Origin of the sequence: uncultured Alistipes sp., assembly GCF_902388705.1 — a bacterium.
Lineage (GTDB): Bacteria > Bacteroidota > Bacteroidia > Bacteroidales > Rikenellaceae > Alistipes.
The window spans coordinates 1-57671 of record NZ_CABMQJ010000011.1; the positions used below are offsets into that span (position 1 = coordinate 1).

Here is a 57671-nt window from a genome sequence, read left to right on the forward strand (position 1 = left end):
GGGCCTCCGGGGCGAGGCGTGCGCCGGAGCGTAGCAGGTGCAGCGTCATGTCGTACGTCGCCCGGCCGTGGCTGCGCCCCTCGACGGCATGCAGCTCCAGGGGTGTCAGCCATGCCGCGGGATAACCCCGTAGGGTATGCGCCATGTCGCCCTCCGGCCCGGCGTAGAACGTATAGCCCGCCTGCGTCGCAAGCGTTTCCGCCACACCCTCGAGATGGGTGCGATTCATTGTTGATAAACGGTTTGAAAGATTGTTGATAAACTGTAACAACAATTCACAAACAACTGGAAGAGAACCTTGTCCCGATGTCGATAACCTGCGCACTGTGCACCGTGCGGTGTGAATTGTCCTGCAAATATACATCGGCCGACACCCCCTTGTCAAGAGGCGGAGGCACTTTTTCTAAATTTTATGGAAAAACTCCCGAAATTTGATTACCTTTGCATCATTAAACCAACAGTTTTATACCTTATGGATGATGGTCATAGTTCCACGTATAGCGGCTGTGTCGTATCTCAATACGATACCGTTCATCTATGGTATCGGGCACGAAGGTAACTTCCGTGCCGAGCTGCTGTTGTCCCCACCCTCCCTCTGTGCAAGGAATTTCGCCGAACACCGGGCCGACATCGCCCTGGTGCCGGCCGCTGCCGTGCCGTCGCTTGCCGATGCGCAGGTGGTCACCGAATACTGCATCGGCGCCGCAGGGCCCGTGCGGACGGTGGTGCTGTTGAGCGATGAACCGATCGAAACGGTGCGCCGCGTCTTCCTCGATGCCCATTCGCTCACTTCGGTGCAGCTTGCGGGCTACCTGTTCGCAAAGCACTGGAAAACCGCTCCCGAATACTATACGCTCGAAGATTACGCGCAGTTGGAGCATGCCCGGCCGGGAGATGCCTTCCTGCTGATCGGCGACAAGGTTTTCGACTACGAGGGCCGTTTCGCCTTTTCGTACGATTTGGCCGCCGAGTGGAAAAAGGCCACGCGCCTGCCCTTCGCCTTCGCCGTCTGGGTGGCCCGCAAGGGCACCGACCCCGACCTGACGGAGGGGTTGCAGCATGCGCTGACTTTCGGTATCGAGCACACCTACGAGGCGGTGCTCGAGCATGGTTTCGATTGCAAACCGTACGATGCGTACGGCTATCTTACACAGAACATCGACTATATTTTCGACAATCAGAAGCATAAAGCGCTGCAAAAGTTCTGGGACTCGGGCATCAAGGTATCCCCGAGGGCCAATCCCGGCTGAAGAGCATAGCGGACACAGCTCCGCCTCTCTGCCGGACGGGAATTATGAACTTTAAGAAAGAGAGCGTTTTATGATTACAATTTACCTCAAGCAATACAACAAGATTATCCGCAATGCCGACACCAAACTCTTCGATGAGCTGGGTTACGACGACATTCTGTGGATCGACATGCTTCTGCCCACCATCAAGGAACAGAAGGCCGTCGAGAACTTCATGGAGATAAGCCTCCAGACCAAACAGCAGGTCGAGGAGATCGAGTCGACTTCGAAATACTCGGAAAACGAGAATGCCATCATCTCCAACTCCAATTTCTTCGTCCCGACGGGCGATACGTTCATCGTCGAACCCGTGTCGTTCATCATCTCCAACGAGGGCGTGCTGGTTTCGGTGCGCAGCGCCGAGTTCCGGACTTTCCGCGAAACGGAGAAGCGGCTGCAGATGAACTACCGCAGCTATTCGACGGGTTACCACCTCTTCATTTCGCTGCTGGAGGTGCGCATCGACTTCGACGCCGACCTCGTGGAACTGATTGCCAAGCAGGTCGCGGCGCTTTCGAAGGACATCAATTCGGAGGATTCGATCGACAAGGCCGTCCTGCACCGCATCAGCGCCCTGCAGGAGAGTACGATGTCGCTGCGCGAGAATATCTTCGACCGCCAGCGCGTACTGTCGGGCATCCTGCGCTCGGAGCGTTTCCCGAACGATATTTACCCGCGCCTGCAACTGATGATTAAGGACGTCAATTCGCTGATTAACCACGCCGATTTCAGCTTCCAGCGACTGGATTATATCCAGGATGCGGCACTGGGTCTTATCAACATCGAGCAGAACGAGATTGTCAAGATCTTCTCCGTGGCGGCGGTAATCTTCATGCCCGCGACGCTCATCGCGTCGATTTACGGCATGAACTTCAAATTCATGCCCGAGTTGGACTGGACGCTGACCCTCGGCAACGGCTGGAACATCCCTCTGGGCTATATCTTCGCCATCGGCCTGATGATTTTCTGTTCGGCGCTGACTATCTGGTACTTCAAGTATAAAAAATGGCTTTGACGGGTTCTGTTTTATAAACCCTGTCACACCCGCTTCCCTGCGGCGCGGACGGAATGTGTCCCGGTCGCCCGTCCGGGCGTGTGCCGTTTGCGCACGGGTCTGCTCCTCGGGCTCCGAAACCGTTCCGGGGTCTTTTCTCTTCTTTCTTTAAGAAAGAAAGAGAATGTCGCCTTTTCCCGGCAAATTTCGTATATTTGCAGGCTATAAGTTGTGTCCATGCTCGAAAAATTAGCGAAACAGACTGCTGTTTACGGTATCAGCACCATCGTGGTGAGGTTCCTGAGCTACCTGCTCACGCCTTACTATACCCGTATTTTCGGGCAGGAAACCTATGGCATCGTGGTCGATATCTATGCCCTTATCCCACTGGCGCTCACGCTGCTGACGATGGGCATGGAGTCGAGTTACTTCCGCTTCTCGGCCAAGGCCGAGGAGGCTGGCGGCGACGTGCGGGCCGCCAAACGGAAACTGTTCGCCACGACCTGGGGCGTTACCTCCCTTGCCGCGGCCCTCTTCTTCGTGCTGGTGGCGGGATTCCGTCACGGTGTCGCGGGCCTGATGGGCGAGGCGTATGTCGCGCATCCCGAGTATGTGGTCTGGGTGGGGCTGATTATCCTGTTCGACGTGTGGGCCTGCATTCCGTTCTCGCGGCTGCGGGAGCAGGGGCGGGCGTTGCTGTTTGTCGGCATCAAGGCGCTGAATGTCGTGTTGAATGTCGTGCTGGCAATCGCTTTCGGCTTTGCCGGGCTTTTCGCCACCGAATTCGGCGTAGGCTGGGTTTTTGTTGCCAACCTGATTGCCAGTGTCGTTACGTGGCTGGTGATTCTTGCGACCACCGACCGCACCGTTCCGAAAATCAATTGGGCGCTGCTCGTCGCGGTCTTCGCCTATTCGCTGCCGCTGCTGGTGGGCGGACTGGCGGGCACGGCCAACGAGTTCATCGACCGCCAGTTAATCAAATACCTCGTGCCTGAAGGAGCCATGGCCGAGGTGGGTGTCTACGGCGCCATTACGAAAATCGCCGTGGTGATGATGCTTTTCTACCAGATGTACCGCCTTGCCGCCGAGCCGTTCTTCCTCTCGAATTTCAAGAAATCGGATTTCGTGCAGATGAACGCCGCGGCGCTGAAATATTACGTCATGGCCTCGATGCTGATTTTCCTCGGCATCTCCCTGTTCCGCGATCTGTTCGCGCTGATTGTCGGCCGGGACTTCCGGGAGGGGATTTTTATTCTCCCCGTGGTGCTGGGCGCCAATGTGCTGACGGGCGTGTGGCTGAACCTTTCGTTCTGGTACAAACGCGAGGAGCGGACGTCGCTGGCGATCGTCGTTACGGGTGCGGGACTTGTTTCGATGCTCGGGTTCGGCTTTTGGTGCATCCCCTTATGGGGTTATTACGGAGCTGCGTGGGCACGCCTCGCGAGCGAATCGACGATGGTCGCCGTGAGCTGGGGGCTCAACCGCCGTTTTTACCCGACGCCCTACGACTGGCGGCGTATCGGCGAATACGTGGCAATCGCGCTCGCAGTCTTCGCCGCCTGCGAAGCCGTTACGGCCTGCGACGGCAATAAATTGATAAGCTATGCGTTTAATATAGTGCTGTTTGCGGCTTACGCCGTTTACCTCGTCCGCCGCGAGCGGATTGACGTCGCGGCGATGGTGAAGGCAGCCTTGAAACGAAAATAGGCAATGGAAAGACGGACGAACATACGAACCTTGTCTGCGGGCGTGTTCCTGCTTGCCGCGGTCCTGTTCACGGCTTGCGGGGGAAACCGTGCGGCCGGCGGATCTGCCGGGGTCGTACTGCACACGACGGCGGGGGACATTCGCCTCGAGCTGGACGGCCGTACGCCGCGGCACCGCGACAATTTCCTGAAACTCACCCGCGAGGGATTTTTCGACTCGGTGCTTTTCCACCGTGTGATCGCCGGGTTCATGATTCAGTCGGGCGATCCCGATTCGCGCCGCGCTCCGGCGGGAATGCCGCTCGGCGAGGGCGGTGCGGGGTATGAGCTGCCCGCCGAGATTGTCTACCCGGCTTTGGGGCATACGCGCGGCGCGCTGGCTGCGGCCCGGACACCCGACTTCATGAATCCCGGGAAAAAATCGTCGTCGAGCCAGTTCTACATTGTCTGGGGGCGGCAGATGACCGATGAGGAGCTCGACCGGGCGCAGCAGCGTGTTACGGGCGGGACGAACGGCCGGGTCGTGATTCCCGACTCGCTGCGGAAGCTTTACAAAACCGTGGGCGGGACGCCGCACCTCGACGGGCAGTACACTGTTTTCGGGCGTGTGACGCAGGGATTGGAGGTCGTCGAGGCGATTCAGGGCGTCGAAACCGATTCGCTCGACCGTCCGCTGGCCGATGTGCGCATCCTGCGCGCCGAGGTGGTGCGGGAACCGGATACTGAAAAATAGGGAAGGGATGAAACGGAGCGTGAAGGAGAAGATAACCGTATTGTCGGTGAGTTTCGTATTGTTCATCGTCGGGGTGCTGGCGCTCTCGATGGAGCGCGGCGGCGGCCGGACAATCGTCCTTGCGCTGGTCATCCTGGCTTTGGCTGCCGTCGCCGCACGGCAGACGATTCAAAAACTGAAGAAAAAGGAGTAAACGCTATGCGATTTGCAGACATAACGGGACAGGAGGATTTGAAACGGCATCTGGCGCAGAGCGTCGACGCCGGGCGCGTGAGCCATGCCCAGCTCTTCACGGGGCTGGCCGGTGCGGGCGCCCTCGCGCTGGCCGTGGCCTATGTGCAGTACCTTTGCTGCCGCCACCGCCGCGACGGCGACTCGTGCGGCGAATGCCCCGACTGCAAACAAATTGCGGCGCTGGCGCATCCCGACTTGCACCTGGTCTTCCCGGTCAACAAGCAGGGCAAAAAATCGGGCGAAGTGATGCGCAGCGACGAGTTCCTGCCCCGCTTCCGCGAACTTTTCACCGAGCGCGGCGGCTATTTCTCGGCGCAGGACTGGTACGATCGGCTCGACTTGGGCAAGACGCTCAAGGGTATGATTGCGGCCCGCGAAGCCGACGAAATCATCCGCAAACTCTCGTTCAAGAGTTTTGAGGCCGATTACAAGACGATGCTGATTTGGCTGCCCGAGGCGATGAACGAGGAGGCGGCCAACAAGATCCTCAAGATACTCGAGGAGCCGTGGGAGAAGACGCTTTTCCTGCTGGTTTCCGAACAACCCGACCGCCTGCTGCCGACGATTATCTCGCGTACGCAGGAGGTCGCCGTGCCGCGTATTGCACCCGACGTGCTGGAGGGCGTGGCGCACGGGCAGGGCATTGCCGACCCGGTAAAGGCCCGGAATATGGCCCGTCTGGCGGGCGGCGATCTGGTGGAGCTGCAACACCTCGTGGCGGGCGAAAACGATGCCTTGCGGAAAGAGAATTTCGACCTTTTCTGCGGGCTCATGCGCTTGAGTTATAACGACAAACACCTCGAACTGGTGACGTGGGCCGAGGATGCCGCACAGCTTTCGCGCGAGCAGCAGCGGGCCTTCCTGCGGGATGCCTCGCGCCTGTTGCGGGAGAGTTACATGCTGCATGCGGGCATCCACGAAATCAGCTACCTCTGGGGCGAAGAGCTGGCTTTCTGTTCGAAATTCGCCCCGTTCGTCGGTTCGCAGAACATCGAACCGCTTATCGGCGAAATCGAGAGCGCTTTGGCGCAGATTTCGCAGAACGGAAATCCGACGATCGTATTTACCCACTTCGCCCTCGCGGTGAGCAAAATGATAAAACGACTCTGAAACATGGCACGTGTAGTACTTCTGACAGGCGGCAATTCGGGCGACGTGAAACGGACGCTCCAGGCGGCACAGCAACTTATCAACGCCCGCGTGGGCGCCGTCCTGCGGTGTTCGCACCGCTACGAGAGCAAACCGTGGGGCTTCGAGGCCGAACAGCCGTTCTCGAACCAGGCGCTGGAGGTTTCCACCGACCTGCTGCCGCTCGAGGTGCTCGACGCGGTGCAGGCCATCGAGCAGGAGCTGGGGCGCAACCGCGCCGCCGAAGCCGTCGAGAAAGCCCGTACGGGCGTAGCCTACACTTCGCGGGCAATCGACATCGACATCCTCTTCTACGATGACGAGGTAATCGACAGCGAGCGGCTCACCGTTCCCCATCCGCTGCTCGCCGAAAGGGAGTTCGCCCTGGCTCCGCTGTGCGAAATCATGCGTATGCGCCGCCATCCGGTTACGGGACAGACCATGGGCGAGATGTTCGAGGCGCTGCGTGCAACGAAAATAAAAACCGCTGAAAATTGAAAAAAGGACGATTCATACTGCTGTTTGCCGCCGCAGCGCTGGTTACGGGATGTTTCAAGGACGTTTCGTACGATACGACCTATGTGCTCAAGCCGCTGGTGCAGGAAAATTCGGGCGATGCCGTCCGGCCGCTCGAAGCCGGCAAGGCGCAGGCCTACGCTTACGGGGCGGACACGACTTACTGGACGGTCGCCTCGTACGAGGATGCCCTCGGGGGCGTCATTTCGCGGCGGGACAATCCGTCCGAAAAGCTCACCGCACCCCTCGCGACGGCCGAACCCTACGAGCAGGAGGGGGATGCGTCATGGCTCCGGATGCAGCTTACCAAGGAGCTGGTGATGGTGGTCGCGGTCGATACCGAGCACCGGATTTACGGCTACACCCAGCAGGAGGTTCCCGTGAACTTCCCCAAACTGTATGTTTCGCTGCCTTTCAAGCCGTGGAAAGAGGGAAACGAATACAAGGACGGCAACTGGATTTTCCGGAACGATTTCTATGTGCCCCCGACCTACCTCGACTGTTATATCTCGCCCTCGGTGCAGGCCGAAGAGGGCGGTGAAACCACCGAACCGGCCAAACTCAAGGTCTATGCCTACGCTGTCGATACGACGGCGTGGAAAATCGGCTCGTACGTCGATGCCGTGGCCGGGGTCATTACCCGCAAGGACGATCCCGACCAGAAACGCTCCAATCCCAATTTCCTCGCTTACAGGGAGGAGTCCGGAAGTTACGGCATGGAGGTCAGCAGCCCGACGCTGATGGTGGTCGTGGTTGACCAGACCAACGAGCTTTACGCCTATTCGAAACAGGTGGTGGATCTCACGGGCGAGTCCGTGACTTTCCCGGTCGTATTCCGCATGTGGCGGCCCGAGTACCTTTATGTCGAGGACGGCTGGCGCGTGGTCAACGAAAGAAATGCTGCCCCGCAGCAGGGAACAGGTACAAGTAAAAGGTAACGATGGATATTCGAAAACGAAATATTGTCCGCGCGTTGCGCGCCGCGGTACTGCTGCTCTTCGTATCGGCGTTTTTGAGCCGCTGCGCCAGCATGATGACCCCCACGGGCGGGCCGCGCGACACGCTGCCCCCGGTGATTCTGAACATGACGCCCGACAACTTCTCGACCGACCGGCCGCTCGTGCACCACGAGAAGATTTACATCCTGTTCGACGAGTTCGTGCAGCTCAAAGACCAGCAGAAAGAGTTTTTCACCTCGCCGCAGATGAAGAAGAAGCCGCTCATCTCGATGCGCGGCAAGGGCATCGTCGTCCAGCTGCGCGATACGCTCGAGGCGAATACGACCTATGCGCTCAATTTCGGCAGCGCCATCCGCGACAACAACGAGGGCAATCCGCTCTATTCGATGCGCTACGTCTTTTCTACCGGCCCCGAAATCGACTCGATGATTCTCTCGGGCTATACCGCCGACAGTTACAAGGCCGACTCCGTGTCGAAGAGTTTCATCTGGTTCTTCCCCGCCGATTCGGTGGAGGACGTGGCCGAATACGACTCGACGATTTTCAAATACAAGCCCGCCGTCATCGCCCGTGCCGAGAACAACGGCATCTTCATCGCCCAGAACCTCAAGCCGATTCCCTACCGGGTCTATGCCGTGCAGGATAAGAACGACAACCAGATATACGAGCCCGGTTCCGACCAGGTCGGATTCCTCGAGGGGACGTACAACCCGGCCGAGCAGCCCGATTTCGCCATGTGGTTCGACTCCATCCGCCGATACGTCACGGCCGAGCCGCAGCTTTATTTCCGGATGTTCACCGACAAGGCGTTCCGCCGCCAGACGCTTTCCGAGAGCGAGCGTCCCCAGCAGCACAAGGCGATGCTCTACTTCGCCGCTGCGCATCCGCAGATCGAACGCATCCGTTTCGACAGCATTCCCGAGGAGAACGTCATCGTCGATCCGCAGACCGTCGGGCGGGATACCATCGCCCTGTGGTTCAACATGCCCTCTTCGGCGCTGCCCGATACGATCAAGGGCGAGATAACCTATTTCAAGCACGATACGGTCAATGTCCTGCAATCCGTCACCGAGCCGCTGAAGCTGCCGTGGCGGCTGATCGAAACCAAAGAGCAGGAGAAGGAGCGCGAAAAGCTCGAACGCGAACGCCGCAAGGCCGAAGCCGCCGGCGAGGAGTGGGTCGAGCCGAAAAAGCCGAATCCCTTTGCCTATAAACTTCCGCTGACGGGCGAAGTCAATCCCGAAAACCACCTGACGATGGATTTCGACTATCCGCTCACCCGGCTCGATTCGGCCTCCATGCTGCTGACGCTCACCCTGCCGGACAACAACGTCGAGGATGTTCCCGTGCAGTTCGTGCGCGATACGGGACAGCTCCGGCGCTGGTATATCCGCGCGCCGTGGAAAACGGGCGGCCAGTATACGCTGACCATTCCCGAGGGGGCAATCACCGATGTCGCGGGCTTTTCCAACGACTCGATTATCGGCAAATATACGGTGCTCGATCCCGAGAAGTTCGCCACGGTGAAAATCCGTGTCACGGGCCGGGACGACGGCACGAAATACATCCTCCAGCTGCTCGACGGCAGCAATACGCTCAAACAGGAGAAGCGCGACGTCACCACGGGCGACTGGCAGTTCAACTACGTCCCTGCCGGCGAAATCAAGTTCCGCATCATCGAAGACCGGAACGGCAACGGAAAGTGGGATACGGGCAATGTCGTCGAACGCCTCCAGCCCGAGCGGGCCGAGATTTACGCCAACGACGACGGCGAGGATACCTTCGCCACGAAAGCCAACTGGGAAATCGAGTTGGCCATGGATATGAACCGCATTTTCGCCCCGGTGACGATGGAGTCGCTTTCGCGCCTGCTCGACGAGCGCGAGGCCCAGCGCCTGCGCCGCGAGGAGGAGAAGCGGGCCAAGGAGCCGAAGAAGAAACAGCACGACCACAACAACGACCAGAACAACCGCATGAACAACAGCATGAACTCCACGGGCGGCATGTTCAGTAATTTCCGATAGCGCGATGATGAAGAAGCAATTGATAAACCTGTTGTCGCTCGCGGCCGCCGTCTGCTGCTGGCAGGGTGCCGCGGCGCAGCACACGCTCGGTTTCACCGCGGGCTACGGCATGGCCAACGCCCGCCTCGAACCCAAGCAGGAGATGAAAGCGATGTGGGGTTCCTATACGGCGGGCCTCACGTGGCGCTACTACGGCACCCAGCGTTTCGTCGGCGGCTTCGGCATCGATCTGGAATTCCTCCAGCAGGGCTTCTCGTTCGCGACCAACGCCGCGATGGTCGAGGAGAAAAAGGATTTCCGCTACTATACGCGCCATATCAATTCGATTGTGCTGCCCATTGTCTGGCAGCCCCACGTTTATATGCTGCGCCATCGCGTCCGCGTTTACCTCGAAGCGGCGGCGACATTCTCCTACCACCTCTCTTCGACCTACGAGGACGAGGCCGCCAGGGCATCGGGTGTGGCCGACTGGAAGGGCGACTACCCGTTCAAGCTTGCCCGCGACAACCGCTGGGGCTACGGACTTGCCGGCGGCGGCGGCGTGGCGGTGCTGATTCGCCGCTTCGAAATCAACTTCCGCGCCCGCTACTATTTCGGGTTTTCGGACATCGTCCGCAACCGCAACAAATACGCCGACAACGTCGGCGACGGCACGGAAAACCCCTTCTGGGCTACGCCGATGCGTTCGCCGCTGGACAACCTCACCATTTCGGTGGGTTTGAGCTACCGCTTCAACAAGGAGGGCTTCTCGACCTGGAAGCCGCGCCAGAAACGTGAAAAGAACCGCGAAGTGTTCAAATACGGATTATAATTTTTCGAGTTATGGAAACTACAAGACAGCAGAAAATCGCCAAACAGATACAGAAAGACGTTGCCGAAATCTTCCAGAAGGAGGGTGCCGGCATCGTCCGCGGGTCGCTCGTCACGGTCACGGCCGTGCGCATGTCGCCCGATTTCGGTTATGCCAAAATCTACGTCAGCATCTTCCCCTTCGAGCATAGTGCCGCGACGATGCAGGAGATCGAGCGCCAGAACTGGTTCATCCGCCGCGCCCTGGGGCAGCGTATCCGCAACCAGCTCAAGAACGTGCCCGAAATCCAGTTTTTCCTCGACGACTCGCTCGAATACATCGAGCATATCGAGCAGGCGCTCAAGAACGACAAGAACGAATAACCTCCGCGCCCCGACATGCTGCCGCAATTCTTCGCCCGCCGCTACCTTTTCTCGCCCAAATCCCGTTCGGTCGTCAACCTGATTTCGGGCTTGAGCGTGGTGGCCGTCGCGATGCCCGTTGCGGCGATGATTATCCTGCTGTCGGTCTTCAACGGGTTCGAGAGCCTCGTCAAATCGATGTGCTCGGCTTTCGACGCCGACCTGACCGTCACACCCCGGCAGGGGCAGACCTTTGCCGCCGATGCTGTCGACACGGCTGCCGTGGCGCGTATCGACGGGGTGGAGGCGTTCTCGTTCATCCTCGAGCAGAGCGCCCTGCTGGAACATGCGGGACGCCAGGCTACCGCGACGGTGCGGGGCGTCGACGATGCCTACGGCGAGGTCTTTCCGCTTGCCGAGGCCATTCCCTCGGGTGAGTTCCGGGTGCGCCTGGGCGACCTCGAGCGGCTCGTCATGGGACAGTCGATGGCCTATATGCTGGGTGTGCGTACGCTTGCCGATGCCGACGTCAACGTATACGCTGTGCGCCGGGGATCCTTTTCGTCGCTGCTGCCTTTCGACAATTACACGCGGCGCACGGTGCCCCTGGGCGGGGTTTACTCCCTCGACCTTGAAACCGAGCGCACCTATGTCCTCGCCTCGCTGCGGCTGGCGCAGGAGCTTTTCAGCCATCCCGGCCGGGTTTCGGGCCTCGTCGTCCGCCTGCAGGAGGGCGCCGATGCGGAGCGGGTGCGCCAAGCGCTGGAGCAGCGGCTGGGCGGCGAATACCGTGTCCGCACACGCTACGAACTGCGGGCCTCGTTCTACCGGATTATGACCTACGAGAAATGGGGTATCTTCTTCATCTCGCTGCTGGTGCTGCTCGTCGCGTCGTTCTCGGTTGTCGGGGCGCTGGCGATGCTGATTGTCGACAAGCGGCGCGATATCGCGACGCTGCGGGCCCTGGGGGCCGACACGTCGCTTGTGCGGGCCGTTTTTCGCAGCGAGGGGCTTTTGATTTGCGGCCTCGGTGCGCTGTTCGGGGTGGTTCTCGGCGTCGGGGCGAGCCTGGTGCAGCAGCATTTCGGGCTGATCGGCATTCCCGCCGAAACGTTCCTTACGAAGAGTTATCCCGTCGAGTTCCGTTTCGGCGACCTGGTGGTCGTCCTTGCGGCTTTCGGCCTTGTCGCCTACGTCATTTCGAACATTACCGTGCGCAGCATGGTGAAACATAACACCTGATTATGAAACCTGTTTTCCGCATATCGCTTTGCGCCCTCGTGCTGTTGCTGGCCGGGGCCTGTGCCCGCCACAAGATTATTCCCGACAGGAAACTGGCGCAGATTTTCCACGATGCTTTCCTGACCAACGCCTATATCGGCGACCGGCAGATGAGCGTCGATTCGCTGAAGATTTACGAGCCGGTTTTCGCCAAATACGGCTATACGACCGAAGATGTCTACTACACGATCGGCAACTTCTCGAAACGCAAGAGCGCGCGCCTGGGCGATGTGGTCGAGCTGGCTATCGAACAACTCGAGGCCGAGGGCAAGGCCCTCAACCGAGAGGTTGCCGTGCTCGATACGATTGACAACGTCGCCCGCCGGGCCTTTACGCGGACGGTTTATGCCGATTCGCTTATCCGCGTGGGGTCGCTGCGCGATACGGCGCGGCTGCGGATCGCCATCGACGTGCAGCCCGGCGAGTACGACCTCCGGCTCAAATACCTCGTCGATTCGCTCGACCGCAACGACAGGGGACTGCGGGGCGTCGTCTGGCTCGAGCGTATGGACAGCACGCGCGCCAGCGTCTATACGACGACGCTGCGCCGCAACCGCACCGAGAACTTCACGCGCCGCTTCACGGTCGACAGCACGCACCGGCGCCTCCGCCTGGACTTCATCGATTTCCGCGAAAAACCCCAGCGGCCTTCGGTGACGATCACCGACCTTACGGTCGACTATACCCCCCGAACGTCCGCAGCCGTGGACAGCCTCTACCTGCAGCAGCTCGACATTCGCATCTTCGCCGATGAATTCTTCCGCGCAGCCCTTCCGGCGGATAGCCTCTAACCTGCTGTGGACGCCGCAGGGCCTGTTCCGCAATCCCCTCGTCGGGGTCGCGGCGGACGGCCGCATCCTCACGGTCGATACCTGCGACGAGCCGGATCGCAGCCCCGGCACCGAATTTTACGCCGGCGTCCTCGCGCCGGGACTGGTCAACGCCCATTGCCACCTCGAACTCTCCTACCTGCGGGGCGCAATCCCCGAAGGGTGCGGTTTCGCCGGGTTCGCGAGCGGTATGGCCCGGGTTCGCGAGCGATTTTCCGACGAGCAGCGCCGCGAAGCCGTTTCCGCCGCCGATGCGGCGATGCGGCAGGCCGGCATCGAGGCCGTGGGCGATGTTTCGAACGGCGATACGACTTTCGCCGTGAAATCGGACAGCAGGATTGCCTACCATACTTTCGTCGAGTTTTTCGGCCTGCGCGCGTCGTCTGCCGACCCTTTGCGGCCGTTGCTCCGGCATCCGCACACTTCGCTTACGCCCCATTCGCTCTATTCGGTGCAGGACGCTCCGCTGCGTGCCATCGCCGCGGAGGGCGATGCGCCGCTCTCGATTCATTTCCTGGAGTCCCCGGGCGAAGCGGCGCTTTTCGAGCGCCGCGGGCCGTTGTGGGAGTGGTACGAAAAGGCCGGTTTCTCCTGCGACTTCCTGCATTACGGCTCTGCTGCCGAACGGCTCGTTGCCAGCGTGCCGCGTGACCGCCGTGTGCTGCTGGTGCATAACTGCTGTGTCACCCAGCGGGACATCGACATCGTCATGGAACATTTTACAGCCCCCGTATGGTGGTGCCTGTGCCCCCGCTCCAACCGCTATATTTCCGGCCTCGAGCCGCCCGTCGGGCTGCTGCGCCGCAACCGGTTAGCTATCTGCCTCGGCACCGATTCGCTCGCGTCGAACGACCGCCTTTCGGTCTTCGAGGAGATGCGCATGTTCCCCGGCATTCCGCTTCCCGAACTGCTCTCGTGGGCGGCGTCGGGCGGCGCTCGGGCGCTCGGCATGGACGATGAACTGGGGACGGTCGCTCCGGGTCGCCGCTGCGGCCTTACGGTCATCTCCGGCCTCGATTATGATACGCTGTGCCTGACTTCCGCCTCGCAAATCCGCCGCATCCTGTAACCGGCGCCGCATTGTAGCTTTTTCGCAAATATTCCACCCTCCTGCCGCCCTTGTTCCTGCCGGGCGCTGTTCTTGCCCCTGCAGGCGCTACTCTTGTTCCTGCCAATACCTGCCCATGTTCCCGTTGTCCCGGCCCTTGTTCCTGCCGGGCGCCGCTTCCATTTCTGCCGGGCCCTGTTCTTGTCCCTGCAGGCGCTACTCTTGTTCCTGCCAATACCTGCCCATGTTCCCGTTGTCCCGGCCCTTGTTCCTGCCGGGCGCCGCTTCCATTTCTGCCGGGCCCTGTTCTTGTCCCTGCAGGCGCTACTCTTGTTCCTGCCAATACCTGCCCATGTTCCCGTTGTCCCGGCCCTTGTTCCTGCCGGGCGCCGCTTCCATTCCTGCCGGGCCCTGTTCTTGCCCCTGCCTGCACCTACTTATGCCCCTCCTTTCCGGTACGGGTTTTTATCCCGGCCTACATCCGCTTTTGCCCCGGGTGCGGCCCGGTTCCCCGACCCCCCCCCGCTTGGCCATAAACATAAATATACAAGGGAGCCCACATCCGTGGGCTCCCTTTTTATTCGTTTTTGGCTCTTCGCCTATTTGTTCAGCGCGTTGCAGAGGCGTTCGTTGATTTTGCGGATACGCTCCGGCTCGATTTTCATCTCCTTGCGGTCGTAGGTCATCAGGCCGTTGACCTCCATCTCCACGTCGGTCGTCTGCGTGTAAACGCCTGCGGAGAAGCCGCGGCCGATCAGTTTGTAGAGCATGTCGGCATACTTCTCGTACTCGTCGGTCACCTCTTTGGGCGAATTGAGGCGGATGTAGCCCCAGTTGCGGTCGGGTTCCCAGAGGTGGCCCTTCATCACGAAGCCGATGCCGCCGTATTCACCCAGCACCGTTGCACGGTTGGTGTCGAGCAGCGTCAGGCGCGGGTGGGGATAGTGGTGCGTATCGAGGATGTCGCCCGTGAGGTAGTGGTTGCCGCCGCTGGCGGGGTTCACCAAGCGCGAGGGATCGTAAGCCTTCGTCCACTCCACGATTTCCTGTGTTTTGAACTGTCCCCAGCACTCGTTGAACGGAACCCATACGCCGATCGAGGGGAACGAGTAGAGGTAGTCGATGATTTCTTTCCACTCCTTGCGGTAGTTGGCCTCCGATTCGGCCGAGCGGTGTTTCTCTTCGCCGGTGAAGTAGCTGTGCATCTGCCACTGGGGCCCCTGGTCGCCGCTGGGCATGTCCTGCCATACGATCATACCCAGTTTGTCGCAGTAGTAGTACCAGCGTGCGGGCTCCACTTTCACGTGCTTGCGGATCATGTTGTAGCCCAGTTCTTTGGTCTTGATGACGTCGAAAGCCAGCGCTTCGTCCGAGGGGGCCGTGTAGAGGCCGTCGGGCCACCAGCCCTGATCCAGCGGGCCGAACTGGAATACGGGCTCGTTGTTCAGCTCCAGACGGACGATGTCGTCCGCGTCGCGGCCGGTCGAGAATTTACGCATCGCCGCGTAGCTTCCCACCTGGTCGACGGTCTTCCCGTTGCGTACGAGGCTGATTTTCAGGTCGTAGAGGAACGGCGTTGCGGGGCTCCACAGTTTGGGCTCTGCGATTGTCAGTTCGGCCGCCGCACCTGCCAGGGCGCTGCCTTTGGCCGCCAGCGTCGTGCCGTCGTAAATCTCCACGTCGATGCGGTCGCCCGGCTGTGCGCCGTACACCGTGCTCTCGATGCGGAACGACTTGCGGTCGAGGTCGGGCGTCGTCTTGATATATTTGATGTACTGCTGGGGTACGGCCTCAAGCCATACCGTCTGCCAGATGCCGCTCACGGGAGTATACCAGATACCCTCGGGGCGGTTCACCTGCTTGCCGCGGGGCTGGTAGCCGGCGTCGGTCGGATCCCAGACGCGCACCTTGAGGTCGTTGTCGCCTTTCTTGAGCGCCGCCGTGATGTCGATTTCGAACGGCGTGTAGCCGCCCGTGTGGCTGCCGACGCTGACGCCGTTGACCCACACGTCGGTTTTCCAGTCGGCCGCGCCGATGTGGAGCAGCACGCGTTTGCCGTTCCACTTGGAGGGAACCGTGAACGTGCGGTTGTACCAGAGTTCGTTCTCTTTGTTCAAACGTTTGCCTACGCCCGAGAGGCTCGATTCCACGGCAAACGGCACGAGAATCTGTCCGTCGTATTTTTCGGGGGTCTGTCCCATCGGCAGGATGGCGTAGTCCCACAGGCCGTTGAGGTTCTGCCACTCGCCGCGCGTCATCTGCGGACGGGGATATTCGGGCAATACGTTCTGCGGGTCGAGTTTTTCGCCCCATTCGGTTTTGATACGGTCGCCCGCGGGCTGCCATTGCGCTATGCCGGCCATGGTCGTCAGCAGGGCCGCAGCGGTCAGGAGGATGTTTTTCTTCATGTTCCGGGTTATTATAGGTTAAAATTGCATTTCAAAACAGTACAAAATTAAGCCATCCGCCTGGAAAAACAGTCCGCATATATGCAGAAAAAGTATGGTGGGCCCTGCAAACGGGCCGTATGGCGCATTTTTCCGGACTTTTTCCGGCAGGCGGGGCGTGCCGGGTAATTTCTCGCAAAATAATAAAATAATCCGACAATGCGGAAAAGCATGCCGGAAATGTCGCCGGAAATCCGGTGGGGAATGTCGGGACCAATACCTGCCGCGACGCTGCATTCTGCGAATTCCCTGGGACAGCCGGAGCGCCGGCCCGGCGGTTTTCAGCCGCCGCGGCTGGCGGCCTATATCGGCAGGTGCTCTTCGAGCGTGCGGCGCAGGTGGTCGCTGTCGAGATGGGTGTATATCTCGGTCGTCAGGATGCTTTCGTGTCCGAGCATCTCCTGCACCTGGCGGATGCTGGCGCCGCCCTCGAGCAGGTGCGTGGCGAACGAGTGGCGGAACGTATGGGGGCTTATGCGTTTGTCGATTCCGGCACGCTGTACGGCCCGTTTGAGAATCGTGAAGACCATTACGCGCGTAAGCTGTCCGCCCCGGTTGTTGAGGAATACGACCTCTTCGCCCGAGCGGGCGCTCCGCCGCTCTTCGAGGTAGCGCTGTATCTTGTCGCGTGCGGCGTTGCTGATCGGCACCAGCCGCTGCTTGTCGCCCTTGCCGATGACGCGGATGTAGCCTTCGCCGAAGAACAGGTCCGAGAGGCGCAGCGAGGTGAGCTCCGATACGCGCAGTCCGCACGAGTAGAGCACTTCGAGCATGGCGCTGTCGCGCAGCCCTTTGACCGTGCGCATCTCCACGGCGGCGATGATGCGGTCGATCTCCCCCGTGGTGAGGATGTCGGGCAGCTGGCGGCCGAATTTGGGGGTGTCGACGAATTCCGCGGGCGAGGTTTCGATCTGGTCGCTTACGAGCAGGAAGTTGAAGAAACTGCGTATGCCGCACAGGCAGCGTGCCTGCGAGGTCTTTTCGCGGCCGTGCTCATAGAGCCACGCCATGTAGCGTTCGATCATCGCCCCCTCGACCTTGCGGGGCGGAACGTCCCACTGGCGCAGGATGAAATGGGCGAACTGGCGCAGGTCGCGCATGTACGATTCGACGGTATTTTCCGAAAGCCTTTTCTCCAGTTTGATGTAAGTGCGGTAACGACGTCCTGTATCTTCCCACTTTTTCGTATTTTCTGCCATTCCTGCCCTGCTATATCCGAGATTATCGTTAACTTTGCGCAGGCGAAGATAAGAATATTTTACATAATATGAACTATATAGCGTTAAATATTGCCTTTTCGGACGATGAGCAGGCCGAAATACTGACTGCCGAGCTGGCCGACTATCCCTTCGAAAGCTTTGAAACGGACGCCGGTACGCTCAAGGCGTACATTCCGCAGGAGCGGCTGGCCGATTGCAAAACGGAGGTCGACGCCCTGCTGGCGCGCTATGGTGTGCAGGGGCGGTATATCGCCATCGAAACGCAGAACTGGAACGCGCTGTGGGAGCGTAATTTCCCGCCTGTCGACGTCGAGGGGCGCCTGTTGATTCGGGCGCCGTTCCATGCACCTGCGCCGCAGGGAACGCTGGAGGTGGTCGTCATGCCCAAGATGTCGTTCGGAACCGGGCACCACGCCACCACGTGGCTCGTTTCGCGCGCCGTGCTGGATTTGCATGTCGCCGGCCGCCGCGGACTCGACATGGGCAGCGGCACGGGCGTGCTGTCGATTGTCGCCGCCAAGTGCGGCGCCGCGCATATCGACGCCGTCGACATCGACGACTGGGCCTACGCCAATTGCCGCGAGAACATCCGCGCCAACGGCGTTGCGCACGTCGTTGCGCCGATATTGGGCGACGTGCGCCGCATCGCCGGGCAGCGTTACGGTTTTATCCTCGCCAATATCAACCGCAATATCCTCACGGCCGACATGCCGGCCTATGCCGCGGCGCTCGAACCCGGAGGCGATTTGGTGATGAGCGGATTCCTCGAACAGGACGTCCCGGCGATCGTCGCCTGCGCCGCCCGGCAGGGGATGGCCCTTGCCGCTACGGCGGAGAAAGAGGGCTGGATGATGGTACACGTGCGCAAAGGATAGGTGAAGACATACAAAGGGCGCGGAGTCGTTCTCCACACGCTCAAATACGGCGACTCGTCGATGGTCGTCTACCTGCTGACCGATACCGGCGGCCGCCGCAGTTACATGGTGCAGGGTGTGCGCAGCCGCAACGGACGGGGTTCGAAACTGGCGCTTTTCCAGCCGATGTTTCCCGTCGAGTTCGAGGGGCTCGAATCTTCGCGGCAGCAGATGCACCGCTTTAAGGAGGTGCGGGGCGGATTCGTGCTGCAAAGCCTGCCGTTCGACGTGCGCAAGTCGACCATGGCGCTCTTCATGGCAGAGGTTTTGTACCGCCTCGTGCGGGAGTACGACGAACCCAACCAGGCGCTTTTCGACTTCGTCTGGAACTGCGTCGGGGCGCTGGATTCGATGGACGAGGGGGTGGCGAATTTCCACCTCTGGTTCCTGGCCAACTTGAGCCGTTTCCTGGGCTTCTGTCCCGGCAACGACTACACGGCCGGCGACTGGTTCGACATCCGCGAGGGGCTTTATACGAAAACGCGGCCTCCGCACGTTAGCTTTATGACGCAGGAATGCGCACGCGTTCTGCGGGATATGATGCGGTGCGACGTGCGCTGCCTCTCGGAAATCGGGCTCAACCGGGGCCAGCGCGTCGAGTTCCTCAATGCCGTGCTGGTCTACTTCGGCTACCACCTCGACGCCATCAGCGCGGTGCAGTCGGTGCGGATTCTGCGGGAAGTGTTCTGAAACGAGTACAAAGTAAAGATAGGAGGAGATAGTTATGAAAAGGATGTTTGTTATGGCGGTCGCCCTGTTGGCGACGCTCGCACTTTCGGCCCAGGAGCACCGTAAGCTCGGTTTGATGCGCTCCGATTCGACCCGGAAGTACGAACTGCCCGATTCGCTCCGCGCCAAATTCGAGCTGCCCGATTCGCTGGCGCACATGTCGCCGTGGAAGCCCGACTACCGTGTCGAGGGGCCGATGAAGGTAAAACCCTCCGTTTCGATGACCTCCGTGGTGGTGATTCAGAAAGAGAACCTTCCGGCGCGCATCACCGTGATCGACAACAACACGCTGCGCCTGGGTCGCCATTTCATCATTTCGAACGGCCAGGCCTGGAACAACGGCTCTTTCCCCGATGCGTTTCTCGACGCCCGGACGATTTCGATGCCGCTGCCGCGGTAGCATGCCTCATTCCGTAAACGGGACGCGTCCCGTTTGCATGCAGCAACCCCTGCGGCATGCTGCAGTCGGGAGCCTTTCCGTGTCGCGGTTTCGCCGCGTCCGGGTTTTCCGGCCCGCCCTGCATTCCGCAAGTTCCGTGCACGAGTGCGCCCCTATCCGAACACGAGCGTGAACGTCACGCGGCTGTCGGTATTGGCCGTCAGGCGCAGCGAACCGTTGTGCAGCTGCATGATGCGGCGCGAAACGCTCAATCCGATGCCCGATCCGTCGGGTTTTGTCGTGAAGAACGGCGTGAAGATATTTTCGGTTACTTCGGCGGGGATGGCCCCGCCGTTGTTGCTTATTTCCACGACCACATTCTCCTGCGGGTCTATGTACGAGCGGACTTCGATGCAGGCCTCCCGCCGGGTGCCGACTGCCTCGCGTGCATTCTTGAGCAGGTTGACCAGCACCTGTCCCACCAGCGTCCGGTCGGCGTAAATCATCGTGTCCGCCGGTTCGACCTCCACCCTTACGCCGATGTTTTCCGTGGCGATCAGCGCCGAGGCCTGCCCGAGCAGTTCCCGTATTTCGAAGGGCTCTTTCTGCGGTGCCGGAATTTTCGTGAAACGGCGGAAATTCTCGACGAAAGCCATCAGCCGGCGGCTCGTGGCCGAAATCGTGTCGAGTCCGTGCGCCACGTCGGCGTTCATCGTCCGGTCGATGTGCAGCAGCGTGTCGCTCAACGAGGTGATCGGCGCCAGCGAGTTCATGATTTCGTGCGTCAGGATGCGCGTCAGCTTGCTCCACGACTCGATTTGCATCTCGCTCAATTCGCTGTTGATGTCGCTCACGACCACCACGCGCAACTGACGATCTTCGAGCCTGATTGCCGAGCAGCCCAGCGAGAGGTGCATCTCCCCCGTTTCGTTCACGCACGATACGGGGTGCTTTTCCCCGGGCCGGATTGTCGTCAGCACCCGGTAAGCCTCGGGAGCCACCGGTTCCAGCTGCTGGATGTGGGTCATGCGCGGCAGCCCGAAGATGCGCAGCGCCTCGCCGTTGGCCTGGTAAACGCTTCCGGCGTCGTTGATGGTAATCAGCCCCGTCCGTGCGCACTCCATGATGAGCTGGTAATAGCGCTCTTTCTCCTCGGCCCGCATCTTGGCGCGCACCATGATCTCCTTGATGCGGTTCAGTGCGGCGTTGAGCATGCCGTTGTCGACTTTGCGGGGATCTTCGTGGAAACGGAACGTGAAGTCGTCGTTGTCGATGGCGTTGAACATGAACGTCACGCGGCGTATCGAGTCGCTGTAAAGGCGTACGAGGCGGAATCCCGCGAATCCGATTACCGGAACGAGCAGGATAGCCACCGGATACCATTTTCCCGTCACCACCCAGCCCAGCGCCGCCGAAGCCGCGGCGAGCAGCGCCGTGTATCCCGCCACGGGGCCGTAGGTTATTCCCTCGCGTTTCATAATCCGTAGCGTTTGATTTTGTTGTAGAGCGTCTGCCGCGTGATGCCCAGCTGTCGGGCCACCTCCGTGAGGTTCCCGCCGTAACGGAGCATGGCCTGTCCGATCATGCCGCGCTCCATCTCCTCGAGCGTCGTGAATGCCGCAGCCGCAGCCTGTGCCTGCGCCGGTCGCAGCAGCAGCGTCGAGGGGGTAATCCGCCCGCCGTCGCACATGATGACCGCCTTTTCGACGGTATGCTGCAGTTCGCGGATGTTGCCCGCCCACGGATATTCGGCCATTTCACGCACCGCGGCCTCGTCGAAACCGCCGAGCGGCTTGTTGTATTTGGCTGCGTAGCGCCGCAGGAACATTTCGGCCAGCGGCAGGATATCTTCCCGGCGCTGGCGCAGGGGCGGCAAATCGATATGGATTGTGTTGATGCGGTAGAGGAGGTCTTCGCGGAACTCCCCGCCGGCGACCATGCCGAACAGGTTGCGGTTCGTAGCGCAGACGAGGCGGATGTCGATGGCGACGGGCGTATTGCTGCCCACGCGTACGATTTTGCTGCTCTGGATTGCCGTCAGCAGTTTCGACTGCAGGTGCGGCGGCAGGTTGCCGATTTCGTCGAGGAAGAGCGTGCCGCGGTCGGCGACCTCGAATTTCCCGGCCCGGTCGGCCCGGGCGTCGGTAAAGGCGCCTTTGACGTGGCCGAAGAGCTCGCTTTCGAACAGCGTTTCGGGCACCGCCCCCATGTCCACCGCGACCATCAGCTCCCCGCTCCGGGCCGAGCGGTTGTGTATCTCGCGTGCCAGCATCTCCTTGCCCGTGCCGTTTTCGCCCGTGATGAGGATGTTGGCGTCGGTCGCCGCGACTTTCTCCACGATTTCGCGAATGCGCGCCATGGCCGGGCTGGCTCCCCAGAACATCGGCTGCTCGGCGGTCAGTTCGCGTTTTATCTCCTTGAGCTGTTTCACCTCGCGTTCCGAGCGCGCGAGGTTGTAGGCGTTGCGCAGCGAGGCCACCAGGCGGTCGTTGTCCCACGGTTTGACGACGAAATCCACCGCGCCGTCGCGCATGGCCCTTACCGCGAGGTCGATGTCGGCATAGGCCGTGAAGAGCACCACCTTGACGTCCGGCCGCCGGGCGTGAATCTCCCCCAGCCAGTAGATGCCTTCGTTGCCGGTGTTGATGCCGGCCGTGAAGTTCATGTCCAGCAGCACCACGTCGATTTGTTCCTCGCGCAGGGTCGTCGCCAGCCGGTTGGGTGTGGGCAGGGTCAGCACCCGGGCGAAATATTTTTCGAGCAGCAGGCGCAGCGCCGCCAGGATGCTGCGGTTGTCGTCCACAATCAGGAGTGTTCCCTCTTTTGCCATGGTGTTTTCAGGTTGGTTTCCGGGCTAAAATTAGCGTTAAAATCGTGAAATCGGCCCGTTGTGTCCATAAAATTTACGCGACTGTCAAAATTTTTTACACTCCGCCCTTTTGTTGTGGCTGTTATTGTATTGATAAACAGTGTTTAATGTCGTTTGGCACGGCGTTGGTTTCGAAACAGCCGAACGAACAATACCCGAAAAACAAGGATGAAACGACTGTTATTACTCCTTATTCTGTCAATTTTCTGGACACTCGCTGCGGCGCGGGAACCGGTGCCGCCCGTTTTGGCGCAGCAACCGGCGGCAGGCGCCGCCGGGGCTGACACCCTCGCCGCCGCAGTTGCCGCAACATCGGCCGACACGCCCGCTGCCGGAACTCCCGCCGCGTCATCTCCCGCCGTCCGTATGACGCTCAACGACTGCATGGCCTACGCCGTCGAGCACAGTCCCGCCGTGCGGCAGCAGGACTACACCAACCGCAACTACCGCCAGGAATATATCGAGTCGGTGGCGGCGCTGGTCCCCTCCGTGGGCGGATCAATCGGCGCGTCGACCAGCTTCGGCCGCTCGGTCGACCCCGAAACCAATACCTACACCGACGTTTCGAACCTCTCCAACAGCTACGGCGTTTCGGGCCAGATGCCCGTGTTCGCCGGACTTGCGGGCATCAACACCGTCCGTGCCGCGAAAGTGATGCGCCTGATGGGCGTCGAAGAGTTGCAGCAGGCCCGTGACGAGGTTGCCCTCAAGACGATGCAGGCCTATTTCGACGTGGTGTATTATACCGGGAGCGTCCGCCTTGCGCGCGAACAGCTGGAAACCAGCACGGCCAACCTCGCCAAGAGCCGCAAACTGCTCGAACTGGGACTGAAGAGCGCCGCCGACGTGGCCGAGCAGGAGTCGCAGTGCGCTTCGGACGATTACCTGCTGACACAGCAGGAGAACAACCTCGAACTGGCGAAAATCACCCTCTCCGAGGCGATGAACTACCCGGCCGGCCGGCCGCTGGCGGTCGAAACGGAGGTTGCCGTCGAAACGCCTGCGGGCGCGGCGCCTTTCGCCGATGTGCTCTCCTATGCCCTCGACAACAACCCCAAGGCCCGGAGCGCCGATTACAGCGTGCGCCGGTCGCGCCTGCAGTACGCCGTCGCCAGGGGCAACCTTTTCCCGTCGGTCTATGTAGGCGGCGGTTATTCGACCAACTTCTTCATGAGCCTCGACGACCGTTCGATGTACGCCCCGTTCAAGAGCCAGTTCCGCGACAACCGCGGATATTACTTCTCGGCCCAGCTCAATATCCCCATCTTCGGGGGACTTTCGCGGCGCACGCGTGTGAACCGCGCCCGCAACGACTGGCGGATTGCCGAGCAGCGCCGCGAGCAGACCCACCGCGCCCTGCAGAGCGAGATTGCGCAGAACTACCAGCAGATGGTCGGTTTCGGCAAGGAGTTCGTGCAGGCCACGAAGAAGAGCGCGGCCGCCGAGCTGGCCTACGATGCCGTCGCCGGCAAGTACGAGCGGGGCATGGTTTCGGCCCTCGACCTGCAAACCGCGGCCAACAACCTGCTGCAGGCCCGCTCCGAGCGGCTGCGCGCCCGGCTGCAGTACATCATCAAAACGCGCCTGGTGGAGTACTACGGCGGCGCGCCCCTGATTCGTTAACGAAAAACCCGAAATAAATGGACATCCGTATCGAAAAGAAGAAGGGCATCCGGGCCCTGTTCACCAAAAAAGGCATCCCCTATTTCGCCGGGGCGCTGTTCCTCGTCTTCGTGCTGTGGCTGCTGCTGCGCGACAACTCCTCGACGCTGCGCATCGACGCGCGAACCATCTCCGTGGGTGAGGTCGTCCGCGGCGAATTCAACGACTACATCCGCGTTACGGGACAGGTGCAGCCCATTACTACCGTGCAGTTGAGCCCCCTCGAGGCGGGCATCGTCGAACGGTTGGTGGTCGAAGAGGGCACCTCCGTGAAGAAAGGCGACGTGCTGGTCGTGTTGAGCAACACGTCGCTCACGCTCGAAATCCTGAACAGCGAGGCCGAGCTGGCCGAGAAGCAGAATATCCTGCGCAATACGCTCATCTCGATGGAGCAGGAGAAGCTCTCGCTGCGTCAGGACAAGGCGCAGCTGGACCTCGACGTGGCGCGCAAGAAGCGGGCGTGGCAGCAGAACGAGGAGCTCTACAAAAATGCCCTTGTCGCCCGCGAAGAGTGGCTGCAGGCCAAGGAGGATTACGAACTGGCCGAGAAGAAACGCGAACTGAACGTCGAGCGGCAGAAGCAGGATTCGCTCTACCGGTCGGTGCAGATCGAACAGATGGAGGAGAACCTCGACAACATGAAACGCAACATGCAGCTGATTCGCGAGCGTATCGGCAACCTGAACGTCAAGTCGCCGATCGACGGCGAAGTCGGCCTGCTCGACGTCGTGCTGGGGCAGTCCGTGTCGACCGGACAGAAAATCGGCCAGGTCAACGACCTGTCGGGCTACAAGGTCGAGGCGCAAATCGACGAGAGTTATATCGACCGCGTGCGCGCCGGCCTCGAGGCTGCTTTCGAGCGGCAGGGCACCGACTACAAGGTGCGCCTGCGCAAGGTCTATCCCGAGGTGCGCAGCGGCCAGTTCCGCGCCGATTTCACGTTCCTGGGGGCCCACCCCGGGAATATCCGCAGCGGCCAGACCTACTACCTGCACCTCGAACTGGGACAGCCCACCGAGGCGGTCATCATCCCGCGCGGGTCGTTCTACCAGACCACCGGCGGCGCATGGATTTATGTCCTCTCGCCCGAGGGCGACAAGGCCTATAAACGCCCGATTCGCATCGGCCGCCAGAACCCGCAGTATTACGAAGTCCTCGACGGACTGGAGCCGGGCGAGCGCGTCGTCGTGTCGGGCTATGAGAACTACGGCGCCAACGATGTGCTGATTCTCAATAAGTAACAAACGCCGAACGAATAGAGTCCCATGAAGATTGTCCTGAAAAACCTGCTGACCACGCTGCGCCGTTATCCGACTTCGGTGCTGCTCAATATTGCCGGGCTGTCGGTCGCTTTCACCGCCTTCCTGGTCATCATGATGCAGGTGCGCCACGAGTATGGTTTCGACCGCTGGATTCCGCAGTCCGACTGCGTGTTCCGTGTCGAACAGGGATATGACGGAAAATACCAGACGCTGCTGTGTAATCCGCTCATTAACGAGTTGAAAACCGTGTCTGCCCATATCCGGGCCGCAGCGCTCGTTCGGGGCGGAGACGATTGGCTGATTGATTTTCGGGTCGAGCGCAATAACGGCATGCAGGATGCTTTCCGCACGCCGCTGATGATTGCCGAGCAGGATATGATTCCGATTCTGGGCCTCGAGTTGATCGAGAGCGACGGACAGGCATTCGTGTCCGAAAACCAGGTGCTCCTGCCGCAGTCGCTCGCCCGCAAAATGTTTCCGGACGAGTCGGCCGTGGGCCGCAAACTGGTATCGGAAGGCTATGACCTTTCCGTATCCGGCGTCTACCGCGATATCCCGGACAATTCGGTCTTCTACAACGGCCTGATACAGCCGTGGGAGGGGTATGACTCCTCCCGCTCGAACAATTACCAGTTTTTTATCCGCCTCGACGATGCCGCCTCCGCGGCGGATGTCGCCGCGGCGATGAACCGCACGACCCGTGAATTCTACGGACTCGGCGAAGGGGCTCCCGAAACGGCGATAACCGTGCGGCTGACACCGGCCCCGGATATCTATTTCGAACGGGACGTGAGCTATGAGATGTTCGCGCCCAAGGGCAACCGCACGACCACCGACACGCTGCTGGCGATTGCCATTCTGGTAATTGTCATCGCATCGATTAACTTCGTCAATTTCGCATCGGCCCTGACGCCCGTGCGCATGAAGATGATTAACCTCCAGAAAGTCCTCGGGGCCGGGGTGTGGCAGTTGCGCTCGTCGCTGCTTTTCGAAGCTGCGGTCATATCGCTGGCCGCCTACGGCGTGGCGCTGTGTCTGGTCGTCTGCCTCGCGGGAACGCCGTTCGCGCAATACGTTTCGGCGGACATGTCGCTTGCGGCGAATCTTTCGCTCGCCGGATGGTGCGCGCTGATTGCCTTGTGCGTAGGCTTTGCCGCAGGACTTTACCCGGCGTTCTACATGACTTCGTTCCGCCCGATTCTTGCCGTGCAGGGGTCGTTCGGCACCTCCCTTACGGGGCGCCGTTACCGCCTGGTGCTGGTCGGACTGCAATACGTCATTTCCCTGGCGCTGATTATCGCCGCCCTTTTCGTCAATCTCCAGAACCGCTACCTTACGCACCTCGAAATGGGTTTCGACAAGGAGCAGGTTATCGTCATACACCTTTCCGACGATGCATGGGAGCGTCATGAAACTCTTACCGGGCGGCTCAAATCGTTGGCGGGCGTCGTGGACGTCGCCTATGCCAACGATAAGTTCCTCACCGCCGAAACCGGATATATGGGCTGGACGAAAGATTACCGGGATGTCAAATACGGCATCACGTTCAAGGTGATGATTGTTTCCGACAATTTCCTGCGCGTAATGGGGATTCCCGTTGCTGCGGGCCGTGATTTTTTGCCCTCCGATACGCAGCGCGAGCCCTGTGCGTACGTCTTTAACCGGGCCGCCGAACAACGCTACGCGATGCAGCCCGGCGACTACGTCGACCAGACGGCGACCGGGCCCTCGGGCGAACACTACGTGGGCTGGGGCGAGGCCGTGGGGTTCCTGCCCGGCGACGTGCGCATCTTTTCGGAGCATATGGAGCAGGTGCCCTTCGCATTCGCCGTCATGGGGACGCTGTCGTGGCATATGCCGCTGCGGTATTGTTATATCCGCGTACATGCCGGCGCCGGCATGACGGAAACCGCCGGCCGGATTCGCCGCGCCATCGCCGACATCTCTCCTTTCGACCACGACATCGAATTTATGGATACGGTGGTCGATTCGCTCTATCGGAACGAATTGAAAGCCGGGGCATTGATTTCGCTCTTCTCGCTGCTGTCCATCCTCGTTTCGCTGATGGGCGTCTTCGGACTGGTGCTGTTCGAAACGCAGTACCGCCGCAAGGAAATCGGCATCCGCAAGGTCAACGGTGCCACGTCGGGTTCGATTTTGCGGATGTTCAACCGCCGCTTCGCCCTGATTGTACTGGCCAGTTTCCTCATTGCTGTTCCCGTGTCGTGGTATGGCGTCGGCGAGTGGCTCCGCAATTTCCGGAGCGCCGTGCCCCTTTATCCGTGGGTTTTCCTGGCGGCGCTCGCCATTGTGCTCTCCGTCACGGTGCTCACCGTTACCGTCCGTTCGTGGCGCACGGCCAACGAAAATCCCGTTAAATCCGTCAAAACCGAATAATATGTTCCGACAACTCAACTTCCGCTCGTTTTTCAACTTCCTGGGGCGCAACCGGCTTTATGCGTTCATCAACATCTTCGGGCTCTCGGTGTCGCTGATGTTCGTGATTCTGATTGCCGACTATACGCTTCGGCAGCTCACGTGCGACGACTACCATGCCAAGGCCGGCCGTATTTATGCCATCGGAACCGAAGCGAGCCTGAACAGCGGCTATTATCTCCAGAAATACCTGCGCGACCGCTACCCCGAAATCGAATCGACCTGCGCCGTCGCCGCTTCGGGACAGTCCACCGATGCCACGCAGCCCGTCGAAGCCGGACAGCGGAAATATTCGGCGACGGTACTCTTCGCCGATACGACCTTTTTCCGGATGTTCGATTTCGAACTGCTGGAGGGCGACCGGGATCAGGCCCTCGCCTCGCGCGAGAACGTGGTGCTTTCCGAGTCGTTCGCCCGCAAGGTCTTCGGCACGTTCAATCCGCTGGGGCAGGCGATTCGCTTCCCCGACGAGGAAAAGTCGTATGTCGTGAGCGGCGTGGTGCGGGATATCGACCGTTCGGTGATTCCCAATACGGACATCATCATGCGCGCCGAGCGCCTCTGCGACCTGAATCCGGCCAACGACGAACGCATGAGCAACTGCGGTGCCGTCACGACGTTCCTGCTGGTGCACCCGGGCGCCGACCTGATGGCCAAAATTCCCGACATGCTCGCCTATTTCAAGCAGATGTACTGGCCCTATAAGGGTAATGTGGTGAGCGGGGTGACTCTTACGCCGCTGCGCGAGCTCTACTTTTCCCGGCTCAACGATGTCTATTCGCTGCACCACGGAAGCTGGGCGTTCGTGATGATTCTCTTCGGCGTGGGCGCCGTGATTCTGCTCTTCGCCGTGATGAACTACATCAACCTGACGGTCGCCCAGACCGGATTCCGCGCCAAAGAGATGGCCGCCCGCCGGCTGCTGGGCGCCTCGCGCGGCGAAATCGTCCTCAAGCTCATTCTCGAGTCGACGCTGATGTGCGTGACTTCGCTCATCATCGCCTTTTTCCTCGCCGTCGCCGTTCAGCCCTACGCTTCGCAGCTCGTCGAGTCGAAAATCGACATTCTGGCCGACATGACCCCTGTCGTCGTCGCCTGCTACGTGGTGTTCATCGCGGCGCTGGGCGTCGTGGCGGGTATTGTCCCGGCGATGATGGTTTCGCGCTACAAGCCCGTCGACATCGTGCGGGGCACGTTCCGCCGCCGCTCCAAAATGGTTTACAGCAAGGTGCTCATCACCATCCAGAACGTCATTACCATCGTCCTGATTGCCACTTCGCTGACCATCGGCCTGCAGATCCGCCACCTTATTTCGGCGCCGCTGGGCTACGAAACGAAAGACATCCTCGACGTATCGACGGAAATTTTCTCGGATTACGGGCAGATTCAGCAGTTCCGCAACGAACTGTTGCAGCAACCCTGCGTCGAGGCCGTGGCGCTGGGCTGCGGATCGCCCCACAGCCGGGGCAACAACAATACGATGCAGTGGGGTCCCGACCGGATGGTTTCGTTCCAGGTTTTTGTCGGCGATTCGACTTACTTCCGCATCTTCGGGCTCGAGCTTTTGCGCGACAACCATACCGACAAAGGGTGGGCGCTGAACCAGTACGCCCTGCACGAACTGGGCATCGGCGAGGACGCCACGCATTTCAAGATGGGGCCTGACTATTCGTGGAATTTCGAGATTGCCGGTGTTTACCGCGACTTCCAGGTCGGGTCGGCCCTGGATGAACCCACGTCGGCCATGCTGCTCGATGTGGGCGACTACGACCGGTGGAACAAAACCGGCAATTACCAGACCTATCCGTGGGACGTGCTGATTAAGGTGCGGGGGGACAAGACGGAAGCCTATAATACCGTGAAATCGGTTTTCGAGCGGATTTCCGACGGCGGCGTCTTCTCCGGCGCGCAGTACCTCGAACAGGAGATTGCGGCCGACTACGCCGATCAGCGGCGTATCCTGCATATCGTCGGCATCTTCACGCTCGTGGCGATTCTGATTTCGGCCCTCGGCCTGGTGGCCATGTCGACCTACTACATCCAGCAGAAGGAGCAGGAGGTCGCCGTGCGCAAGGTCTTCGGCTCGACGCGTGCCGAGGTGCTCGGCCGGCTGGTGGGCAGCTTCATGCGGATGGTCGGCGCGGCGTTTGTCATCGCCGTGCCCGTAGCGTGGTACCTGCTCGGGCGCTGGCTGCAGGATTACAGCGTCCGCATCTCGCTCTCGCCCCTGATTTTCCTCGTTGCCGGTGCTTTTGCGGCAGCGGTGGCTTTCCTTGCGGTTTTCTGGCAGAGCAGCCGTGCCGCCGATTCCAACCCCGTCGATTCCATCAAAAGTTAATCGCCACCGTCATGAAGAACTTCCTGTTCGCACTCCGTTACCTGCGCAAACTGCGCGGCGGCACCGTCGCCCGCGTCGTTTCGCTCTCGCTGGGGCTGGCCGTCGGCCTGCTGATTTTCTCCTACGCCAACTACAACCTCACTTCCGACCGCACTTTCCGCGACGGCGACCGCATCTTCCAGTTGTGGGTGCATTACAACACGCCCCAGATGACGGGCTACTCCTCGTCGCTCCAGGCGCCCATCGCCCCGGCGCTGGCCGAGGAAATTCCGCAGATCGAGGCCGCGACGCGCCTTTGGCGGGCGGGTGTCGACGATGTGGTGCGTGGGGACAATTCGTACCGGATGCACTGTATCCTCGCCGACACGCTGTTTTTCGACGTGCTGGGTTTCGACGTGCTGCAGGGCGATCCGCACCGGGCCCTTGCGCAGGAGAACCAGGTGATGCTCTCCGAGTCGGCCGCCCGCACCATCTTCGGGAAAAAAGACCCGGTCGGGGAGCTGTTGCTGCTCAAAGGCACCGATTCGCTGACCGTGTCGGGCGTCTTCCGCGACCCCGACCCCAACCAGCACCTCGGTAAATTCAATATGCTCCGCTCGTTCGAGCACGCCCGCCGGACGATGAACACGTCGTGGCGCGGCGGCGACTCGTTCTCCAGCTATGTCAAACTGCGCGAAGGCGTGCAGATCGGCCAGGTCGAGGCGCAGGCGGACACTTTCATCGACCGCCACGAGCTGCGGGGCATGATGGAAGAGTGGGGCATGACCTGGCATTTCTTCCCCATTGCCCAATCGTCGCGCATCGATTCCCCCGTCGAACTGATTTCATGGGTGCTGATGGCCCTTGCGGCCCTCACGCTGTTCGTTGCGGCGATGAATTACGTGCTGATTTCCATCTCGACGCTCGTCAGCCGCTCGAAGACCATCGCCATGCTCAAGGTCGGCGGCGCCCGGCGTTCGGACATTTTCCGCATCTTCTGCTCCGAAACCGCCGTGCTGACCCTCGCTTCGGTCGTCGTGGCCGCTTTCCTGCTGTGGGCCCTGCAGGATCAGGTGCGGGAGATTACCAGTACGCCGATGGCCGAGCTTTTCGCCCTGAAACGCATCTGGGTGCCGCTGATCGTCATCCTCGCCGCATTCGCCCTCGCGGCGCTCGTCCCGGCGCGGATTTTCACCTCGATCCCCGTGACATTGGCGTTTCGCGGTGCGACGGACAACCGCCGCCGCTGGAAGCAGGTTTTGCTCGTCGTCGAAATTGTCAGTTGTACGTTCACCCTTACGCTCCTGCTGCTTGCCGTGCTGCAGTTCGACAAACTCCGCAACGGCGACTTCGGATTCGTGCACGACCGCATTGTCTATACCCGGCTCAAGACGCCGCTTCCGGGCATGGCCCCCATCTGCGACGCCGTGGCCGCCCTTCCCGAGGTCGAGGCAGCGGGCGCTTCCGAGGATGTGCCCATCTGGGGCTATTCGGGCCAGCCCTGCTACGATGAGAAGAGCAAGGAACTCCTGTTTTCGTGCCGTTATACGCTCTGCAACGAAGCCTATATGCCCGCGATGGGCATGCAGATTGCCGCCGGCCGCAATTTCGTTCCGCAGAGCAACCCGTTCGAGGTCATTGTCAACGAAACCTACGTCCGCCTGCGCGGCTGGACGCCCCGGGAAGCCGTAGGGCGGCAAATCATCGATGAGGACAGCGCCGATGCGCGCCTTTATACCATCGTCGGCGTCGTGAAGGATTTCCGTACGGTTATCGCCACGGGACAGGTCGACCCGATCGTGATGCATCCGCTGAATTATTATACTTCGTTCTCCCGGTATACGCCGGAGATCAAAATCAGGTGGTACCTGATGATCCGCCTGCGCGAAATGTCGCCCGGGGCGCTGGCCGCCGTGCAGCGCAAGATCGAGGAATATCCTTCGGACAACAACCATGCGCTCACGGTATATGACGACCTGCTGGGCGACACCCTTTCCGAAATCCGCAGTTTCCGCAATATTGTCTTTACCGTCAGCGGTATCACCCTGCTGATCGTCCTGATGGGGCTTGTGGGCTACCTGGGCGACGAGATGCGCCGCCGCAGCAAGGAGATCGCCCTTCGCAAGGTCAACGGCGCCTCGACCGCCGACGTGCTGCGCCTGCTGGCGCGCGACGTGCTGTGGATCGCCGTGCCGTCCGTCATCGCCGGGGGCGCCGTAAGCCGCTGGGGCGCCGACCTGCTGGTCAGCAACTTCGTCGAACGAATCGCGCTCCGTTGGTGGCTCTTCGCCCTCTGCGGCGTGGTGGTTTTGCTGATTGTCTGCACCGTGCAGCTCGTCCGCACGTGGCGTATCGCCAACGAAAACCCGATTAACATGATTAAAACCGAGTAGTGCGTTATGAAGATCGCATTCCGTAATTTTCTGACCACGTTGCGGCGCTACAAAATCTCGTCGCTGCTGAATGTCATAGGCCTGACGCTGGCATTTACCGCCTTCTATGTCATCATGACGCAGGTCTGGTGGGAGTTGAATTACAACCGCTCGCTGCACGAAGCCGACCGTATTTATCTCGTGGAGAACGAGGACTGGTACGAGCCCGGAAAATGGTCGTCGTGGCTTAACCGGCCGGTTGCCGAGCGTGTTATTGCTTCGACGGCGGGAGTCGAAGCCGGGGGCTGCATGTGGGGCGGCTTCGGCTCCGGAACCTGCTGGACGCGCAACGAGGCGTCATTCGGGTACGATAAATTTACGGCTTCGAGCGGCTCGGTGTCGCTGCCTTTCCTCGACGTTTTCGCCTTCCGTTCGGTCGAGGGCGACGTGCATGACCTCGGAAAACCGAAGAGCGTCATCGTCTCCCGCAAGGCCGCCGAACGGATGCGCATCGGCGTGGGCAGCCTTGTATGGGTCGATACCGACGAACCCCTGCCCGACGGTGCGATGGAGGTGGTGGCCGTATTCGAGGATTTTCCGGGCAATTCGTTGCTGGGGGAGTGTGAGGTCGTGAAAAATCTGGGCGAAACGAACCTTTATACCACTTCGGAGTGGAGTTTCAACTATTTCGTCAAATTCCGGCCCGGTGCCGATTCCGGCGAGTTTGCGCGCCAGTGGACGAAAGTGGATCAGGAGATGCGGCGCGAGGCCGCCCGGAAACGGGCGGCGGCCGGTAACGCCGCAGATGACGACGACGAATCGGGCATCTACGGCATACGCCTTTCGGCGGTGCCTGACCTCTATTTCGAGTCGGATTCACAGGCGCCCTGCCGGCAGGGGTCTGCCGTCACGACCTATACCCTGCTGGGTATCGCCGTGCTGGTTATCGTGCTGGCGTTCATCAACTTCGTCAACTTTTTCTTCGCGCTGGTGCCGGTGCGCATCCGTACCGTCAATACGTTCAAGGTCTTCGGCGCTCCCGCCTCGTCGCTGCGCTTCAATTTCGTTTTCGAGGCGTTCGGGCTCGTCCTGATCGCTTTGCTGGCGGCCTGGTACGTCTCCTTTGCCTTGCAGGGCACCGAATTCGCCAGCTATATCTCCGCACCGCTGGCCTTGTCGCAGAACCTGGAAGTCGTGGCGCTGGTCGCCGTCGTCGCTTTCGCCATGGCGCTCGCCGCCAGCCTCTACCCGGCGTGGTACATTACCTCGTTCGCCCCGGCACTGGTCGTCAAGGGAGCGTTCGGCGGAACCCGCAGCGGCCGCCGGCTGCGTACGCTGCTGCTGGGCGTGCAGTTCTTCATCTCCGTCGGGCTGATTATCGCGACCGGTTTCATCCGCCTGCAACACGACTATATGATGCACTACGACATGGGTTTCGACAAGGAAAACCTCCTCGCCGTGCGGCTTTCCGAACGTGGGGCGGGAAGTTATGACACCCTTCGTCAGAAACTTCTGTCCGATCCTCATGTAAAGGATGTGACGGGAGCTACGAGCCGTTTGGTGTCGGTCGGGCGTATGGGGTGGGGCCGGGAGTTCAAGGGCCGTCAGGTCGCTTTCCAGAGCTATGTCGTACAGCCTGATTTCCTGCGCGTGATGGGTATTCCGATTGCCGACGGACGCGATTTCCTGGAGAGCGACGTCGACAAGGAACTCGGAACCATGATTTTCAACGAAGCGGCGCGGCGGGAATTTGAAATGCAGGTCGGCGACCGTATCAACGGTTTCATATCGCCCGACGAGCAGATTGTGGGTTTCTGCGCCGACTTCAACTTCAAACCCCTGCAATACGGCGTATCGCCCTTCTGTTTCTATCTCCTTCCGAAGAAAATCCAGCAGGAGAATTACTGGCACCTGCCTCATGTGGTCTATGTGCGGATGACGCCCGGAGCCGATATCGCGGCTGTTACCGACCATATCCGCCGCTGCATCGCGGAGGTCGATCCCCGCACGGAGCCGGGCGATATCGTCGTGCGGGCTTTCGACGAGGAGCTGGGCCTCGAGTACGACAGCGAACGCAAACTGACGGCCATCGTCGGGCTTTTCGCGCTGCTGGCCGTCGTGATTGCCCTGATGGGCGTCTTCGGGCTGGTGCTGTTCGAAACCCAGCACCGCCGCCGCGAAATCGCCGTGCGCCGGGTGATGGGAGCCTCGCAGGGCGAGATTCTTGCCATGTTCAACCGCCGCTATGTTGTGCTGGTGCTTGCCTGCTTCGTGCTGGCGATGCCCGTAAGCGCCTGGGCCGTGAAACAGTGGCTTGCCGGATTCGCCTATCCCGTGCCGCTCTACTGGTGGGTCTTCGCCCTGGCGTTGTTCGCCGTGCTGGCCGTTACGGTGCTGACCGTTACGGTACGCTCGTGGCGGGCCGCCAATGAAAATCCCGCCGAATCCGTAAAATCCGAATAACCCGAAAACAATGATTGATTCCATCAAAAATACCTGTGGCCAGGCCTGGATCTATGTCCGTTCGTTCGGATTGTACACGCTGCTGAACGTCGCCGGACTGGGGCTCTCGTTCGCCTGCGTCATGTTGCTGGCCATGTATGTCCACCGCGAAATGACGGCCGACCGGTTCCATGTCCGGGCCCGGCAGCTTTATGCGCTGTCCTATTATCCGGGGGAGAATGTGATGAACCCGCGCCTGTGCGAAACCTCGCTTCAGACGGATGCGCAGCTGGATATTCTCGCTCAGCCCGAGGTGGCGGCCCATACGGCTGTGGTACGTGCCGCGAACGAAGTGACCGTCGATGGCCGTCGGACGTTCAACGCCGAGGTGCTGCGTGCCGATTCGATGTTTTTCCGCCTCTTTTCCTTCCCGGTCGTCGCGGGTAATCCCCAACGGATGCTTTCGGGTCCGGCCGACGCCGTTCTGGACAGCGAGTTCGCCCGCAGGCTTTTCGGCGACCGGGAGGCGATGGGCGAGCTGGTCGAATTCGAGGGGAAAATCTACACCGTCTGCGGCATTGTCCGCAAACCCGTGCAGCAGAGCTCCATCGCATTCGACGTGGCGGTGAGTTACCGCGGTTGGAAAAACGAGGGCGGGCGCGGCAGTGCCGGTTGTGAGTTCCTCTGTATCCCGACCCCGGAGCAGGCCGCGTCGCTCGCTGCCAAACTCGACTACGACATGCCCGTTTCGTCCGATATGACGCTGCATCACAGCCTGATTCCCCTCCCGGAGCTTTACTTTGCGCAGGTAGGCAAACGCTTCGCCTGCATAAACTCCGGAACTCCGACGCATTTGTGGATACTGCTTGTCGCGGCCGGAATCGTACTGGTGATCGGATTTTTCAACTTTGCCAATATCTATTCGGTGCTGCTGCGCCGCCGCAGCCGGGAACTGGGGCTCAAAAAAGCATACGGTGCCACGGCCGGGGACATCTATGCCCAATTCGCCGCCGAATGTTTCTGTCTTTTTGCGTTTGCCGTCGCCGCGGCTTTCCTGCTGGTCGAGTATGTTCGTCCGCTCACCCTGCGGTGGTTCGGCATGGAAACGCCCCATCTCTGGGGTTTCGACCTGGCGCTGATGGCCGTTATGCTGCTGGTGATTCCGCCGCTGGCCGCCCTGGTGCCGTGGCTGCGTTACCGCTGGGCGACGCCTGTCGACGCCATCCGGCGCATCGGTACGGCCGGAGGCCGGTCGTGGGGCCGTTATGTGTTCGTAGAGCTGCAATATTTCGTTTCGATCGTCTTTATCGTCGTTTCCATCTATTTCGTGCGCCAGGTGCATTTTCTGCTCAACTACGACACAGGCTATAATACGAAAGACATTCTGCTGGCCTCTCCCATCGAGAAACTGCCCACGGGCTACATGGGCACCTGGTTTTATGCGATGGATTTGCTCAATGGTTCGGACAGCCTCCGGCAGCGTTCCGGGGCGCTTTACCAGCGTGTAGCACAAAGTATGGAATCGACTCCGGCGGTCGCGGCCTGGACGTTCGGGATGCTCCGGGAGTCTTTCGAAATGGATATCCGGCTGCAGGGAGTCGGGGAGGCCGTACGGGTAATGGTTGCCTCCGCCACGGCCGGGATGGAGGGTCTTTACGATTTCCGGCTGCGCGAAGGCCGCTTTTTCCGTCCTGACGAGGGCGCTTACGACAATAAACTGATTCTTACCGAAACTGTGCGCCGCAGGCTGGGCATCGGCGATATTTCGCAGGCGGTGGTCGAAATTCCCTTTTTCCTGTGGACACGTACCGACGAGAACGGCAACCGCACCGGCAGCAGTGTGTACGAAGTGGTGGGCGTTATCGATGACATCCGCGTGGGCGATCCTACGCAGAACGACCTCCCCGTCGTGCTGATGGCCGACTGGCCCGAAATGAACCGGACGAGCGAGCTCGCAGTGCGTTACCGTCCCGGTCAGCGCGACGAGGTGACCTCCCTGCTTTCGAACCTCTATAAACAGGAGGGCGTGCAGCTCGAAGTCACCGACATGGAGGCGCGGATTGCCGAACGGTATGCCGAGAATCGCCGCATGGCGCGCATTTACACGGCTTTTGCGCTCGTCGCAGTATTCATCTCGGTACTGGGGCTCTACGGACAGGCACTTTTCGACCTGCAGCAGCGTCGGCGAGAGATTGCCATCCGTAAAGTCTGCGGGGCGACGTTGCGGGAACTGCTCCTGTTGCTGCTGCGCAGGTATTGCCTGATGTTCTGCGGGGCGTTTGCCGTCGCCGTACCCGTGTCCTGGTGGATTGTCGGCCGCTATACCGAGAGTTTCGTGCAGCGTGCGCCGCTTTCGTGGTGGATTTTCGCTGCAGGCGGGGCACTGGTGGCGGTGGTAAGCCTCCTGACGTTGTTGTACCGTGTCCGCCGTGCGGCTTCCGAAGACCCCGCCAAAGCCGTTAAGAACGATTGATAAACGCATAAAACAATATTAACCAATCAAATTCGAAAAACTATGTCAATGCTGAAAGTTGAGAACCTCAAGAAGGTTTTCCGTACCGAAGAGATCGAAACCATCGCGCTGAACGGTGTGTCGTTCGAAGTTAAGGAGGGCGAGTTCGTCGCCGTCATGGGCCCTTCGGGCTGCGGCAAATCGACGCTGTTGAACATCCTCGGCCTGCTGGACAACCCGACTTCAGGCAGCTATACGCTGCTCGACCACGAAGTCGCCGGGTTCCGGGAGAAAGACCGCACGAAGTTCCGCAAGGGCAATATCGGTTTCGTGTTCCAGTCGTTCAACCTGATCGACGAGCTGAATGTCTTCGAGAACGTCGAGCTGCCCCTCATTTACATGCGTGTCAAGGCTTCGGAACGCAAACGCCGCGTCAACGAGATTTTGAGCCGCATGAACATCTCGCACCGCTCCGAGCACTTCCCCCAGCAGCTTTCGGGCGGCCAGCAGCAGCGCGTCGCCATCGCCCGCGCCGTCGTGTCGAACCCCAAGCTGATTCTGGCCGACGAACCTACGGGTAACCTCGATTCGAAAAACGGCCGCGAAGTGATGGAACTGCTGTCGGAACTGAACCGCGAGGGCACGACCGTCATCATGGTGACCCACTCGCAGCACGATTCGACCTACGCCCACCGGGTGCTCCACCTGTTTGACGGCGAGCTGGTCAAGGATCTCGCTAACAAGTTGTAAATAAGTTTTTACCGTAAAAAGTTCATGCCGTAAGCGGCCGGGGCCGGGACGTACTGCAAGGTGTCCCGGCCTTTTTGTGCGGCCCGCCCGGCTTTTTTAGGTATTTTCACGTATTGACGGGTTGTTGGGAAGTTGCGACCTTTGCACATCCGAATGACCCTGCTTATGAAGATTGTTTTTTCTGTCCTGCTGCTGCTCGGTGTGTCCGGCCGTGCCTTTGCGCAGCAACCCGGTGCGCAGCCTGCCGCGCCGTCCGTCGAGGAGCTGTCTGCCGAGGTGGCGACGCTCAAGGCCAAAACCTCCGCGTGGGACAAGGTGCTTGCCGCCCTGCCGAAAATATCCGGTTACGTGCAGACCGGCTACGAGTGGAGCGATGTTTCGTCGACCTTTTTCATCAAGCGCGTGCGCCTGAACCTGGCCGGCAATATCGCCCCGAAGCTCGATTACCGTGTCCAGGTGGAGTTCGCTTCGCCCAAAATCGTCGACGCCTACCTGTGTTACCGCCCGTTCGACCAACTGAACTTCCAGCTGGGCGAGTACAAGCTTCCCTTCTCGATTGAGAATACCGATTACGTGCCGCTCCGCTACGAGTTTGTCGAATATCCGCTTTCGCTGCGCAAACTGATGGGGTTCAGCGACCTGTGCGGACTTTCGGCCACGGGCCGCGACATGGGTGTGCAGGCTTTCGGCGGATTCTTCAAACGTGACGGATACAGCATTGTGAATTATAACTTCGGCGTTTTCAACGGCGAGGGGCTCAATACGAAAGACAAGAACAAAAGCAAGGACATCGTGGCGCGCCTGGTGCTCAAACCCGTTGCCGGGCTGCAGTTCGCCGGGTCGTACTACTGGGGCGAATACGGTGCCGAATACCTGAAACGGGTGCGCTACGGCGCCGGCGCCTGTTACGACTACGGCCGCGCCGTGGTGCGCGCCGAATATATCTGCGGCACCACGGGCACGGTCGACAGCGAGGGCTGGTACGCCGTGGCCGGCTGGCGTGTGACCGAAAAGCTGCTGCCGAGCGTGCGCTACGATACGCTGCTCGAGAACAGCGCCCGCAGCGCGAGCCGCCAGACCAACTACACGGCGGCACTCACGTGGCAGCCCGTGAAATACCTGCGCTGCCAGCTGGACTATACCTATGAGGATTTCGCGGCGCGCGGCGTTTCCGGCCGCAATGTGGTCGCGCTGATGCTCTCCGGCATATTTTAACCTGTAAAAAAATCGGAAATTTATGAAAAAACGGATGGAACAGTTCCGCGTCGAAGACTGGGTGGTCGTCTGGGTGAGCATCCCCCTGCTGGCCCTTGCGGCAATCGTGCCCGCCGGGCTTCCCAAAGTTCCCGCGACGCTGCTCGGCGGTGCCGCGTGGAGCAATATCGCTTATCTTTTCGCCATCGTGCTGGTTGTGCTCTACGCCGGATGCCTGCTGCTCCGGCGTCCGACCCGGGGGCTGCTGCCCTCGCTCGTGGTGGTGTTCGCCGTTTCGCTGCTGGCGCAGATTGTGGCCAAGATTCCGGCCGTGTCCTATTACGGCTTCGAGTCGGTCTTCTTCTCGGTGCTTTTCGGCTTGCTGATTCGCAACGTGTGGCGGGTTCCGGAGTGGCTCAAACCGGCCGTTCAGGGCGAATTCTACATCAAAATCGGCGTCGTGTGCCTCGGTGCCACGATTCTTTTCAGCGACGTGATGAAGTCCGGCGTCTTCGGCCTGGTGCAGGCCTGCCTGGTGGTCGCCGTCGTGTGGTTCTTCGCCTATTGGTTTGCCCGCCGCATGAAAGTGGACGAACGCACGGCGATGATTCTCTCGAGCGGCGTTTCGATTTGCGGCGTTTCGGCCTGCATCACCGCGGCGCGCGTGGCGGGCGGCGACGACCGGAAACTCTCCTACATCGTTTCGCTGGTGCTGATTGTCGTCGTGCCGATGATTTACCTCATGCCGTGGCTCGCAAATACGGTTCTGCCCCTGATTTTCGACGACCCGCATGTCGTGCAGGAGGTCGCCGGGGCGTGGATTGGCGGCACGATCGACACCACCTCGGGCGTCGCCGCGTCGAGTACGATTGTCGGCGAGGTCGCCAACCAGCATGCCGTCATCATCAAGGCCGCGCAGAACGTGCTGATCGGCGTGGTGGCGTTTTTCATCGCGCTCTACCTCTCGACCCGCCGCGGCGAAAAGGGCGGGCAGGCCCCGTCGCTGGGCATCGTCTGGGAGAAGTTCCCGAAATTCATCATCGGGTTCGTCGTCGCCTCGCTCGTATTCAGCATCCTGCAGGGCAGCGGCTTTTTCGAGCCCGATGCCAAGGGGAAACTCGCCGAAACGGGCGTCGCCAAAATGTTCTCGACGGTCTTTTTCTCGCTGGCTTTCGTCTGCGTGGGCCTCGACACCCGCCTCAAGGATATTATTTCGAAAGAGAACCGCAACGCCCTGTGGGCCTTCCTTGCGGCGCAGGCGTTCAATATCGTCGTTACGCTCGTTATCGCCCTCGTGCTGTTCGGCGTGCTGAAGCCGATGTGGGCCTGACGGGCCTGTCCCTGGACTTCTCGGATGCTGTTACGCCGGCCTCTGTTCCGATACCTCCTGTCGAATTCTGCCCCGGTACGTGCGTACCGGGGTTTTGTCATACCGTGGCCTGCGGTGGCTTGCGGCACAGTCGTATGCCGCCTGTATCGTTCGTATTTTCGACGTGCCGTGATTGCAGATGCCCTTTGACCGGGTGCCGGTGGGCGGAGGCGCGGGCAAGTTTCGTTCCATCGCCCAGGCCGGAACCTCCGTTGCGTACGGCGCCGCCTATCTTTTGCGGCGTATTCCCGGTGTCGGGCGGGTGGTCTGATGCCCTTTCTCCGGGCCGTTTTTCGCGGCTCCGGTCGTCTGGCCGCCCTTTGCCGGGCCGTCTTTCGCCGGCCTTCCCTTCACCGGGCCGGTCGCGTGCCGGCCGCCCTTTGCCGGGTGGTTTTTCCCCGCCGGCATCCCCGGCCGGCCTGTCGGGCGCGGCCCGAAGAAGTAGGATTTCTGCCTGCGCTTCTCCTCCTGCGAGCGGGCGACGTAGACCTTTTCGTGCGTATAGGGATTCTCCCCGGTGTAGAACATCACCGACGAGAGGGTCATCGGCGTGGGGGTGAGATCCTGCACCTGTTCGAGGTTGAAATGGAGTTTCCCGAGCACTTTTTCCGACAGCGAGCGCATATCGTGTTCGGTGCAGCCCGGATGCGACGAGATGAAGTAGGGAATCAGCTGGTAAGGCAGCCCCTCGCTGCGGCAGATGCGCTGGAAGTCGGCGTTGAGCTGTTCGAAAAGCGCGAACGGCGGTTTGCGCATCAGCTTCAGTACGGCCTCTTCCGTGTGTTCGGGCGCGACTTTCAGGCGGCCCGAGGTGTGGTGTTTCACCACCGTGGTAAGATAGGGACTGTCGTCGAAAAGGTCGTAGCGGATGCCGCTTCCGACGAATGCTTTCCGGATGCCTTTTACGGCCCGGATTTTTTCATAGAGCGCCAGCAGCGGGCGGTGGTCGTTGTCCAGGTTTGGGCACATCTTCGGATGCAGGCACGAGGGGCGTCGGCATTTGCGGCACAGCTCCCTGTCGCGGCCGCCCATGCGGTACATGTTGGCCGAAGGCGCCCCCACGTCCGAAAGGTAACCCTTGAAGCCGGGCATCGCGGCGATTCGCCGTACCTCCCCGAGAATCGATTGTTCGCTGCGCGAATTGATGAACTTGCCCTGGTGGGCCGATATGGTGCAGAAGGCGCAGCCGCCGAAACAGCCGCGGTGGATGTTTACCGAGTGTTTGATCATCTCCCACGCCGGAATCTCGCCCTTGCCCTCGTAGCGCGGGTGCGGGGCCCGTTCGTAGGGCAGGTCGAATGAGTGGTCGAGCTCCTCGGTCGTGAGCGTCGCGTTGGGCGGCGTGACCACCGCATAACGGTCGCCGACGGCCTCGATGAGCGTCGCCGTGGGATCCATCAGGTTGCTCTGGGTTTCGATGACGGTGAAGTTCTCCCCGAAAGCCCGCTTGTCGCGCACGCACTCTTCGTACGCGTGCAGGCGGATGGTGTGCGCCGGGTCGAGGCGGTCGACATACGCCCCGTCGGCCATGAATGCCACCTGCCGCAGTTTGCGCAGCAGTTTGGCGTTGTATCCGTTGCGCATGGCCCGGGCTACCTGCTGCACGACCCGCTCGCCCATGCCGTATATCAACAGGTCGGCGCCCGATTCGGCCAGGACGGAGGGTTTCAGCGAGTCGCTCCAGTAGTCGTAGTGCGTCAGCCTCCGCAGCGAGGCTTCGATTCCCCCGATTACCACCGGGACGTGCGGGAACAGCCGCTTGAGTATCTGCGTATAGGTCGTCACGGCATAGTCGGGGCGGAACCCCGCCTTGCCGCCGGGCGTGTAGGCGTCGTTGCTTCGCAGGCGCAGGTTGGCCGTGTAGTGGTTGACCATCGAATCCATCGACCCGGCCGAAATGCCGAAGAAGAGGCGCGGCGCGCCGAGCTTGGTGAAGTCGCGCAGATCATCCCGCCAGTTGGGCTGGGGCACGACGGCCACGCGGTAGCCCTCGGCCTCCAGCAGGCGGCCGATTACCGCCGCGCCGAATGCCGGATGGTCGATGTAGGCGTCGCCCGTGAAGAGGATGACGTCCAACTGTTCCCATCCGCGTGCGCGGACCTCCTTTATCGTGGTCGGAAGAAACAAGGCGTATTGTTCTATTTTTAATTCCGGCGTATTGTCGCGCCGGCTGTTTGTTTTGTCTGCGGGCCTGCTGCCTGCGTCGGAAATTCGATCGGTGCGGGGCTGCCGTTATTGCGGCGGCTTCTACGCTTCGTCCGGCTCCGTCGACGCTGCGGCGTAGGTTTCCCACTTGTCGAGCACGGCGCGGAAATCGCCGGGCAGCTCGCTTTCGAAGTAGACCGTTTCACGGGTCGTCGGGTGTACGAATCCCAGCGAGCGGGCGTGGAGCGCATGGCGCGGCAGTACGGCGAAACAGTTCTCGATGAACTGCCTGTATTTCGAGAACGTCGTGCCCTTGAGGATTCGGTCGCCGCCGTAGCGCTCGTCGTTGAAGAGCGGGTGCCCCTGCCACGCCATGTGGACGCGAATCTGGTGCGTACGACCCGTTTCGAGGCGGCATTCGATGAGCGTCACGTAGCCGTAGCGCTTCAGCACCCGCCAGTGGGTCACGGCGTGCTTGCCGTCCGAGCCGTCTTCGAAGACGAACATCTTCTGCCGGTCGCGGGGGCTGCGGCCGATGTTGCCCGTGACGGTTCCCTCGTCCTGGTCGAAGTTGCCCCAGACGAGCGCCACGTAGCGCCGCTGGATCGTGTGGTCGAAGAACTGCTTGGCGAGTTTGGCGTGGGCCTGTTCGTTTTTGGCCACCACGAGCAGTCCCGAGGTGTTCTTATCGATGCGGTGCACCAGTCCGGCGCGCATGTCGCCCTCCTGGAACAGGGGCAGGTTCTGCAAATGGTAGGTGAGGGCGTTCACGAGCGTGCCGCTGTAATTCCCGTGCCCGGGGTGTACGACCAGTCCCGCCGGTTTGTTGACGATCAGCAGGTCGTCGTCCTCGTAGGGGATGTCGAGCGGGATGTTCTCGGGGATGATCTCCACCTCGCGCCGCGGGTAGGGCATCACGATTTGGATGCGGTCCAGCGGTTTGACCTTGTAGCTCGACTTGGCGGCCTTGCCGTTCACGAGGATGTTGCCGCTGTCGGCCGCCGCCTGAATCCGGTTGCGGGAGCATTTCTCCATGCGTACGGTCAGGAACTTGTCCAGCCGCAGCGGGGCCTGGCCCTTGTCGGCCACGACCGCGAAATGCTCGTAAAGGCCTGCGCCCTCGCCGTCCTCTTCGGCCGCCTGTTCCCCGTCGAGTTCGGGATCCTCCTCTATGTAGCGTTCGTCGGTCATCAGTCGAAAAATCCGTCGTTATCGGTCTGCGTCGCCGCCTGCGTTTGGGGCTGCTGCTCCCCGGCCGCCGCCTGTTCGAACTCGGCCTGTGCCAGCGAATCGGCGCGTTCGCGCTCGAGGCGCAGCCGCTCTTCGGCGGCTTCGCGCGCCTGCTTTTCAGCCACGGCGCGGTGCTTGTCGAGTTTCTTCGTGTCGAGCGTCAGTTTGAGATCCACGCGCGAGCCCAGCGCCGCACTCCGTTCGGCCGTGGGGCTCTGGACGTAGATGCGGGCGTCGCGCTGGTTGAGCAGGTTTATTCCCTCGTCGAAGTCGATTTTGCCGATGTTGAGCCCCAACTCCCACAGGCGGCCCTTGGCCTCCTTGAGCGGGAACCCCACCAGCCGCGGGATGACCGTGGTGCCGTAGCCGCCCTCGACGCCTACATAGAGCGTCACGCCCGAGCCCATTTCGGCCTCGATTTTACTCCTCGGGGTTACGGGACGGCCGTCGCAGTACTCGTCCAGTACGTAGTTGGTCGCCATGTCGGCGCGGAAAATCAGCTCGTCGATTTCCAGTCCGGCGATTTCGAGCATGTTCTTGGCTTGCCGCAGCGAGCGTCCCGCCACATAGGGTACGGGCACCATTTTCTGCCGGAACGAGTTGATCGTGATGTATACCGTGCGTCCGGGTTTGACCTCCACGCCGCCTTCGGGCAGCTGGTCGAGGACGATGCCGCCCTCGTAGGCCGGTACGAACAGCGAGTCGTTGATATGCAGCTTGAGGTCGTACTTGCGTGCCGTGCGCTGCGCCTCGTCGAGCTTTATGCCCGAGAAGTCGGGTACCGTGCGGCGGGCGCCGTGGCGCGTGCCGACCTGCATGACGATATGCGCCGTGACGGCCATCGCCAGGATGATCGCCCCGATCAGTACGAGGTTGTAAGCCAGCCGGTTCTCCCGGAGCCGTTTCCAGTAATATGCCAGTTTCTCCATTGCAGGGTAAGGTTATAGTTCGTTGTAAAAGGTGTCGCGTTCCACGGCGCGGCAGCCTGCGGCCCGCACGATGCGGTGAATTTCGTCGACCGACATCGTCGGGCGGCGGTCGTCGGCCCCGGCCATCGAGTAGATTTTCGTCGTGTCGTCGATCGTGCCGTCGATGTCGTCGGCGCCGAATGCCAGCGCCAGCTCGGTCGTCGCCTTGCCGTACATCACCCAGTAGGCCTTGATGTGGGGAATGTTGTCCAGGTAGATGCGGCTCATGGCCAGCATCCGCAGGTCTTCGATTACCGACACTTCGCCGATTTCCGACATCGGGTTGCCGAAATTGCGGTATTTGAGCGGGATGAAGGCGTTGAATCCTCCCGTGGCGTCCTGCAGTTCCCGCAGCCGGCGCAGGTGGTCGATGCGGTGGCGGAGCTCCTCCACGTGGCCGTAAAGAATCGTGGCGTTGGTCGGGATGCCGAGCCGGTGGGCCGTTTCGTGCACTTCGAACCATTCGGTCGTCGAACCCTTGTCGGGGCAGATGCGGCGGCGCACCTGGTCGTCGAATATCTCCGCACCCCCGCCCGGTATGGCGTCCATGCCGGCCTGCTTGAGCTGCCGCAGTCCCGCCTCGACGGATAATCCCGCCTTGCGAATCATGTACGAGAGTTCGATTGCCGTGAACGCCTTGATTGCCGCTTCGGGCAGCAGCGCCTTGACGCGGCGTATCATGTCGGTGTAGTACTCCAGCCCGTGTTCGGGATGCACGCCGCCGACGATATGCACTTCGGTGATTCCCCTGCCCTGTTTCCCGCGGACGATTTCTTCGATTTGGTCCATCGTGTAGTCCCAGGCCTCGGGGCTGCCGGCCGGCCGGCGGTAGGAGCAGAAACGGCAGTTGAACACGCACCGGTTCGTCGGCTCGATGTGGAAGTTGCGGTTGTAGTAAACTTTGTCGCCGCTCACGCGCCGTTTGGCCGCAATCGCCAACTCGCCCAGCAGCCAGAGCGGGGCCCCGCGCCAGAGCAGTTCCGCTTCGGTGTCGTCGATACGCTCCGCCCGGCGTACCTTGTCGGCTATGTCGTCGATACGCTGCATGCTATTTGGGGGCTTTTCGGTAAAGGTAGACGGCGATGAACAGGTAGATGATGTTGGGCAGCCAGACCGCCAGTCCCGGCGGCAGGGTGCCGCTCTTGGCGAACTCCTCGAAGAAGCGGTTGAAGAGGATGTACGAGAAACAGAGTCCCGTTCCGATGCCGATGTGGAGTCCCGTTCCCCCGCGCACCTTGCGCGAGGAGAGCGACACGCCGATCAGCGTCAGGATGAACGTCGACAGCGGGTAGGCGAAGCGGGCGTGCTTCTCGACCTCGATGATGTTGATCGAGTCGGAGCCCTTGGCCCGCTGCTGATCCAGGAATTCGTTCAGTTCCGAGATGTTCATCGTCTGGATCAGGTCGTTGATTTCGCCCAGTTCGGCGACTTCGAGGTTGATCAGCGTGTCGAGGTTGCGGAACTGCTCGAATTTCTCGACGCCCAGCGAGTCGAATTCGCGCTTGGTGTAGCGCGGCGCCGTCCAGCGTTTGGTTTCGGGGTTGAACTTCACGTCCGAGGCCTCGAGCGAGCGGGTCATCGTGCCGCTGTAGTAGTGTTCCAGCGCGAGGAACGACGCCTGCTGCGCCGCGTCGTTGTAGCCGCGTATGTAGGCGAACGTGCCGGGTTCTATCTGCCGGTAGATGTGGCGGCTGAACTTGTTGTTCTGCTTGCGCTTGATGTACTGCGATTCGAAGTTGACGATGTGGCGCTGCGAGCGCGGTATGAGCCAGAGGTTGAGCGTCAGCGAGAGGCTGCCGATAATCAGCGCGCCGAGGAAGTAGGGCCACATCAGGCGGCGGAACGACATGCCGCCCGAGAGCATGGCGACGATTTCGGTCTGGTAGGCCATCTTCGAGGTGAAGAAGATGCAGGCGATGAACGTGAACAGGCCGCTGAACTGGTTGATGAAGAACGGGATGAAGTTGAGGTAGTAGTCGAAGATGACATCCTTGAGCGGGGCGTGCAGCTCCGTGAAGTCGTCGATTTTCTCCACGTAGTCGAACAGCACCACGACGATGATAATCATCGCGATGGCGAAGAAGTAGGTCGCGAGGAATTTCCCCAGTATGTAGCGGTCTAAAATCTTAAACCCCGGAAATCGTAGTTTCATGCTTCGTTTAAAGTCTTCGCGTCAGTTTTTGCACCGCCGCCTCTTTCCACGGTTTGAAATCCCCGGCGGCGATATGTTCGCGCGCCATTGTGACCAGCCGCAGGTAGAAGGCGATGTTGTGCAGCGAGGCGATTTGTGCCGCCAGCATTTCGCCGCATGTCACCAGGTGGTGCAGGTAGGCTTTCGTGTACAGCGTGTCGACGAATGCCGTCCCCTCCGGGTCGATCGGCGAGAAGTCGTCCTCCCACTTCTTGTTGCGGATGTTGATCACCCCTTGGGCCGTGAAGAGCTGCCCGTTGCGCCCGTTGCGCGTCGGCATCACGCAGTCGAACATGTCGACCCCGCGCTCGATTGCCTCGAGGATGTTCACCGGCGTGCCGACGCCCATTAAATAACGGGGACGGTCTTCGGGCAGTATGGCGTTGACCACTTCGATCATTTCGTACATCACTTCGGTCGGCTCCCCGACGGCGAGTCCGCCGATGGCGTAACCGTCCGCATCGTACTGCTTTACGTTTTCCGCCGCGTGCGCCCGCAAATCGGGGTAGGTGCACCCCTGCACGATCGGGAACAGCGCCTGGTAGTGCCCGTATTTGGGCCGGGTCTGGTGGTAGCGGTCGAAACAGCGCCCGAGCCACCGTTCGGTCAGCGCCAGCGATTTGGCGGCGTATTCGCGCGGGGCGTCGCCCGGGGGGCACTCGTCGAAAGCCATCATGATGTCGGCGCCGATCGTGCGCTCGGTGTCAATTACGCTTTCGGGCGTGAAAAGGTGCTTCGAACCGTCGATGTGCGAACGGAAATGGCACCCCTCCTCCTTGAGTTTGCGGCATGCCGCGAGCGAGAAGACCTGGAATCCGCCGCTGTCGGTGAGCATCGGCCCCTCCCAGGTCGAGAAGCGGTGCACGCCCCCGGCCTTTTCGATAATCTCCATGCCGGGGCGCATGTAGAGGTGGTAGGTGTTCGCCAGGATAATCTGCGCCTTCGCCTCGTTCAGTACGTCGCGGTGGAAGATGCCCTTGACCGTCGCGGCCGTGCCTACGGGCATGAAGATCGGGGTGCGGATGACGCCGTGGTCGGTCGCCAGTTCGCCCGCCCGGGCTTTGCTTGCCGGATCTTTATGCTGTAATGTAAACTTCATGCTCATATATTCGGCAAAAGTACGTAAAATAATTCTGATTTGGGAATTCTGAATTCTGAATTGTTTTGTACCTTTGCAGATATTTCGCCTGTATGCAATTTTTCGATACATTTCTGACGTGCTACGGTTGGGAAGGCATCGCCCTCGCGGGAGCGATGCTCGTCCTGTTCGGCGTGCAGCTGTACTACTATATTTTCGTTTACGGCCGCATTCCCGGCTACAAGAACAACCGCCGCGCCGCCGTGCTCGAGACCGACCCGCAGGTGTCGGTCGTCGTGCCGCTCTTCTCGGAGGACTATTCGTTCATCGAGGAGCGGCTGCCGCTGATTCTGGCCCAGAACTACCCCGATTTCGAGGTGGTGATCGTCTACGTGGGCCACGACACCGATTTTTACGAAGACCTCGTGCGCCTGAAGCAGTCGTTCCCGCAAATCGTGACCACCAAGATACACCTCGACCCGCGCTTTCCCATCTCGCGCAAGATGGCGCTCAACGTGGGCATCAAGTCGGCGCATTACGAGTGCATGGTCTTCACCTCGACCGACGCCTGCCCGCAGACCGACCGCTGGCTGGCGCTGATGGCCAAGGGCTTTACGCGGGGCGAGATTGTTGTGGGCTACTGCGGCGTGGAGCGCAAAAAAGGATTTTCGAACTACATGATGCGCACGTGGCGCATGATGCACTCCGCCGACTGGATCGCCCGTGCCGTGCAGCGCCGTCCCTACCGGGGCACGCTCCACAACTTCGGCTTTACCAAACGCCTCTATTTCGGTGCCAACGGTTTCAGCCACCTCAACATGAACATCGGCGAGGACGACCTCTTCATGCAGAAAGTCATGACGCGCGACAACGTGAGCGTCATCCTTTCGCCGCGTGCCACGCTGCGCGAAAAGACGTGGGGCGGCATGGGCTGGTGGATGGGCCAGCTGCGCTATTTCGGCTCGGCGTTCCGCTTCTACCCGCAGGCGGTCAAAAATTTCATCCAGTGGGAACTGGGGTCGCGCGCGCTCTTCTTCGCCACGGTCCTGTGCGCCCTGGCGGTGATGCCGTTCGAATACAAACTCGCGGCCCTCGCGCTGCTGCTGGTGCGCTATGTGCTGGTGGCGGTTCAGGTGCGGCGCCTGGCCCGGCGGCTGGGCGAGCGCGGCATCGCGGGTTGCTACTTTATCTACGACCTGTTGAGCCCGCTGTGGGCCCTTGCGCTCTGCATCCTGCTGGTGCGCCGTGACGACCGCGTATGGAGATAGCCGACTATATCGTCGCCGAGGACCGGCGTTTGGTGGCACTCGTGCTCGAAGGGGACGATACGGCTTTCGAATACCTGTTCAACCGCTACCGCGATGCGATTCACCGCCTGTTCGTGCAGCGGTTGGGGGGCGTCAGCGATGCCGACGACCTGCTGCAGGAAACCTTTATCAAGGTCTATATCAACCTGCACCGTTACAGCACCGACTATACGTTCGGGCAGTGGGTCTATACCATCGCCCGCAATACGTTCATCGACTTCGTGCGGCGCCGTCAGGACGACCTGTCCATCGACGAGCGTTTTTCGGCGCCGGCCTCCACGGCCCCGACTCCCGAGGAGAGCGTCATCAGCCTCCAGCAGCGGACGCAGATCGAGCATTACCTCGAACGCCTCGCCCCGCGCTACCGGACGCTGATCGTCATGCGCTTCTTCGACGAGTACTCCTACGAGGAGATCGCCGCCAAGCTCGCGCTGCCGCTGGGCACCGTGAAAACGCAGATACACCGTGCCCGCGAGCAGATGTGTCGCATGATTGCCGAGGGCGAGAAAAACTGATTCCCGAATAACCCGATGGAACTTATCGACAAATATTTCCCCGGCCTGACCGACACGCAGCGGCGGCAGTTTGCGGCCCTTTACGGCCTTTATGCCGACTGGAACGCGAAAATCAACGTCATCTCGCGCAAGGATTTCGAGCAGCTTTACCTGCGCCACGTCCTGCATTCGCTTTCGGTGGCCAAAGTCTGTACGTTCGATGACGGCGCCCGCGTGCTCGACGTGGGGTGCGGCGGCGGATTCCCCTCCGTGCCGCTGGCGATTCTCTTTCCCGGGGCGCAGTTTACCGCCGCCGACTCCATCCGCAAGAAAATCACCGTTGTGGAGGGCGTCGCCTCCGCACTGGGGCTTCAAAACCTCTGTCCGCGCTGTGTGCGCGTCGAGACGCTTGCGGAGCGTTACGATTACGTCGTTTCACGCGCCGTAACGGCCATGCCCGAGTTCGTGGGCTGGGTCTGGAACCGGATTGAACGGGGCCAGCGCGGTTCCCTGCCGAACGGCATCCTCTACCTCAAGGGCGGCGATTTGGCCGAGGAGTTGGCCCTGACCGGCAAAAAGTGGTACGTCTACGACATTCCGCGCTTTTTCGAAGAGGAGTTCTTCGAAACCAAGAAAGTGGTCTACACCCCCAAAAAATAGCGGCATGGCGGCCGATGCATCCCTTCCCGGCCTGCTGCTGTGGTCGCTGCCCGCGATGTTCGTCCTGCACGACGCCGAGGAGGCGTTGTTGCTGCCGTCGTGGCTGCGCCGCAACCGGGAGTTCCTCGCACAGCGTTTTCCGCGCCTCTCCCGCCGCCTGCTGCCCCGTTTCGACGCGGTTTCCCCGCTGAAATTCGCGGCTATGGCCGCCGAGGAGCTGGCGCTGCTGCTGGCCGTTACCCTTTATGCCCGCTTTGCAGGCGGATTTTATCCGTGGCTGGCCCTGTTTCTCGCTTTCGGGGTGCACCTGTTTGTGCATATCGCCCAATGGATTGCCGCCCGGCGCTGCGTTCCGGCCGGGGCGACTTCGCCGGTATATCTGCTTTACTGGGGCTGGGGGCTCTGCCTGCTGATAGACTCCCGGCTCTTTACGCTCCGGGAGTTCTTGCTTTGCGGTGCGGCGGGGTGTGCCGCCGCTGCGGTGAATCTGCTGTTCCTGCACCGGCTGGCGGCGAAACCGGCAGCCCGGGCGCAGGGTTGCTGATTGTTACTGTTCCGTTTTCCGGCGGTCGAGGATGGTCTGGAGGTTCTGCATGAATTCCTCGGGCGCCGCGGCTCCCTGGATGCGGCCCAGCAGCTCGCCCTGGGTGTCGAAGACCAGGTAGAGCGGAATCGCCCCGCTGCCGTAGCGTTTCATCAGCTCCTTGCCCGTGGGTTTGTCCACATCGTATTTGGCGGCCACGAAACGCTGTGCCATGAAATCCCCGACGTCCTTGCGCGAGAACACCTCGCGCTCCATCATCCGGCAGGGCGGGCACCACGAGGCGTAGAGGTCGATAAAGACCAGTTTTCCCGTTTTGATTGCCATTTCCCGTACGGCGTCCGTCGATTTGGTTTCGAATTTTACCTGTGCCTGTGCCGCGCCCGCTCCGAGCGCCAGCATCAGGATGAAAAGCAGTTTTTTCATACGAGTTCGTTTCCCGGATAACGTGCAAGAACCGTGCGCTATTGCCCGGCGTCGGTCGCCGAGGTGCTCAACAGGCCGCATGCGGCCTGTATGTCCTCGCCGCGCGAGGCGCGGATTGTGGTCTGTATGCCCTTGGCCGTCAGCGTGTCGCGGAATCGCACCATCGCCTCGTCGTCGGGCGAGAAGTAGGGCGATCCGGGAATTTTGTGGAAGCGAATCAGGTTGATGCGGCATTTGATGCCGTCCAGCAGGCGGCACAACTCGCGGATGTGCCGCGGCGAGTCGTTCAGCCCGCTCATCACGATGTATTCGAACGACACCCGGCGCTGGTGCGTGAAGTCGTATTGACGCAGGATTGCCGCCACCTCCGCGATTGGCCATGCCCGTTCTACGGGCATGATGGCCGCCCGCTCCTCGCGGAACGGGTTGTGCAGGCTGACGGCCAGGTGGACTTTTGTTTCGTCGAGCAGGCGCCGCAGCTCGGGCACGACGCCTGCCGTGGAGAGGGTGATGCGCGTCGGCGACCAGCCGAAACCCCACTCCGAGGTGAGGATGTCGAGCGCCCGCAGCACGTTGTCCGTGTTGTCGAGCGGTTCGCCCATGCCCATGAACACCACGTTGGTAAGGGTTTTGCGTTCGGGCAGGGATACGATTTGGTTGAGGATTTCTGCCGCCGTCAGCGAGTGTTGCAGTCCCTGCCGCCCCGTGGCGCAGAACCGGCATCCCATGCGGCATCCGGCCTGCGACGAAACGCAGAGCGTGGCGCGTGCGCCGTCGGGAATGTAGGCCGATTCGATATAGGCCCCTTGCTGTGTGCGGAACAGGTATTTCTTCGTGCCGTCGGCCGACTCGGTGATTCGCTCGGGCGGGGTCAGCACCGGGCGGAAACGCCCGGCCAGGCGGGTGCGGTGCGCGGCCGATATGTCGCTCATCAGCAGCGGGTCTTCGACGTGCTTTGCGTAGAGCCACCGGGCGAGCTGTTTGGCCGCGAAGCGCGGCATGCCCAGCTCGGCGCACAGGGCTGCGAGTTCTGCCGGGGTCTTCCCGTACAACGATTCCGAAAGGGCTTTTTCCATGTTTTTCGAGCTGCGGTATATGGGGCAAAAGTAGGCAAAAAATAAAGATTTTTGTGCAGGATGATTCGTTTTTGAAATTTTATCCATATATTTGTGGTGCATAGCATGCCTGTGCGCGTATTTGTCATGCCGAACAATTAAATTTAAAAATAAATGGAAATTAAGAAATCACCCAAAGCAGACCTTAAGAACAAGCGGGGGCTTTTGCTCGAAATCGGCCTTGTCGTGGCGCTCGCCCTGGTTATCGCGGCTTTCGCCTACACGCCGAAAGAGTATCGGATCGACAAGCCTGATCTGAACTACGGCCCGGTAGAGGAGGAAATCACCGAGATTACCCGTCAGGACCAGAAGCCGCCCGAGCCCCCCAAGAAAGTCGAAATGAAAGTGATCACCGACCTGCTGCAGGTGGTGACCAACGATACGAAGATTTCCACGGAGGTGGACTTCGCCGAGTTCGATGAGAACACCGAGGTGATTCAGCAGGTTGCCGTTGTCGAGGAAACCATCGAGGACGACCAGCCGTTCCTGATTGCCGAAACCATGCCCTCGTTCCAGGGCGGCGGCCTCGAGGCTTTCCGTGCCTGGGTTCAGAGCAATGTCAAGTTCCCGCAGATCGCCCTCGAGAACGGTATCCAGGGCCGCGTGGTGCTTTCGTTCGTGATTGAGAAGGACGGCCGCCTGACCAACATCCAGGTGCTGCAGACGCCCGACCGTTCGCTTTCGGAGGAGGCCATCCGCGTACTGAACAAGTCGCCGAAGTGGAGCCCCGGCAAGCAGCGCAACCAGGTTGTACGTGTCAAGTACACCCTGCCCGTTGACTTCCGCGTGCAGAACTAAACCAGGACGGTGAGAAAGGGAATTCCGGCGGCAGCGACCCGGAATTCCGACTTTACATACGCTGCAACCGGATTCGCGTACTAACCACCTAATTCTGATTGATATGGAGATTAAGAAATCATTCAAGGCAGATCTTGGGAATAAGAGAAGCCTGTTATTGGAAATCGGTTTGGTCGTGGCATTATTACTGGTCATTGTCGCATTTACCTATACGCCGGACGAGTACCGAATCGAAAAAGTTGCAACGTATCTCCCGCCTGTCGAAGAGGAAATGGTTCCGGTTGCCACCGACCAGCCCGAAGAGGGGCCGAAAACGATCCGGTTGACTGCGATGTCCAACATTCTGCAGGTGATTGAGAACGACAGCCAGATGCAGACGGACATCAACCCCGCGGATTTGGATGTCTTCGACATCGTCGAAGTCATACCGCAGGTCAAGGACGAGCGGATTGAGGATGAAACGATTTTCCTCCGGGCCGAAACGATGCCCTCGTTCCAGGGCGGCGACCTCAACGCTTTCCGCGTGTGGGTGCTGCAGAACGTCAAGTTCCCGCAGCTGGCCCTCGAAAACGGAGTCAAGGGGCGCGTGGTGCTCTCGTTCGTAATCGACAAGGACGGCCGCCTGACCAACATCGAAGTGCTGCAGTCGCCCGACCGCACGCTCACGGAGGAGGCTGTCCGCGTACTGAACAAGTCGCCGAAGTGGAGTCCCGGCAAGCAGCGTGACCAGGTCGTACGTGTGAAATATACGCTGCCCGTCGATTTCCGCATGCAGAACTGACCGGATGCGGACGCCGGGTACCGGAAACCGGTGGCAAGTGAATCCGGCGATGGAAGCCGGGTAGCCGATGAACCGGGTGTTCCGCATGACAAATTGAATAGGGTATCCGCCGAAAGCAGGATACCCTTATTTGTAGCATAGTGTTTGCTCCCCTCGGGGAGTTCCGCATCCCTGCCGTATCGACGTGCGGGCCGATGCGACCGCTTAAATTTTTTAGACTATTTTGGAAGAAAACAGAAATAAGACCCCCAATTCCGAGGCGGCGCCCGAAAGCCGGGAGCGTGCCGTGCTGGTTGCCGTCGTGCGCGACAACCAGGATCCGCGACAGGCGGCGGAGTTCCTCGACGAACTGGAATTCCTGGCCGAAACGGCCGACATCGCGAGTGTGCGGCGCTTTACGCAGCGGCTTCCGCAGCCCTCGGCCCGCATCTATGTGGGGCCCGGCAAACTGGAGGAAATTGCCGACTATTGCCGTGCGGAGGAGATCGACGTGGTGATTTTCGACGACGAACTCTCCCCCTCGCAGACACGCAACATCGAAAAGGCGATGCCCTGTCGCATCCTCGACCGCACGCGCCTGATTCTCGACATCTTCATGTCGCGGGCGCAGACCGCCTATGCCAAAACGCAGGTGCAGCTGGCCAACTACGAGTATATGCTGCCCCGCCTGTCGGGTATGTGGACGCACCTCGAGCGGCAGCGCGGCGGCACGGGAACCCGCGGCGGCGCCGGCGAGCGCGAAATTGAAACCGACCGCCGTATCATCCGCAACCGCATCTCCAAACTCAAGGAGGACTTGCAGAAAATCGACCGCCAGATGGCCGTGCAGCGCTCGAACCGCGGCTCGATGGTGCGCGTGGCGCTGGTCGGCTATACCAACGTGGGCAAGTCGACGCTGATGAACCTGATTTCGAAAAGCGAGGTTTTCGCCGAGAACAAGCTCTTCGCCACGCTCGACACGACCGTCCGCAAGGTGGTTTTCGACAACCTGCCCTTCCTGCTGTCCGATACCGTCGGGTTCATCCGCAAGCTGCCGACCGAGCTCATCGAGTCTTTCAAGTCGACACTCGACGAGGTGCGCGAAGCCGACCTGCTGGTGCATGTGGTCGATATTTCGCATCCGCAGTTCGAGGAGCAGCTCGACGTGGTGAAGCAGACCCTGCAGGACATCGGGGCCGGCGATAAACCGGTCTACCTGGTCTTCAACAAGGTCGATGCCTATACCTATGTCCAAAAGGACGAGGACGACCTCACGCCCGCCACGCGCGAGAACCTGTCGCTCGACGACCTGAAAAAGAGCTGGATCGCCCGGGCCAATACCCCCTGTATTTTCCTTTCGGCGCTGGCGAAGACCAATATCGAGAAGTTCCGTTCGGATCTCTACGGCATGGTTCGCGAGATACATGCCGGACGTTATCCCTTCAACAATTTCCTCTATTGACAACCAAACTCCACACCTATGACCTTGCATGTTTTGAGTAAGGAGAACACCGTTCTCAACAAGTTCATCGCCCAGATTCGCGACAAGTCCGTGCAGCGGGATTCGATGCGTTTCCGCCGCAACCTGGAGCGTATCGGCGAGATTACGGCCTACGAGATTTCGAAAACCTTTTCGTACAAACCCCTCGTCGTCGAAACGCCGCTGGGCGAGGCCGCCGTCGAGACGATTGACGACCGGATAGTCGTGGCGACGATTCTGCGGGCCGGGCTGCCTTACCACCAGGGTTTCCTGAATTATTTCGACGACGCGGAGAACGCCTTCGTTTCGGCCTACCGCAAAAGCACCAAAGACGGCAAGTTCACCGTTAAGGTGGAGTACATCTCGTGCGGCGATTTGGAGGGCAAGATTTTGTTGCTCGTCGACCCGATGCTGGCGACGGGCTCGTCGCTCGTACTGGCCTATAAGGCGTTGTGCGAGCGGGGCGGAGTGCCCGCCTATACGCATGTTGCAGCGGTCATCGCCAGCGAGCAGGGCATCGACTACGTGGAGAAGAACATGCCGCGCAAGACCACGACCATCTGGGCCGCGGCCGTCGACGAGGAGCTGACCTCGCGCTGTTATATCGTCCCGGGCATCGGCGATGCCGGCGATTTGGCCTACGGCGAGAAGGTTTAGCACCCTTTCCGCCCCGCTTCGGGGAAAGGTGCATGCCGTTCGCCGCGCCTGCTTGCGGGGAGGTCCTTGCGGGATGAAATTTCCGGGGCGATGTTTCCCGGAAGCACTTTAGGGATGAGGCTCCCGGGGTTTCCGGGCGTATGCCTTTCGGGCCGCAGGCCCTTTTGCCGGGGCTGCCCCGTGGATGCGACAGGGTGACGGCCGCTGTGCGCGGGAATAATTAAGATGTTCGCATGGTGAAGAAAAAAATAGCTTTTGTTTTTGCGGTGTTCTGTGCGACCCTCCTGCTGATGGCCGTGCAGAAACCCGTTTTCCTGACCTATTACGCTGCGGAGGCGGCACAGGTTTCCGCGGGCGACTGGCTGCGCGTCGTCTGGCACGGACTGACCCTCGACAGTACGGTTGCGGGGTATGTCACGGCACTGCCGTTGTTGCTGACCCTGCTGTCGCTGTGGGTGCGGCTGCCCCGCAAGGTGTGGCGCCGGGTGCTGGACGGCTATTTCGTGCTGGTTGCCCTCGTTACGGCGGTCATTTTCGCCGTGGATGTGGAGCTTTACCGGCATTGGGGATTTCGCCTCGACTCGACTGTCCTGATTTACCTTTCCGACCCCAAAGAGGCCGCGGCGAGCGTCGACTTCTGGCTCGGCGTGCGCCAGACGCTGCTGGCCGCCGCCTATGCCGTGCTGATGATTTGGGCCTACCGCCGTGTCATGCGCCTGTTCGACGGCGAGCCGGTGCGCCGGTGCGCCGCGCTGCCGTGGAGCTTCGTGCTGCTGTTGCTGGCAGGGTGCGATTTCCTCGCGATTCGGGGCGGATTGGGGGCCTCCGTCGCCAATGTGTCGAAAGTCTACTTCAGCTCGAACATGTTCCTGAACCATGCCGCCACCAATCCGGTCTTCTCGTTCCTGACCAGCCTCGGCGACCATGCCGACTATGCGGCGGAGTATCCCTTCTTCGACGAAGCCGAACGCGCTGCGAGGTTCGACAGCCTGCGCGGCAACGGCCCTTCGGCGGGCCCCTCGGAGCCCGTGCTGAAAACCACGCGCCCCAATGTCGTGCTGGTTATCCTCGAAAGTTTCGCACGCACGGTCATGGACGCCCAGGTCGATGGCC

The 57671-nt window shown here is 60.6% G+C and carries 48 protein-coding genes and 1 pseudogene (1 of these 49 running past the window's edge); 36 read left to right on the forward strand and 13 right to left on the reverse strand.

Features of this window, described 5'->3' with window-relative positions:
* A pseudogene (locus QZT71_RS05185) lies at window positions 1-229 on the reverse strand (hypothetical protein); the annotation flags it as partial.
* A 247-nt stretch (window positions 230-476) separates the two neighbouring features.
* Here QZT71_RS05185 and QZT71_RS05190 point away from each other — a divergent pair.
* From QZT71_RS05190 to QZT71_RS05255, 14 genes are all read left to right on the forward strand, one after another.
* On the forward strand, window positions 477-1250 hold the full coding sequence (locus tag QZT71_RS05190) for a menaquinone biosynthetic enzyme MqnA/MqnD family protein (RefSeq protein ID WP_295913427.1): 774 nt from the start codon (window positions 477-479) through the stop codon (window positions 1248-1250).
* A gap of 70 nt (window positions 1251-1320) precedes the next feature.
* Entirely contained in the window at window positions 1321-2304 is a 984-nt protein-coding gene (locus tag QZT71_RS05195) for a CorA family divalent cation transporter (protein WP_018695508.1), read from the forward strand.
* Between the two features lie 216 nt (window positions 2305-2520).
* Entirely contained in the window at window positions 2521-3990 is a 1470-nt protein-coding gene (locus QZT71_RS05200) for an oligosaccharide flippase family protein (RefSeq protein WP_295913479.1), read from the forward strand.
* A gap of 3 nt (window positions 3991-3993) precedes the next feature.
* Complete coding sequence (locus QZT71_RS05205; protein WP_295913482.1) at window positions 3994-4722, forward strand: peptidylprolyl isomerase; 729 nt, start codon at window positions 3994-3996, stop codon at window positions 4720-4722.
* 7 nt (window positions 4723-4729) lie between these two features.
* Window positions 4730-4915: a hypothetical protein gene (locus QZT71_RS05210; protein WP_295913485.1), complete on the forward strand. Its 186-nt coding sequence runs from the start codon at window positions 4730-4732 to the stop codon at window positions 4913-4915.
* Window positions 4916-4920: 5 nt separating this feature from the next.
* Complete coding sequence (locus QZT71_RS05215) at window positions 4921-6066, forward strand: DNA polymerase III subunit delta (protein ID WP_295913487.1); 1146 nt, start codon at window positions 4921-4923, stop codon at window positions 6064-6066.
* Window positions 6067-6069: 3 nt separating this feature from the next.
* Window positions 6070-6582 (forward strand): 2-amino-4-hydroxy-6-hydroxymethyldihydropteridine diphosphokinase, encoded by a 513-nt coding sequence (gene folK, locus QZT71_RS05220; protein WP_295913491.1) that lies wholly within the window; start codon window positions 6070-6072, stop codon window positions 6580-6582.
* Entirely contained in the window at window positions 6579-7538 is a 960-nt protein-coding gene (locus tag QZT71_RS05225; RefSeq protein WP_295913493.1) for a hypothetical protein, read from the forward strand. Before folK ends, QZT71_RS05225 begins: the two co-directional genes overlap by 4 nt.
* Before the next feature lie 2 nt (window positions 7539-7540).
* Window positions 7541-9583, forward strand: a complete 2043-nt coding sequence (locus QZT71_RS05230; RefSeq protein ID WP_295913496.1) for an Ig-like domain-containing protein — start codon at window positions 7541-7543, stop codon at window positions 9581-9583.
* A 4-nt stretch (window positions 9584-9587) separates the two neighbouring features.
* Window positions 9588-10394, forward strand: coding sequence for an outer membrane beta-barrel protein (locus tag QZT71_RS05235; RefSeq protein WP_295913499.1), 807 nt, complete (start codon window positions 9588-9590; stop codon window positions 10392-10394).
* A gap of 11 nt (window positions 10395-10405) precedes the next feature.
* Entirely contained in the window at window positions 10406-10756 is a 351-nt protein-coding gene (gene rbfA / locus QZT71_RS05240) for a 30S ribosome-binding factor RbfA (protein ID WP_295913502.1), read from the forward strand.
* 15 nt (window positions 10757-10771) lie between these two features.
* Entirely contained in the window at window positions 10772-11977 is a 1206-nt protein-coding gene (locus QZT71_RS05245; RefSeq protein WP_295913504.1) for an FtsX-like permease family protein, read from the forward strand.
* A 2-nt stretch (window positions 11978-11979) separates the two neighbouring features.
* Window positions 11980-12807 (forward strand): DUF4296 domain-containing protein, encoded by an 828-nt coding sequence (locus QZT71_RS05250; protein ID WP_295913507.1) that lies wholly within the window; start codon window positions 11980-11982, stop codon window positions 12805-12807.
* Window positions 12767-13915: an amidohydrolase family protein gene (locus tag QZT71_RS05255; protein ID WP_295913510.1), complete on the forward strand. Its 1149-nt coding sequence runs from the start codon at window positions 12767-12769 to the stop codon at window positions 13913-13915. Before QZT71_RS05250 ends, QZT71_RS05255 begins: the two co-directional genes overlap by 41 nt.
* Before the next feature lie 578 nt (window positions 13916-14493).
* Here QZT71_RS05255 and QZT71_RS05260 read toward each other — a convergent pair.
* Together QZT71_RS05260 and xerD are read right to left on the reverse strand one after the other, a co-directional pair.
* A complete protein-coding gene (locus tag QZT71_RS05260; protein ID WP_295913511.1) occupies window positions 14494-16302 on the reverse strand; it encodes a glycoside hydrolase family 2 protein in 1809 nt (602 codons plus the stop codon).
* Between the two features lie 341 nt (window positions 16303-16643).
* Window positions 16644-17540: a site-specific tyrosine recombinase XerD gene (gene xerD, locus QZT71_RS05265; RefSeq protein ID WP_295913514.1), complete on the reverse strand. Its 897-nt coding sequence runs from the start codon at window positions 17538-17540 to the stop codon at window positions 16644-16646.
* A gap of 56 nt (window positions 17541-17596) precedes the next feature.
* Here xerD and prmA point away from each other — a divergent pair, with 56 nt between their 5' ends.
* Genes prmA through QZT71_RS05280 form a run of 3 tightly spaced genes read left to right on the forward strand, consistent with a single transcriptional unit; the run spans window position 17597 to window position 19604 of the window.
* Entirely contained in the window at window positions 17597-18436 is an 840-nt protein-coding gene (gene prmA, locus QZT71_RS05270; protein ID WP_295913593.1) for a 50S ribosomal protein L11 methyltransferase, read from the forward strand.
* Window positions 18437-19165, forward strand: a complete 729-nt coding sequence (locus QZT71_RS05275; RefSeq protein ID WP_295913516.1) for a recombination protein O N-terminal domain-containing protein — start codon at window positions 18437-18439, stop codon at window positions 19163-19165.
* 34 nt (window positions 19166-19199) lie between these two features.
* A complete protein-coding gene (locus tag QZT71_RS05280) occupies window positions 19200-19604 on the forward strand; it encodes a hypothetical protein (protein ID WP_295913519.1) in 405 nt (134 codons plus the stop codon).
* 152 nt (window positions 19605-19756) lie between these two features.
* Here the strand turns inward: QZT71_RS05280 and QZT71_RS05285 are convergent, their stop codons facing one another.
* Both QZT71_RS05285 and QZT71_RS05290 read right to left on the reverse strand, forming a co-directional pair.
* Window positions 19757-21061 carry an ATP-binding protein gene (locus tag QZT71_RS05285; RefSeq protein ID WP_295913522.1) on the reverse strand — a complete coding sequence of 435 codons (1305 nt, stop codon included), beginning with the start codon at window positions 21059-21061 and terminating at the stop codon, window positions 19757-19759.
* Window positions 21058-22413, reverse strand: a complete 1356-nt coding sequence (locus QZT71_RS05290) for a sigma-54 dependent transcriptional regulator (protein WP_295913525.1) — start codon at window positions 22411-22413, stop codon at window positions 21058-21060. Before QZT71_RS05290 ends, QZT71_RS05285 begins: the two co-directional genes overlap by 4 nt.
* A gap of 207 nt (window positions 22414-22620) precedes the next feature.
* Between QZT71_RS05290 and QZT71_RS05295 the strand changes: the two genes are divergently transcribed.
* From QZT71_RS05295 to QZT71_RS05340, 10 genes are all read left to right on the forward strand, one after another.
* Entirely contained in the window at window positions 22621-24075 is a 1455-nt protein-coding gene (locus QZT71_RS05295; protein WP_295913528.1) for a TolC family protein, read from the forward strand.
* Between the two features lie 17 nt (window positions 24076-24092).
* Window positions 24093-25355, forward strand: a complete 1263-nt coding sequence (locus QZT71_RS05300) for an efflux RND transporter periplasmic adaptor subunit (RefSeq protein WP_295913530.1) — start codon at window positions 24093-24095, stop codon at window positions 25353-25355.
* A gap of 24 nt (window positions 25356-25379) precedes the next feature.
* Window positions 25380-27773: an ABC transporter permease gene (locus tag QZT71_RS05305; protein ID WP_295913531.1), complete on the forward strand. Its 2394-nt coding sequence runs from the start codon at window positions 25380-25382 to the stop codon at window positions 27771-27773.
* Window position 27774: 1 nt separating this feature from the next.
* Window positions 27775-30150, forward strand: a complete 2376-nt coding sequence (locus tag QZT71_RS05310; protein ID WP_295913534.1) for an ABC transporter permease — start codon at window positions 27775-27777, stop codon at window positions 30148-30150.
* A gap of 11 nt (window positions 30151-30161) precedes the next feature.
* On the forward strand, window positions 30162-32522 hold the full coding sequence (locus QZT71_RS05315; RefSeq protein ID WP_295913535.1) for an ABC transporter permease: 2361 nt from the start codon (window positions 30162-30164) through the stop codon (window positions 32520-32522).
* A gap of 6 nt (window positions 32523-32528) precedes the next feature.
* Entirely contained in the window at window positions 32529-34964 is a 2436-nt protein-coding gene (locus tag QZT71_RS05320; RefSeq protein WP_295913537.1) for an ABC transporter permease, read from the forward strand.
* 10 nt (window positions 34965-34974) lie between these two features.
* Entirely contained in the window at window positions 34975-37416 is a 2442-nt protein-coding gene (locus QZT71_RS05325; RefSeq protein WP_295913538.1) for an ABC transporter permease, read from the forward strand.
* Between the two features lie 48 nt (window positions 37417-37464).
* The gene (locus QZT71_RS05330) at window positions 37465-38145 is read left to right on the forward strand and encodes an ABC transporter ATP-binding protein (RefSeq protein WP_295913541.1); all 681 of its coding nucleotides are present in this window, start codon (window positions 37465-37467) and stop codon (window positions 38143-38145) included.
* Between the two features lie 165 nt (window positions 38146-38310).
* A complete protein-coding gene (locus tag QZT71_RS05335; RefSeq protein ID WP_295913543.1) occupies window positions 38311-39360 on the forward strand; it encodes a porin in 1050 nt (349 codons plus the stop codon).
* 22 nt (window positions 39361-39382) lie between these two features.
* Window positions 39383-40669 carry a putative sulfate exporter family transporter gene (locus QZT71_RS05340; RefSeq protein WP_295913545.1) on the forward strand — a complete coding sequence of 429 codons (1287 nt, stop codon included), beginning with the start codon at window positions 39383-39385 and terminating at the stop codon, window positions 40667-40669.
* 267 nt (window positions 40670-40936) lie between these two features.
* Here the strand turns inward: QZT71_RS05340 and QZT71_RS05345 are convergent, their stop codons facing one another.
* The 6 genes from QZT71_RS05345 to tgt form a co-directional block, all read right to left on the reverse strand.
* The gene (locus QZT71_RS05345; RefSeq protein ID WP_295913547.1) at window positions 40937-42835 is read right to left on the reverse strand and encodes a YgiQ family radical SAM protein; all 1899 of its coding nucleotides are present in this window, start codon (window positions 42833-42835) and stop codon (window positions 40937-40939) included.
* A 120-nt stretch (window positions 42836-42955) separates the two neighbouring features.
* Window positions 42956-44044, reverse strand: coding sequence for an RluA family pseudouridine synthase (locus QZT71_RS05350; protein ID WP_295913548.1), 1089 nt, complete (start codon window positions 44042-44044; stop codon window positions 42956-42958).
* Window positions 44044-45012 (reverse strand): PASTA domain-containing protein, encoded by a 969-nt coding sequence (locus QZT71_RS05355; protein WP_295913551.1) that lies wholly within the window; start codon window positions 45010-45012, stop codon window positions 44044-44046. Before QZT71_RS05355 ends, QZT71_RS05350 begins: the two co-directional genes overlap by 1 nt.
* A 12-nt stretch (window positions 45013-45024) precedes the next feature.
* Window positions 45025-46098 (reverse strand): aminofutalosine synthase MqnE, encoded by a 1074-nt coding sequence (mqnE, locus tag QZT71_RS05360; protein ID WP_295913554.1) that lies wholly within the window; start codon window positions 46096-46098, stop codon window positions 45025-45027.
* 1 nt (window position 46099) lies between these two features.
* Window positions 46100-47203: an LptF/LptG family permease gene (locus QZT71_RS05365; protein ID WP_295913557.1), complete on the reverse strand. Its 1104-nt coding sequence runs from the start codon at window positions 47201-47203 to the stop codon at window positions 46100-46102.
* Between the two features lie 7 nt (window positions 47204-47210).
* Window positions 47211-48341: a tRNA guanosine(34) transglycosylase Tgt gene (gene tgt, locus QZT71_RS05370; protein WP_295913559.1), complete on the reverse strand. Its 1131-nt coding sequence runs from the start codon at window positions 48339-48341 to the stop codon at window positions 47211-47213.
* Between the two features lie 92 nt (window positions 48342-48433).
* Between tgt and QZT71_RS05375 the strand changes: the two genes are divergently transcribed.
* From QZT71_RS05375 to QZT71_RS05390, 4 genes are read left to right on the forward strand one after another with little or no spacing between them, the layout of a single operon-like run.
* A complete protein-coding gene (locus tag QZT71_RS05375) occupies window positions 48434-49588 on the forward strand; it encodes a glycosyltransferase (RefSeq protein ID WP_295913561.1) in 1155 nt (384 codons plus the stop codon).
* The gene (locus tag QZT71_RS05380; RefSeq protein ID WP_295913564.1) at window positions 49579-50142 is read left to right on the forward strand and encodes a sigma-70 family RNA polymerase sigma factor; all 564 of its coding nucleotides are present in this window, start codon (window positions 49579-49581) and stop codon (window positions 50140-50142) included. Before QZT71_RS05375 ends, QZT71_RS05380 begins: the two co-directional genes overlap by 10 nt.
* 15 nt (window positions 50143-50157) lie before the next feature.
* The gene (gene rsmG / locus QZT71_RS05385) at window positions 50158-50781 is read left to right on the forward strand and encodes a 16S rRNA (guanine(527)-N(7))-methyltransferase RsmG (protein WP_295913568.1); all 624 of its coding nucleotides are present in this window, start codon (window positions 50158-50160) and stop codon (window positions 50779-50781) included.
* A 4-nt stretch (window positions 50782-50785) separates the two neighbouring features.
* On the forward strand, window positions 50786-51325 hold the full coding sequence (locus tag QZT71_RS05390; protein WP_295913571.1) for an HXXEE domain-containing protein: 540 nt from the start codon (window positions 50786-50788) through the stop codon (window positions 51323-51325).
* Between the two features lie 3 nt (window positions 51326-51328).
* On the opposite strand, the gene QZT71_RS05395 is transcribed toward QZT71_RS05390, so the two are convergent.
* Window positions 51329-51748 (reverse strand): thioredoxin family protein, encoded by a 420-nt coding sequence (locus QZT71_RS05395; RefSeq protein ID WP_295913573.1) that lies wholly within the window; start codon window positions 51746-51748, stop codon window positions 51329-51331.
* Window positions 51749-51786: 38 nt separating this feature from the next.
* A complete protein-coding gene (rlmN, locus tag QZT71_RS05400) occupies window positions 51787-52824 on the reverse strand; it encodes a 23S rRNA (adenine(2503)-C(2))-methyltransferase RlmN (RefSeq protein WP_295913576.1) in 1038 nt (345 codons plus the stop codon).
* A 153-nt stretch (window positions 52825-52977) separates the two neighbouring features.
* Between rlmN and QZT71_RS05405 the strand changes: the two genes are divergently transcribed.
* The 5 genes from QZT71_RS05405 to QZT71_RS05425 all read left to right on the forward strand — a co-directional run.
* Window positions 52978-53661 carry an energy transducer TonB gene (locus QZT71_RS05405; RefSeq protein WP_295913578.1) on the forward strand — a complete coding sequence of 228 codons (684 nt, stop codon included), beginning with the start codon at window positions 52978-52980 and terminating at the stop codon, window positions 53659-53661.
* 103 nt (window positions 53662-53764) lie between these two features.
* Complete coding sequence (locus tag QZT71_RS05410) at window positions 53765-54442, forward strand: energy transducer TonB (RefSeq protein WP_295913580.1); 678 nt, start codon at window positions 53765-53767, stop codon at window positions 54440-54442.
* Between the two features lie 223 nt (window positions 54443-54665).
* Window positions 54666-55883 (forward strand): GTPase HflX, encoded by a 1218-nt coding sequence (hflX, locus tag QZT71_RS05415; protein ID WP_295913582.1) that lies wholly within the window; start codon window positions 54666-54668, stop codon window positions 55881-55883.
* A gap of 18 nt (window positions 55884-55901) precedes the next feature.
* Window positions 55902-56558 carry a uracil phosphoribosyltransferase gene (gene upp, locus QZT71_RS05420; protein ID WP_295913587.1) on the forward strand — a complete coding sequence of 219 codons (657 nt, stop codon included), beginning with the start codon at window positions 55902-55904 and terminating at the stop codon, window positions 56556-56558.
* 233 nt (window positions 56559-56791) lie between these two features.
* Window positions 56792-57671: the 5' portion of an LTA synthase family protein gene (locus QZT71_RS05425; protein WP_295913589.1), read on the forward strand. The gene runs 959 nt beyond the window's last position; the window shows 880 of its 1839 coding nt (coding positions 1-880); it begins with the start codon at window positions 56792-56794; the stop codon falls past the right edge of the window.

Coding starts and splice junctions, on each gene's coding strand:
- QZT71_RS05190 (WP_295913427.1), top strand. CDS start 477: ATGATGGTCATAGTTCCACGTATAGCGGCTGTGTCGTATCTCAATACG.
- QZT71_RS05195 (WP_018695508.1), top strand. CDS start 1,321: ATGATTACAATTTACCTCAAGCAATACAACAAGATTATCCGCAATGCC.
- QZT71_RS05200 (WP_295913479.1), top strand. CDS start 2,521: ATGCTCGAAAAATTAGCGAAACAGACTGCTGTTTACGGTATCAGCACC.
- QZT71_RS05205 (WP_295913482.1), top strand. CDS start 3,994: ATGGAAAGACGGACGAACATACGAACCTTGTCTGCGGGCGTGTTCCTG.
- QZT71_RS05210 (WP_295913485.1), top strand. CDS start 4,730: ATGAAACGGAGCGTGAAGGAGAAGATAACCGTATTGTCGGTGAGTTTC.
- QZT71_RS05215 (WP_295913487.1), top strand. CDS start 4,921: ATGCGATTTGCAGACATAACGGGACAGGAGGATTTGAAACGGCATCTG.
- folK (WP_295913491.1), top strand. CDS start 6,070: ATGGCACGTGTAGTACTTCTGACAGGCGGCAATTCGGGCGACGTGAAA.
- QZT71_RS05230 (WP_295913496.1), top strand. CDS start 7,541: ATGGATATTCGAAAACGAAATATTGTCCGCGCGTTGCGCGCCGCGGTA.
- QZT71_RS05235 (WP_295913499.1), top strand. CDS start 9,588: ATGATGAAGAAGCAATTGATAAACCTGTTGTCGCTCGCGGCCGCCGTC.
- rbfA (WP_295913502.1), top strand. CDS start 10,406: ATGGAAACTACAAGACAGCAGAAAATCGCCAAACAGATACAGAAAGAC.
- QZT71_RS05245 (WP_295913504.1), top strand. CDS start 10,772: ATGCTGCCGCAATTCTTCGCCCGCCGCTACCTTTTCTCGCCCAAATCC.
- QZT71_RS05250 (WP_295913507.1), top strand. CDS start 11,980: ATGAAACCTGTTTTCCGCATATCGCTTTGCGCCCTCGTGCTGTTGCTG.
- QZT71_RS05255 (WP_295913510.1), top strand. CDS start 12,767: ATGAATTCTTCCGCGCAGCCCTTCCGGCGGATAGCCTCTAACCTGCTG.
- QZT71_RS05260 (WP_295913511.1), bottom strand. CDS start 16,302: ATGAAGAAAAACATCCTCCTGACCGCTGCGGCCCTGCTGACGACCATG.
- xerD (WP_295913514.1), bottom strand. CDS start 17,540: ATGGCAGAAAATACGAAAAAGTGGGAAGATACAGGACGTCGTTACCGC.
- QZT71_RS05280 (WP_295913519.1), top strand. CDS start 19,200: ATGAAAAGGATGTTTGTTATGGCGGTCGCCCTGTTGGCGACGCTCGCA.
- QZT71_RS05285 (WP_295913522.1), bottom strand. CDS start 21,061: ATGAAACGCGAGGGAATAACCTACGGCCCCGTGGCGGGATACACGGCG.
- QZT71_RS05290 (WP_295913525.1), bottom strand. CDS start 22,413: ATGGCAAAAGAGGGAACACTCCTGATTGTGGACGACAACCGCAGCATC.
- QZT71_RS05295 (WP_295913528.1), top strand. CDS start 22,621: ATGAAACGACTGTTATTACTCCTTATTCTGTCAATTTTCTGGACACTC.
- QZT71_RS05300 (WP_295913530.1), top strand. CDS start 24,093: ATGGACATCCGTATCGAAAAGAAGAAGGGCATCCGGGCCCTGTTCACC.
- QZT71_RS05305 (WP_295913531.1), top strand. CDS start 25,380: ATGAAGATTGTCCTGAAAAACCTGCTGACCACGCTGCGCCGTTATCCG.
- QZT71_RS05310 (WP_295913534.1), top strand. CDS start 27,775: ATGTTCCGACAACTCAACTTCCGCTCGTTTTTCAACTTCCTGGGGCGC.
- QZT71_RS05315 (WP_295913535.1), top strand. CDS start 30,162: ATGAAGAACTTCCTGTTCGCACTCCGTTACCTGCGCAAACTGCGCGGC.
- QZT71_RS05320 (WP_295913537.1), top strand. CDS start 32,529: ATGAAGATCGCATTCCGTAATTTTCTGACCACGTTGCGGCGCTACAAA.
- QZT71_RS05325 (WP_295913538.1), top strand. CDS start 34,975: ATGATTGATTCCATCAAAAATACCTGTGGCCAGGCCTGGATCTATGTC.
- QZT71_RS05330 (WP_295913541.1), top strand. CDS start 37,465: ATGCTGAAAGTTGAGAACCTCAAGAAGGTTTTCCGTACCGAAGAGATC.
- QZT71_RS05335 (WP_295913543.1), top strand. CDS start 38,311: ATGAAGATTGTTTTTTCTGTCCTGCTGCTGCTCGGTGTGTCCGGCCGT.
- QZT71_RS05340 (WP_295913545.1), top strand. CDS start 39,383: ATGAAAAAACGGATGGAACAGTTCCGCGTCGAAGACTGGGTGGTCGTC.
- QZT71_RS05350 (WP_295913548.1), bottom strand. CDS start 44,044: ATGACCGACGAACGCTACATAGAGGAGGATCCCGAACTCGACGGGGAA.
- QZT71_RS05355 (WP_295913551.1), bottom strand. CDS start 45,012: ATGGAGAAACTGGCATATTACTGGAAACGGCTCCGGGAGAACCGGCTG.
- mqnE (WP_295913554.1), bottom strand. CDS start 46,098: ATGCAGCGTATCGACGACATAGCCGACAAGGTACGCCGGGCGGAGCGT.
- QZT71_RS05365 (WP_295913557.1), bottom strand. CDS start 47,203: ATGAAACTACGATTTCCGGGGTTTAAGATTTTAGACCGCTACATACTG.
- tgt (WP_295913559.1), bottom strand. CDS start 48,341: ATGAAGTTTACATTACAGCATAAAGATCCGGCAAGCAAAGCCCGGGCG.
- QZT71_RS05375 (WP_295913561.1), top strand. CDS start 48,434: ATGCAATTTTTCGATACATTTCTGACGTGCTACGGTTGGGAAGGCATC.
- QZT71_RS05380 (WP_295913564.1), top strand. CDS start 49,579: ATGGAGATAGCCGACTATATCGTCGCCGAGGACCGGCGTTTGGTGGCA.
- rsmG (WP_295913568.1), top strand. CDS start 50,158: ATGGAACTTATCGACAAATATTTCCCCGGCCTGACCGACACGCAGCGG.
- QZT71_RS05390 (WP_295913571.1), top strand. CDS start 50,786: ATGGCGGCCGATGCATCCCTTCCCGGCCTGCTGCTGTGGTCGCTGCCC.
- QZT71_RS05395 (WP_295913573.1), bottom strand. CDS start 51,748: ATGAAAAAACTGCTTTTCATCCTGATGCTGGCGCTCGGAGCGGGCGCG.
- rlmN (WP_295913576.1), bottom strand. CDS start 52,824: ATGGAAAAAGCCCTTTCGGAATCGTTGTACGGGAAGACCCCGGCAGAA.
- QZT71_RS05405 (WP_295913578.1), top strand. CDS start 52,978: ATGGAAATTAAGAAATCACCCAAAGCAGACCTTAAGAACAAGCGGGGG.
- QZT71_RS05410 (WP_295913580.1), top strand. CDS start 53,765: ATGGAGATTAAGAAATCATTCAAGGCAGATCTTGGGAATAAGAGAAGC.
- upp (WP_295913587.1), top strand. CDS start 55,902: ATGACCTTGCATGTTTTGAGTAAGGAGAACACCGTTCTCAACAAGTTC.